This is a genomic window from Peribacillus phoenicis (assembly GCF_047238085.1).
Classification (GTDB): domain Bacteria; phylum Bacillota; class Bacilli; order Bacillales; family DSM-1321; genus Peribacillus.
The window spans coordinates 3989008-4046678 of the sequence record NZ_JBDFMF010000001.1; the positions used below are offsets into that span (position 1 = coordinate 3989008).

At 38.6% G+C, this 57671-nt stretch carries 59 protein-coding genes and 1 pseudogene (2 of these 60 only partly in view); 14 read left to right on the forward strand and 46 right to left on the reverse strand.

From position 1 onward, the window contains the following. Positions 1–499 carry the 5' portion of a sigma-54 interaction domain-containing protein gene (locus tag ABC374_RS19535; RefSeq protein ID WP_413019482.1) on the reverse strand. The gene continues 983 nt to the left of window position 1, outside the view, so only the first 499 of its 1482 coding nucleotides appear in the window; its start codon is at positions 497–499; its stop codon lies beyond the left edge, outside the window. Between the two features lie 162 nt (positions 500–661). Between ABC374_RS19535 and ABC374_RS19540 the strand changes: the two genes are divergently transcribed. Further along, positions 662–1168 (forward strand): GNAT family N-acetyltransferase, encoded by a 507-nt coding sequence (locus ABC374_RS19540; protein ID WP_413019483.1) that lies wholly within the window; start codon positions 662–664, stop codon positions 1166–1168. A 382-nt stretch (positions 1169–1550) separates the two neighbouring features. Here ABC374_RS19540 and ABC374_RS19545 read toward each other — a convergent pair whose 3' ends face one another. Next, positions 1551–2540 (reverse strand): LacI family DNA-binding transcriptional regulator, encoded by a 990-nt coding sequence (locus ABC374_RS19545; RefSeq protein WP_413019484.1) that lies wholly within the window; start codon positions 2538–2540, stop codon positions 1551–1553. Between the two features lie 131 nt (positions 2541–2671). Here ABC374_RS19545 and ABC374_RS19550 point away from each other — a divergent pair, with 131 nt between their 5' ends. Beyond that, positions 2672–3520, forward strand: coding sequence for an HAD-IIB family hydrolase (locus ABC374_RS19550; protein WP_413019485.1), 849 nt, complete (start codon positions 2672–2674; stop codon positions 3518–3520). 78 nt (positions 3521–3598) lie between these two features. On the opposite strand, the gene ABC374_RS19555 is transcribed toward ABC374_RS19550, so the two are convergent. The 7 genes from ABC374_RS19555 to ABC374_RS19585 form a co-directional block, all read right to left on the reverse strand. Further along, on the reverse strand, positions 3599–4516 hold the full coding sequence (locus tag ABC374_RS19555; RefSeq protein ID WP_413019486.1) for a peptidoglycan-binding protein: 918 nt from the start codon (positions 4514–4516) through the stop codon (positions 3599–3601). Positions 4517–4942: 426 nt separating this feature from the next. Beyond that, positions 4943–5590 carry a 3-oxoacid CoA-transferase subunit B gene (locus ABC374_RS19560; RefSeq protein WP_350299960.1) on the reverse strand — a complete coding sequence of 216 codons (648 nt, stop codon included), beginning with the start codon at positions 5588–5590 and terminating at the stop codon, positions 4943–4945. 16 nt (positions 5591–5606) lie between these two features. Beyond that, entirely contained in the window at positions 5607–6302 is a 696-nt protein-coding gene (locus ABC374_RS19565) for a CoA transferase subunit A (RefSeq protein WP_413019487.1), read from the reverse strand. 32 nt (positions 6303–6334) lie between these two features. Continuing rightward, positions 6335–7720 (reverse strand): GntP family permease, encoded by a 1386-nt coding sequence (locus tag ABC374_RS19570; protein WP_241589224.1) that lies wholly within the window; start codon positions 7718–7720, stop codon positions 6335–6337. A gap of 517 nt (positions 7721–8237) precedes the next feature. Continuing rightward, positions 8238–9908 carry a sigma-54 interaction domain-containing protein gene (locus ABC374_RS19575; RefSeq protein WP_413019488.1) on the reverse strand — a complete coding sequence of 557 codons (1671 nt, stop codon included), beginning with the start codon at positions 9906–9908 and terminating at the stop codon, positions 8238–8240. Positions 9909–9972: 64 nt separating this feature from the next. After that, entirely contained in the window at positions 9973–11148 is a 1176-nt protein-coding gene (locus tag ABC374_RS19580) for an acetyl-CoA C-acetyltransferase (protein WP_413019489.1), read from the reverse strand. Beyond that, positions 11145–12092, reverse strand: coding sequence for a 3-hydroxyacyl-CoA dehydrogenase family protein (locus ABC374_RS19585; RefSeq protein ID WP_350299964.1), 948 nt, complete (start codon positions 12090–12092; stop codon positions 11145–11147). Before ABC374_RS19585 ends, ABC374_RS19580 begins: the two co-directional genes overlap by 4 nt. 256 nt (positions 12093–12348) lie before the next feature. On the opposite strand from ABC374_RS19585, the gene ABC374_RS19590 reads away from it, so the two are divergent. After that, positions 12349–13125, forward strand: a complete 777-nt coding sequence (locus tag ABC374_RS19590) for a 3-hydroxybutyrate dehydrogenase (RefSeq protein ID WP_034309729.1) — start codon at positions 12349–12351, stop codon at positions 13123–13125. A gap of 296 nt (positions 13126–13421) precedes the next feature. Continuing rightward, positions 13422–14264 (forward strand): CBF family alpha/beta fold macrolide esterase, encoded by an 843-nt coding sequence (gene mleCBF, locus ABC374_RS19595; RefSeq protein WP_413019490.1) that lies wholly within the window; start codon positions 13422–13424, stop codon positions 14262–14264. Positions 14265–14323: 59 nt separating this feature from the next. On the opposite strand, the gene ABC374_RS19600 is transcribed toward mleCBF, so the two are convergent. Further along, the gene (locus ABC374_RS19600; RefSeq protein ID WP_350299966.1) at positions 14324–14506 is read right to left on the reverse strand and encodes a YjcZ family sporulation protein; all 183 of its coding nucleotides are present in this window, start codon (positions 14504–14506) and stop codon (positions 14324–14326) included. Positions 14507–14806: 300 nt separating this feature from the next. Here ABC374_RS19600 and ABC374_RS19605 point away from each other — a divergent pair, with 300 nt between their 5' ends. Next, complete coding sequence (locus ABC374_RS19605; RefSeq protein ID WP_413019491.1) at positions 14807–15346, forward strand: hypothetical protein; 540 nt, start codon at positions 14807–14809, stop codon at positions 15344–15346. Positions 15347–15397: 51 nt separating this feature from the next. Here the strand turns inward: ABC374_RS19605 and ABC374_RS19610 are convergent, their stop codons facing one another. The 6 genes from ABC374_RS19610 to ABC374_RS19635 all read right to left on the reverse strand — a co-directional run bounded on the left by ABC374_RS19610 (position 15398) and on the right by ABC374_RS19635 (position 19883). After that, a complete protein-coding gene (locus tag ABC374_RS19610; RefSeq protein ID WP_413019492.1) occupies positions 15398–15577 on the reverse strand; it encodes a DUF4083 domain-containing protein in 180 nt (59 codons plus the stop codon). 143 nt (positions 15578–15720) lie between these two features. Further along, on the reverse strand, positions 15721–16170 hold the full coding sequence (locus ABC374_RS19615) for a hypothetical protein (RefSeq protein WP_350299969.1): 450 nt from the start codon (positions 16168–16170) through the stop codon (positions 15721–15723). Between the two features lie 734 nt (positions 16171–16904). Further along, positions 16905–17291 (reverse strand): SRPBCC family protein, encoded by a 387-nt coding sequence (locus ABC374_RS19620; RefSeq protein ID WP_413019493.1) that lies wholly within the window; start codon positions 17289–17291, stop codon positions 16905–16907. A gap of 212 nt (positions 17292–17503) precedes the next feature. Continuing rightward, positions 17504–18376 carry an AraC family transcriptional regulator gene (locus ABC374_RS19625; protein WP_413019494.1) on the reverse strand — a complete coding sequence of 291 codons (873 nt, stop codon included), beginning with the start codon at positions 18374–18376 and terminating at the stop codon, positions 17504–17506. A 251-nt stretch (positions 18377–18627) separates the two neighbouring features. Next, on the reverse strand, positions 18628–19278 hold the full coding sequence (locus ABC374_RS19630) for a hypothetical protein (RefSeq protein WP_350299971.1): 651 nt from the start codon (positions 19276–19278) through the stop codon (positions 18628–18630). Positions 19279–19430: 152 nt separating this feature from the next. Then, complete coding sequence (locus ABC374_RS19635; RefSeq protein ID WP_350299972.1) at positions 19431–19883, reverse strand: GNAT family N-acetyltransferase; 453 nt, start codon at positions 19881–19883, stop codon at positions 19431–19433. Between the two features lie 220 nt (positions 19884–20103). Between ABC374_RS19635 and ABC374_RS19640 the strand changes: the two genes are divergently transcribed. Continuing rightward, positions 20104–20283 carry a small acid-soluble spore protein H gene (locus tag ABC374_RS19640; RefSeq protein WP_101223203.1) on the forward strand — a complete coding sequence of 60 codons (180 nt, stop codon included), beginning with the start codon at positions 20104–20106 and terminating at the stop codon, positions 20281–20283. Between the two features lie 206 nt (positions 20284–20489). On the opposite strand, the gene ABC374_RS19645 is transcribed toward ABC374_RS19640, so the two are convergent. The 3 genes from ABC374_RS19645 to ABC374_RS19655 form a co-directional block, all read right to left on the reverse strand. Next, the gene (locus ABC374_RS19645; RefSeq protein ID WP_350299973.1) at positions 20490–21002 is read right to left on the reverse strand and encodes a DUF3189 family protein; all 513 of its coding nucleotides are present in this window, start codon (positions 21000–21002) and stop codon (positions 20490–20492) included. Between the two features lie 337 nt (positions 21003–21339). Further along, complete coding sequence (locus tag ABC374_RS19650; protein ID WP_413019495.1) at positions 21340–22449, reverse strand: D-alanyl-D-alanine carboxypeptidase family protein; 1110 nt, start codon at positions 22447–22449, stop codon at positions 21340–21342. A gap of 548 nt (positions 22450–22997) precedes the next feature. Further along, complete coding sequence (locus ABC374_RS19655) at positions 22998–23969, reverse strand: acyltransferase family protein (RefSeq protein WP_413019496.1); 972 nt, start codon at positions 23967–23969, stop codon at positions 22998–23000. 377 nt (positions 23970–24346) lie between these two features. On the opposite strand from ABC374_RS19655, the gene ABC374_RS19660 reads away from it, so the two are divergent. Then, positions 24347–24739, forward strand: a complete 393-nt coding sequence (locus tag ABC374_RS19660) for a thiol-disulfide oxidoreductase DCC family protein (protein ID WP_350299976.1) — start codon at positions 24347–24349, stop codon at positions 24737–24739. Between the two features lie 444 nt (positions 24740–25183). Here ABC374_RS19660 and ABC374_RS19665 read toward each other — a convergent pair whose 3' ends face one another. From ABC374_RS19665 to ABC374_RS19710, 10 genes and pseudogenes are all read right to left on the reverse strand, one after another. Beyond that, complete coding sequence (locus ABC374_RS19665) at positions 25184–25642, reverse strand: hypothetical protein (protein WP_350299977.1); 459 nt, start codon at positions 25640–25642, stop codon at positions 25184–25186. A gap of 70 nt (positions 25643–25712) precedes the next feature. Beyond that, positions 25713–27179 (reverse strand): S8 family peptidase, encoded by a 1467-nt coding sequence (locus ABC374_RS19670; RefSeq protein ID WP_413020403.1) that lies wholly within the window; start codon positions 27177–27179, stop codon positions 25713–25715. Further along, the gene (locus tag ABC374_RS19675; RefSeq protein ID WP_413019497.1) at positions 27173–27571 is read right to left on the reverse strand and encodes a protease inhibitor I9 family protein; all 399 of its coding nucleotides are present in this window, start codon (positions 27569–27571) and stop codon (positions 27173–27175) included. The genes ABC374_RS19670 and ABC374_RS19675 overlap by 7 nt, the downstream gene beginning before the upstream one ends. A 481-nt stretch (positions 27572–28052) precedes the next feature. After that, entirely contained in the window at positions 28053–29399 is a 1347-nt protein-coding gene (locus ABC374_RS19680; RefSeq protein ID WP_413019498.1) for a DUF3238 domain-containing protein, read from the reverse strand. 152 nt (positions 29400–29551) lie between these two features. Next, entirely contained in the window at positions 29552–29956 is a 405-nt protein-coding gene (locus ABC374_RS19685; protein WP_413019499.1) for a KGG domain-containing protein, read from the reverse strand. Positions 29957–30132: 176 nt separating this feature from the next. Then, positions 30133–30330 (reverse strand): annotated as a pseudogene (locus ABC374_RS19690) (KGG domain-containing protein); the annotation flags it as partial. Positions 30331–30481: 151 nt separating this feature from the next. Then, positions 30482–30631 (reverse strand): YvrJ family protein, encoded by a 150-nt coding sequence (locus ABC374_RS19695; protein ID WP_101223211.1) that lies wholly within the window; start codon positions 30629–30631, stop codon positions 30482–30484. A gap of 52 nt (positions 30632–30683) precedes the next feature. Next, positions 30684–30902: a DUF2922 domain-containing protein gene (locus ABC374_RS19700; RefSeq protein ID WP_350299981.1), complete on the reverse strand. Its 219-nt coding sequence runs from the start codon at positions 30900–30902 to the stop codon at positions 30684–30686. A 43-nt stretch (positions 30903–30945) separates the two neighbouring features. Next, positions 30946–31164, reverse strand: coding sequence for a DUF1659 domain-containing protein (locus ABC374_RS19705; protein ID WP_350299982.1), 219 nt, complete (start codon positions 31162–31164; stop codon positions 30946–30948). 402 nt (positions 31165–31566) lie between these two features. Beyond that, positions 31567–31848: a DUF2798 domain-containing protein gene (locus ABC374_RS19710; protein ID WP_350299983.1), complete on the reverse strand. Its 282-nt coding sequence runs from the start codon at positions 31846–31848 to the stop codon at positions 31567–31569. 164 nt (positions 31849–32012) lie between these two features. On the opposite strand from ABC374_RS19710, the gene ABC374_RS19715 reads away from it, so the two are divergent. Beyond that, positions 32013–32876 (forward strand): LysR family transcriptional regulator, encoded by an 864-nt coding sequence (locus tag ABC374_RS19715; protein WP_413019500.1) that lies wholly within the window; start codon positions 32013–32015, stop codon positions 32874–32876. Positions 32877–33176: 300 nt separating this feature from the next. Beyond that, positions 33177–33836 carry a hypothetical protein gene (locus ABC374_RS19720; RefSeq protein WP_413019501.1) on the forward strand — a complete coding sequence of 220 codons (660 nt, stop codon included), beginning with the start codon at positions 33177–33179 and terminating at the stop codon, positions 33834–33836. A 43-nt stretch (positions 33837–33879) separates the two neighbouring features. On the opposite strand, the gene ABC374_RS19725 is transcribed toward ABC374_RS19720, so the two are convergent. From ABC374_RS19725 to ABC374_RS19750, 6 genes are all read right to left on the reverse strand, one after another. After that, on the reverse strand, positions 33880–34134 hold the full coding sequence (locus ABC374_RS19725) for a sigma-G-dependent sporulation-specific acid-soluble spore protein CsgA (protein ID WP_101223217.1): 255 nt from the start codon (positions 34132–34134) through the stop codon (positions 33880–33882). A gap of 108 nt (positions 34135–34242) precedes the next feature. Continuing rightward, positions 34243–34440 (reverse strand): helix-turn-helix transcriptional regulator, encoded by a 198-nt coding sequence (locus tag ABC374_RS19730; protein WP_034309784.1) that lies wholly within the window; start codon positions 34438–34440, stop codon positions 34243–34245. Positions 34441–34468: 28 nt separating this feature from the next. Continuing rightward, a complete protein-coding gene (locus ABC374_RS19735; protein ID WP_413019502.1) occupies positions 34469–34960 on the reverse strand; it encodes a DUF6773 family protein in 492 nt (163 codons plus the stop codon). Positions 34961–35308: 348 nt separating this feature from the next. Then, positions 35309–36736: a GntP family permease gene (locus ABC374_RS19740; protein WP_413019503.1), complete on the reverse strand. Its 1428-nt coding sequence runs from the start codon at positions 36734–36736 to the stop codon at positions 35309–35311. 134 nt (positions 36737–36870) lie between these two features. Then, a complete protein-coding gene (locus ABC374_RS19745) occupies positions 36871–37647 on the reverse strand; it encodes a 3-hydroxybutyrate dehydrogenase (RefSeq protein WP_101223220.1) in 777 nt (258 codons plus the stop codon). A 45-nt stretch (positions 37648–37692) separates the two neighbouring features. Next, entirely contained in the window at positions 37693–38976 is a 1284-nt protein-coding gene (locus ABC374_RS19750) for a GntP family permease (RefSeq protein ID WP_413019504.1), read from the reverse strand. Positions 38977–39412: 436 nt separating this feature from the next. Between ABC374_RS19750 and ABC374_RS19755 the strand changes: the two genes are divergently transcribed. The 3 genes from ABC374_RS19755 (at position 39413) to ABC374_RS19765 (ending at position 41914) form a co-directional block, all read left to right on the forward strand. Beyond that, on the forward strand, positions 39413–40324 hold the full coding sequence (locus ABC374_RS19755) for a LysR family transcriptional regulator (protein WP_413019505.1): 912 nt from the start codon (positions 39413–39415) through the stop codon (positions 40322–40324). Positions 40325–40482: 158 nt separating this feature from the next. Next, positions 40483–41403 carry an NAD(P)-dependent alcohol dehydrogenase gene (locus tag ABC374_RS19760; protein ID WP_413019506.1) on the forward strand — a complete coding sequence of 307 codons (921 nt, stop codon included), beginning with the start codon at positions 40483–40485 and terminating at the stop codon, positions 41401–41403. 157 nt (positions 41404–41560) lie between these two features. Beyond that, the gene (locus tag ABC374_RS19765) at positions 41561–41914 is read left to right on the forward strand and encodes a hypothetical protein (RefSeq protein ID WP_413019507.1); all 354 of its coding nucleotides are present in this window, start codon (positions 41561–41563) and stop codon (positions 41912–41914) included. A 103-nt stretch (positions 41915–42017) separates the two neighbouring features. On the opposite strand, the gene ABC374_RS19770 is transcribed toward ABC374_RS19765, so the two are convergent. From ABC374_RS19770 to ABC374_RS19785, 4 genes are all read right to left on the reverse strand, one after another. Further along, the gene (locus ABC374_RS19770) at positions 42018–42230 is read right to left on the reverse strand and encodes a hypothetical protein (protein WP_413019508.1); all 213 of its coding nucleotides are present in this window, start codon (positions 42228–42230) and stop codon (positions 42018–42020) included. A gap of 278 nt (positions 42231–42508) precedes the next feature. Then, positions 42509–42871 carry a hypothetical protein gene (locus ABC374_RS19775; RefSeq protein ID WP_413019509.1) on the reverse strand — a complete coding sequence of 121 codons (363 nt, stop codon included), beginning with the start codon at positions 42869–42871 and terminating at the stop codon, positions 42509–42511. A 165-nt stretch (positions 42872–43036) separates the two neighbouring features. Beyond that, positions 43037–43762 (reverse strand): ZIP family metal transporter, encoded by a 726-nt coding sequence (locus tag ABC374_RS19780; protein WP_350299994.1) that lies wholly within the window; start codon positions 43760–43762, stop codon positions 43037–43039. A 165-nt stretch (positions 43763–43927) separates the two neighbouring features. Then, the gene (locus ABC374_RS19785; protein ID WP_034309801.1) at positions 43928–44266 is read right to left on the reverse strand and encodes a hypothetical protein; all 339 of its coding nucleotides are present in this window, start codon (positions 44264–44266) and stop codon (positions 43928–43930) included. A gap of 204 nt (positions 44267–44470) precedes the next feature. Here ABC374_RS19785 and ABC374_RS19790 point away from each other — a divergent pair, with 204 nt between their 5' ends. Continuing rightward, the gene (locus ABC374_RS19790) at positions 44471–44965 is read left to right on the forward strand and encodes a L,D-transpeptidase family protein (RefSeq protein ID WP_413020404.1); all 495 of its coding nucleotides are present in this window, start codon (positions 44471–44473) and stop codon (positions 44963–44965) included. 73 nt (positions 44966–45038) lie between these two features. Here ABC374_RS19790 and ABC374_RS19795 read toward each other — a convergent pair whose 3' ends face one another. Further along, positions 45039–46493, reverse strand: a complete 1455-nt coding sequence (locus ABC374_RS19795; protein ID WP_413019510.1) for an Msr family ABC-F type ribosomal protection protein — start codon at positions 46491–46493, stop codon at positions 45039–45041. 504 nt (positions 46494–46997) lie between these two features. Continuing rightward, positions 46998–47198, reverse strand: a complete 201-nt coding sequence (locus ABC374_RS19800) for a hypothetical protein (RefSeq protein ID WP_413019511.1) — start codon at positions 47196–47198, stop codon at positions 46998–47000. Positions 47199–47541: 343 nt separating this feature from the next. Here ABC374_RS19800 and ABC374_RS19805 point away from each other — a divergent pair, with 343 nt between their 5' ends. Beyond that, positions 47542–50508 (forward strand): AAA domain-containing protein, encoded by a 2967-nt coding sequence (locus ABC374_RS19805; protein ID WP_413019512.1) that lies wholly within the window; start codon positions 47542–47544, stop codon positions 50506–50508. A gap of 373 nt (positions 50509–50881) precedes the next feature. Here ABC374_RS19805 and ABC374_RS19810 read toward each other — a convergent pair whose 3' ends face one another. From ABC374_RS19810 to ABC374_RS19830, 5 genes are all read right to left on the reverse strand, one after another. Next, positions 50882–53335 carry a DUF2357 domain-containing protein gene (locus ABC374_RS19810; protein WP_413019513.1) on the reverse strand — a complete coding sequence of 818 codons (2454 nt, stop codon included), beginning with the start codon at positions 53333–53335 and terminating at the stop codon, positions 50882–50884. Next, complete coding sequence (locus ABC374_RS19815; RefSeq protein WP_413019514.1) at positions 53307–55034, reverse strand: MrcB family domain-containing protein; 1728 nt, start codon at positions 55032–55034, stop codon at positions 53307–53309. Before ABC374_RS19815 ends, ABC374_RS19810 begins: the two co-directional genes overlap by 29 nt. A gap of 574 nt (positions 55035–55608) precedes the next feature. Further along, positions 55609–55740, reverse strand: coding sequence for a hypothetical protein (locus ABC374_RS19820; RefSeq protein ID WP_413019515.1), 132 nt, complete (start codon positions 55738–55740; stop codon positions 55609–55611). 185 nt (positions 55741–55925) lie between these two features. Continuing rightward, positions 55926–56909 carry a restriction endonuclease gene (locus ABC374_RS19825; RefSeq protein ID WP_413019516.1) on the reverse strand — a complete coding sequence of 328 codons (984 nt, stop codon included), beginning with the start codon at positions 56907–56909 and terminating at the stop codon, positions 55926–55928. Between the two features lie 374 nt (positions 56910–57283). Then, positions 57284–57671, reverse strand: the 3' portion of a protein-coding gene (locus ABC374_RS19830; RefSeq protein ID WP_413019517.1) for a TnsA endonuclease N-terminal domain-containing protein. The gene runs 2219 nt beyond the window's last position; the window shows 388 of its 2607 coding nt (coding positions 2220–2607); its start codon lies beyond the right edge, outside the window — the gene reads right to left on this strand; it ends in the stop codon at positions 57284–57286.

Sequence of the window (57671 nt, forward strand, 5' to 3'; positions counted from 1 at the left end):
CGATCAAATCACTAAAATGATAGGTCGCCGTCCCTTCAGAGAACTTATTTTTCCTATGGGTCTCGGCCAGCTGGGAACGCAAATCGACAATTTGGTCATACATATTCATGACCTTCGTAATATCCTTTGCGATTTCCACTGCCCCAATAATTTCACCATCCTCATACAAAGGATAAGTACTATTGATGGACGTTATCTTTTTCTCCTTTAAGTTGACATATGTTTGAATGGACTCAATCGTTTCATTGCCTTTTTCCAATGCTACATGCAGCGTACTGGATTCATCAGTCAAGGAAGGATAAAGCTGAAAAATATTCTCCCCCAGCACTTGTTCACGCTCAAGCCCGTCAATATGTGCCATCATTTCATTGTAAAAAACCGTATCCCCATCTTTATTCACAATATGGACACCCACATTGATCACATTCAATATCCATTCAAATTGAGTGGAAAACTGATTTACTGAAGATTTCATTTCTTCATCTCCGTTCTCTGTCATTTGATAGAATCACCTGTAAATTATAGCATTTAATGGGAAACATTCATCTCTTTATTCTTATTAAAATCAAACTTCAACACAAAGGCAATAGAATAATAAGGTCAAATAAAGGAATCTCGCATTAAGCCAAGAAGATTATAAGAGAAAATATAAAATTTAGGGGTGAGTGGGATTTCGGAAACTAGATTAGAAATTAAACCGTGGGAAGAAAAAGACCTTGAATTACTATTTCAACTAAATGCCCCAGAAATGATGGAACACCTTGGCGGACCAGAAAGTAATGAACAAATCCTGAAGCGTCATCAACGGTATCTACAGATAGGAGATAAGGGATGCATGTTTAGCATCAACCCGTTTCCAGAGGCAAAGGCAGCCGGTTCCGTTGGCTACTGGCAAAAAGTGTGGAACGATCAAAATGTGTACGAAATCGGTTGGAGTGTCCTCCCTTCCTTCCAAGGAAAAGGAATCGCATCTCATGCCGTGAAGGCACTGATAGAGAAAATCAAAGCTGAACGAAAATACAAATATATTCACGCTTTCCCTTCGATCAATAATCATGCATCAAACGCAATCTGCCGCAAGCTCGGATTCACTCTCAACTCCGAATGTGAATTCGAATACCCGCCAGGGAGCTTTATGCAATGCAATGATTGGTGCCTGGAACTTTGAATGAATTCTTTAAGTGAAAAGCGGATTTGTGTATAGGGAGGATTTTTCCGGTGGAAGTCGAATTATGCCGGGTTTAGGTGAATTATTTCCCGGGAAAGTCGAATTATTCCCGGGTAGGTCGGATTATCTTGAAGTATGTCGAATTATTTCCGCGTGGGTCGAATTATTCCCTGGGTAGGTCGGATTATTCCCTGGGTAGGTCGGATTATTCGGAGGTAGGTCGGATTTTCCCGGGAAAGTTGAATTATTCCCGGGGTAGGACGGATTACCTCCCATCCGCTAACATTCATATACTTCTGAACCCCCTTCTTTTAGAATTTCTTCAGTGTCTGCCTAAAAGGATAATGAACCTGAATTTTAAGTTTTTATATCTTTATGAATGTTAGGTTGATTCTCTGATTTTAAGTTTGGTAGGCAATTTAATAACGTCGCGCTTTAATTTCAAATCACTACTTAAATATTTAATCAATTCCATTACAGTGCGTTGTCCTAATTCCATAATTGGTATATCGATTGTGGTTATGGTGGGGGTTGTGACTTGGCAAATAGATTGATTATCATACCCAACTATAGCTAGGTATTCCGGTATTTTATAGCCCAACATAGTTGCCTTTTTAATTATTCCTGCTGCGACTTGATCATTTCCAGTAAATAAGGCAGTAGGTTTTTCTTTTAATTTTACTATTTCATCACAAATACGAAATCCATCTTCAATATTAAATCCATGTCCAAATATCCAGTCTTCATTATTTAGTAAATTATTATCTGCTAGAGCTTTGAAAAACCCCTCTTTTCTTTGATTCTGAGCCTGACTATAAGAAGTATCGTAGCAAAAACCTATCTTCCTATGGCCTTTTTTTATTAAATGATTAACAGCTTTGTATGTCGCTTCGAATTCGTCATAACCAATAATTGGTACAGAGGCGGAATCATGGTATTCATTACACAGTAAAATTGGGCCATATTTCAAATAAGGCTTTATTACATTCCATTCATTTTCTAACGCTCCTAAAATAACCCCATCTACTTCTCTATTCTTTAATTTTTCCAAAACATCTAATTCATTTTTCGAATCATAAAAGGTTTGAAAAATAAGAACTTTATAATCATTTTCCAATGCTGCTAGAGATACTCCTTTAACCAATTGGGCAAAGAATGGATGATCGAATCTTGGGACTGATATTGCAATGGCTTTGGTTTTATTTGTCCTAAAATTCCGGGCAAGAGAACTTGGTGCATAATCAAGCTCTTCAATGACCTTTAAGATTTGTTCCCTTTTTTCTTTTGATACATATGGATGATTGTTTAAGACTCTAGATACCGTTGTTTTAGAGACATTACATATCTTGGCTATCTCGCTAATTCTCGTCATTTAATCCCATCCTTGTAATAAGTGGTTGACATGTTATCGATTTCAGAAGTTATTATTAAACCGTTCCTAATATATTAACAAAATATTTCTGAGTTGTATTTTTAAAATTTTTAGCTTATGGAGGGATTGTTATGTTATTGAATAAAAAGGGCGGGTTTCAGTTATTGCCAAATGTTGAAGACCCAAAATACATTGTATTCTGTGATTTTGATGAAACCTATTATCCTCACTCCATGAGTCACGAGAGACAGAAAGATTTATATGAACTTGAAAATTACTTAGAAGCAAAAAGTAATGATGAAGAACTTGTCTTTGGCTGGGTCACTGGGAGTAGTATCGAATCAATATTACATAAAATGGAACATGGTGGATTCAGATTTTTCCCACATTTTATTGCAAGTGACTTAGGTACCGAAATTACCTATTTCTCAGAAAATAACTTTTTGGAAAAGGATCCAAATTGGCATTCACAGATTAATATCGAAGAATTTAATAAACGGAAAGTCGATGAAATTTATAATGTTCTACTCAACGGCAATATACCATTGATTCCTCAGACTCAAATGGGAAGTTCACGCTATAAAAGAAATTATTATTATCAAATACAACATGAATCTGTCGACAAGAAGAACTTATCCACTATCCAGAAGGTGGCCAAAGAGTACGGGATAGGGGTAAATATCAATCGTTGTAATCCCCTTGCCGGCGATCCTGAAGATAGTTATGATATAGACTTTATTCCATTAGGTACTGGTAAAAATGAGATTGTACGATTTATGCTAGACAAATTCGGGCTGAGTCGGGAGCATGCCTTTGCTTTCGGGGATAGCGGAAATGATTTGCTCATGTTAAAAAGTGTTAAACATGGTTACCTTGTAGGGAATGCAACTCAAGAAGCCAAGGAAGCTCATACTAAAATAGCAACAGGTACGTACTCTAAAGGGATATTAAGAACTTTACAATCCATAATTAACATTTGAAAGTATTAGTAATGAAAAAAGGTAGTTGGTGCACTCTTGCCACAGCTTTAACTTTCTGCTGACAGTATGGATTCTCTATCAAGCTAACAAATCATTCCATGTTTCTTTACCTGCAAGCTTATCAGCGGATATCCTGCTTGCTCTTTGGTATTTGAATAGTGCCGTCTCGGTATTTTTTCCGAATTCTCCATCAAGGGGCCCAGGGTTATATCCTTTCATATAGAGCGCTGCTTGCAGGATCCATGTGATATTGCAGCTAGCGCCTTTTTTTATGGTGACGATCGCATTCTTGGTTTTAGGTCCCCATTTCCCATCGACAACAAGCTTTTTATTGAATTGCTTATTCAATTCCGTTTGTAAACCTTTTATAAGGGCCGATCGAGTTTTGGGGCCATAAAACCCATCACCCTCAATAGCTTTTTTATATCGGCCATTTAACGTTTTTTGGATCGAAATTATAAGACGATCTCCTTTGTTGGTCTTCGGTATATCCGTTCTTTCTAATTTAAAGGCAAGGTGCGGTTTCTTTCCTGCTTGTAACTGAGTATAAGATAACCCGCTTGTCATCTCCAAATGGGGATAATCTTTGAATGAGCTCCAATCCCCGCCCCATTTGAATCCTAAATCCTTACCTATGGCAGCCACGCGCTGCCACTTTGAATTAACTGTCCATATTGCTCTCCTGCCATCATCACTCACAATGAAGAAATCAATAGCCAGTCCATAATTATGATAGGATTGCCCTGGCTTAGCATTCGTCACAATGGGTTTAGCTAGATTACTATAGTTTTTTCCATTGTAGCTGTAAACTCGTCCTTGACCATAAAGCGCGGCTTGTTCTTCCAAAGAGCGATAACCTTCACTTATCTGCACAGTGATCCCTTCATTATAAGCACGTTCCACCATTTCCAATGCTGATGCCTTCACAACAGGATTCATCCCTTTGCCCATCTTTTTCACTGATCGATCCAATAATGTCCGTAATGCTATTTTCACTGTAATCCCTCCTCTTATGTTCCCATCAAACTGTATATAAGCCTTTTTAACGGAAAAGTAGCAGAGTTGGAAAAGTTTGTTCTCATTTATTAGAGAATAGAAGTAATATGTTATTTATTTAACAAACGTTCCAGTTGAATTCTGAAATCCATTAAAGGTTACAGTAAAAAACATGGAGGATAACTTTGTCTTAAACATGGTTCGGGATGAGACTAGCCTACAGTTTTTTCTTATAAAAGTTCCAGCTGATTTCAGAAATCCGCTCCCTTTCCGCCGACTGCCTGCCAAGTATTGATGACTGAGGTGAAAAAGCCTGTCGTTCTTCAATATAGATAGGGAATTTCCCAAAAAAATTAGACTGCTTCCTTTCGCCCGTTTGCGAATGAAAGCAGTCTAATAATGTATTATTTTATTATTCTCTTTAACTTACGCTTTAATTTCAATAGAGGGGCTTATCGTAAAGTCAGCCTCTGTTTTACTTTTCACTTCATCAAGTGTTACGCCATTTTGCAATTCAATCAATTCCATGCCAGCGTCTGTAAATTGAAAAACAGCCAGTTCGGTAATCAGGCAATGTACGACTTTTTCTCCCGTCAATGGCAATGTACAGCTTTTTTTCACTTTGGACTCCCCATGCTTGTTCACATGGTCCATGATGACAACAATACGTTTTGCGCCTTGGACGAGGTCCATCGCTCCTCCCATTCCTTTTACCATCTTCCCTGGAATCATCCAGTTTGCCAAGTCCCCATTTTCGGAAACTTCCATCCCGCCTAAAATGGCTAGATCGATGTGGCCGCCGCGAATCATAGCGAACGATTCAGCGCTATCAAAAAATGATGCCCCCGCTTTTGCCGTTACTGTTTCTTTTCCTGCATTGATCAAATCCGGATCGACTTCATCCTTTTGAGGATAAGGCCCGATTCCCAGTAAGCCATTTTCCGATTGAAGCATGACATTAAAGTCATTCGGAATCATGTTGGCAATCAAGGTTGGCATTCCAATCCCTAAATTTACACACATACCATCGTGGATTTCTTTAACGGCCCGTTCTAAGATTAGTTGTCTAGTCATTCGATACTCCTCCTTTTTATGCGTTAGCAGTTGTAAGTCTTTCAATTCGTTTATCATAGTCATTTCCTACAAGCACTTTTTGTACATAAACCCCTGAAGTATGAATTTCATCCGGATCGAGCTCCCCTGTGCCCACGAGCTCCTCCACTTCGACAAGCGTGACTTTCCCTGCTGTGGCAACGACAGGGTTAAAATTCCTTGCCGTTTTCCGATATACAAGATTACCGAAATGATCTGCTTTCCAGGCTTTTACAAAGGCAAAATCTCCGACTATTCCTTTTTCCATAATGTATGTGCGGCCATCAAACTCTTTATGTTCTTTACCTTTTGCGACTTCCGTCCCTACTCCTGTAGCTGTATAAAAGGCAGGAATTCCCGCTCCGCCCGCTCTTAAACGCTCGGCCAGCGTTCCTTGGGGAACAAGCTCGACCTCAAGCTCGCCGCTTAAAAATTGCTGTTCAAATAACTTATTTTCCCCTACATAAGAAGCGATCATTTTTTTGATTTGTTTGTTTTCAAGCAAAAGACCTAGACCCCAATCGTCGACTCCACAATTATTGCTGACAATCGTCAAATCCTTTACACCTTTGTTACGCAAAGCAATGATTAGTTTTTCTGGAATTCCGCTTAATCCGAACCCGCCAACGATAATGGTTGCTCCATCCTCAATTTGTTGAATAGCGCTATCAAAAGATGTTAATATTTTACTCATTTTCCATCATCTCCATTCTATATACTATTCTATTAAATAAACAGTGAAGTTGCAAAAGCTATGATGAACACGGTCACTGTTTTCAAAATCGTAATCGCAAAGATATCTTTGTAAGATTGACGATGTGTCAGTCCAGTAATGGCAAGTAAGGTAATGACGGCACCATTATGCGGCAGCGTATCCATTCCGCCAGATGCCATGGATGCAATTCGATGAAGCATTTCCGGGGTGATTCCGACACTTTGGGCTACCTGCAAATAGTGACCTCCCATTACTTCTAACGCAATCGAAAGTCCACCAGATGCAGATCCGGTAATCCCTGCCAGCACATTGACGGCAATAGCTTCTGATACGAGCGGATTACCGCTTGCATTGAACACCCAGTTTTGAATGACCGAGAATCCAGGTAGCGTTTTCACAACATTCCCAAAACCAACTTCAGAAGCGGTATTGAATATAGCAAGCAATGAACCCATTGCCGCAGCTGTTAATCCACTTGCCAATTTGACCTTGATACGTCCAACATTCAGAAGCATCGCTGCAATAATACCGATTGTCAGTGCCACAATCAAAGACCAGGATGATGTGACTGTGCTTACATCGGCAATGTTGAAAGTTTCCTTCAACATTGACGCATCATACCAGTGCTTAACCGAAATGGCACTGCGGCTGAAAGCAAAATTAAATGCTACAACAAGGATGAGCGGTACGATGGACAGCCAAAAGTTAGGCAGGTTTTGCTGTTCTGCACTTTCTGGTTCATTAATATGTCCTTCCCCGTATCCTTCACCATTTGCCAACGCTTGTTTACGACGACGCTCTAACCAGATCATTCCTCCAGTAAATACCATGATCGCGCCAATAATCCCCATTATTGGAGCTGCATACGTATCTGTTCCGAAATAATTCGTTGGAATGATATTTTGAATCTGAGGTGTTCCAGGAAGGGCATCCATCGTATAAGTGAAAGCGCCTAATGCTATCGTTCCCGGCAATAATCTCTTTGGAATGTCTGCTTCTTTAAAAATTGCCGCTGCGAATGGATAAACGGCGAATGCCACTACAAACAATGAAACCCCGCCATATGTCAGTGCCGAACACGCCAGCACTACAGCAAGAATGGCCTGCTTTGAGCCTAGTGATTTTACGATGGTCTTGGCGATGGATGCAGCTGCACCGCTCATCTCCATGACTTTTCCAAATACGGCCCCTAATAAAAATATCGGAAAAAACGCTTTTATATAGTTAGCCGCAAACGTCATATATGTCTCTGTATAACTCGGCAGCAAATGTCCACCGGATAAGATGACCGCCAGTAAAGTAACAACCGGCGCTATGATAATGACCGGATAGCCCCGGTAGGCTAAAAAGATTAAAAGTCCCAGCGCCACAACAATGGCTAAAATTTGAATCACCAACTCAATTCCCCCTTTTCTCCCCTTGCCCCAAAATTATTTCGGCAGCATTTAAATAGAACTATTAAGCTCCTAAATTCCACATTTTTAATCTTTCCGCTTTTACCATACAAGCCTGCCTTCCCCAAGTCAGGCTGAATGATCTTCCAATTTTTGAGAACGCTTTCAACAATTTGCTGAATTACGAAATCCCTTTTCAATTTACGTGAAAAAACAATATAAAATGACAGATAGGCCATTCACTAAAGTAATTATGCAATTATTGTGCCAACTTTAATACAATGAAAAATCTCATCTTTTAAAGCCTTTTCCAACAGTTTATTTCCCTTTTAAAAGCTAAAGTCCCTTAAAACTGTTAAGTTTTCAGTACACCTAAGTATAAGCTTTGAAAAAGTGTAAGAATTTTCTTACAACATTTAATTTTCCTTTCGTTTTATGTACGGATTTCCTAACACACTCTCTTAAGAGGAGGTTAAAAAGTATAAAAAAGTGCCCTTGGGCTAAAGGGCACTTTCTGCAGTCATAAACCATATTTATTCATTTTTTCATACAGTGTTGTTCGACTCACTCCGAGTCTCTTTGCCGTTTCTGATTTATTACCTGAGGTCATTTCCAAACATGAAACGATTGCAGCCCGTTCCGTTTCATCCATTACTTCAGCTAAGGTGCGGATCGAGACTGATTCTTTATGACCCGTTATTTCTTTAGGGAGATGCTTGGAACGTATCATTTCCCCTTCTTCAACAATATTCATTGCGCGTTCAATGATATTCTCCAACTCACGAATATTCCCCGGCCATTTATAAAGACGAAGCAGCCGTAATGCTTGATCACTCATTCCCATTACGCGTTTTTTCATGAGGTTTTGATACTTTTCAACAAAATGATTTCCCAGTATTTCAATGTCCTCCGGTCGCTCCCTTAAGGAAGGAACCTGGATTTGCAAGACCTTCAACCGGTAATACATATCAAGCCGGAATTCCCCTTTCGAGACCATTTCCTCCAAATTACGGTTCGTTGCAGCGATTACCCGTACATCAATCGGAATACTTCCCGTCGAACCTACTCTCTCAATCTCCTTTTCTTGTAAAACACGGAGCAGCTTCACCTGCATATGCAGTGGCAGCTCACCGATTTCATCGAGAAAAATCGTTCCGCCTTCAGCCGCTTCGAACTTACCTGCTTTCCCGCCTTTTTTTGCCCCAGTGAAAGAACCCTCTTCATAACCAAAAAGCTCTGACTCCAGCAGCTCTGCCGGGATGGCGGCACAGTTCACTTTTACAAACACGCCCATGGCCCGTCTGCTATCATTATGAATGGCATGGGCAAACAGCTCCTTACCTGTTCCGCTTTCGCCCAAAATCAACACATTCGAGTCGCTTTTAGCTGCAATTTTGGCTTGACCTTTCACTTCCATGAAAGCAGGACTTCTTCCCATCAAATGATCAAACGTATATGAGGCCTTATTTCTCTCGCGAAAATCGCCTTTGTACTTTTTCAGCTCTACTTCAAGTGAATTTATACGCTTGGAAAGAGCGGTAAATTGCCCGACATTCTTAAAAAGGATCTTTCCGACCGCTCCTATTAATTTATCTTGTTTCCGTATCGGGGAGCGGGTCGCAATTATATAATTATCTTTAATTTTTTGTAATTCAGCGACCTCTTGCTTGCCAGTTTTAGCGACCACATGCATACGGGTGTTTTCAATGACCTCCGTTACATGTTTCCCTATGGAGCTTTCCTGATCGACCCCAAGAAAATCCGCATAAGCGTGGCTCAGCATTTGGACATACCCTTCCGTATCGACCATCACCAAGCCGTCATAGGCAAACTCGATAATATCCTTAAACAGAAGTTCTTCATGATTATCGACATTAAGAAAATCACTTTTATTATTTGTAAACAATAGGAGATAAATCTGATACTCCTCATCACCCATTTGAATGATGGCTTTTCTGACAATCCCATTATTATCATTCAAACGGATCGGAGTATTTACAGTTGGTACAAGGTTTTTTTCTAAAATCAAATTTATTTGCATCTCAAATTGATTCTCAGCAAAAGCCTCTGATAATACGCGATTGCTTAGAACGATTTCTTTTTCGTTTTTCGTCACCAAAACACCAAAAGGCAATTCTTCCAATATCGCTTTCACTAATTCCAATTGAATAGTTTTATTATCGCTCGCCATTCCTATTCTCCTTAACCCGTCTGAAGTTTCCTCCATTATATCATAGGAAAATGAGGCCAAGTCATTACCGTTCCACAATCAGCGCAGTTCCTTGTCCGCCGCCGATACATAAGGTGGCAAGGCCCGTTTTTGCATCCCGGCGCTTCATTTCATACAATAAAGTCACTAAGATGCGGGCACCGGAAGCGCCTACCGGATGACCAAGGGCAATTGCCCCGCCATTCACATTCACTTTCTCCGGCTTCAATTCAAGGTCCTTAAGCACGGCGAGTGACTGTGCCGCAAAGGCTTCATTCACTTCCATCAAATCAATATCATCTATTGTCAATCCCGCTTTTGCCAAAGCTTTCCTTGTCGCAGGAACTGGACCGTATCCCATGATTTTCGGATCAAGCGCGGCGTTTGCATATGACTTGATTGTCGCTAATGCTTCCAGGCCCAGCTCGTCCGCTTTTTCTTTAGACATCAGGACTAACATCGCACCCCCATCATTGATTCCGGATGCATTACCTGCCGTAACCGTTCCATTTTCCTTAAATGCAGGACGCAGCTTCGTTAGCTGGTCTATCGTCAGCCCATGACGCGGGTGTTCATCTTGGTCCACCAAGATCGTCTTTCCTCTGCGTTTATATTCAACAGGTGCAATTTCCTCTGCAAATCGTCCTTCAAGCTGCGCTTTTTCAGCCATTCTTTGGCTATCTAAAGCAAATTCATCCTGCTTTTCACGGCTGATTCCCCACTGTTCGGCGATATTCTCCGCAGTCACGCCCATATGATATTGATTAAAAACATCCGTTAAGGCGTCATAAGTCATTGAATCAACTGCTTCGGCATTGCCCATTTTCTGTCCAAAACGATAATTTGGAAGTAAATACGGGGCATTGCTCATGCTTTCAATCCCCCCGGCAAGAATCACATCAGCATCACCTAGGGCAATGAATTGCGCTCCCATTATGACCGTACGGAGGCCAGATCCGCAAAGTTTATTAATCGCCATGGCCGGCGTTGTTTCCGGAATCCCTGCATGAATCGCAACCTGACGTGCCACATTTTGCCCTAATCCAGCAGAGAGAATATTTCCAACCAATACCTCATCGATCATGTCAGCCGAGATATTTGCCCGCTTAATCGCTTCCTTAGCGGCCACGACTCCCAAGTCAACCGCCGAAACATTGGCAAGACTGCCTCCAAACGCACCAACTGGTGTTCTTGCTGCCCCTACAATCACTACTTCTCTCATAATATTTCCTCCTTCTCCATTTTTAATTTTCCCAGTTTAATAAAATTACGGTCCCTCTCATTGATTTTCTGAGAAACGGTAGATTCTTCATACGTAAAAATGCCTTCTCCCGACTTGGTCCCAAGCTTTCCCTCAGCCACCAAATCACGAATCAAATCAGGGGCTTCCTTACTCTGATCCAATACCGGTGAAACATTATCGAAAACACGCTGCCATGTATCAAGTCCGCCAAAATCAGCAATCTCGATCGGTCCGGTAAATGCCCAGCGAAAACCTGGTCCAGCCGTTATCGCCGTATCGATATCCTCAGCATCGGCGATGTCCTCTTTTAATAGATAAAAGGCTTCCCGCATCAAGGCAGTCTGGAGACGGTTGGCAATGAATCCTGCTATTTCTTTTTTCAAGAGAATCGGAGACTTGCCGATATTACGCATCAAATCCATTGTAGTCTTGACGATTTCCGGCTTCGTTTCGTCATGCTGAACAACTTCAACCAATGGAACCAAATGGCCAGGATTAAAGAAATGCGTGATGACCATTCGGTCCGCAAACGATGCCTTCTCCATCAATTGAGAAATCGGAAAGGTCGATGTATTTGAAGCAACAATGGCATCCGGCTTGATTATTTCCTCCATTTGCTTATATAGATTCAACTTCAGCTCGATGACTTCCGGAATGGCCTCTATGATAAAATCAGCATCCCTTACTGCCCCTTCCAAATCCACGCTATATGTAATACGGGCTAAAGCGACTTGCTTTTCCTGATCAGTCAAAACCCCTTCCTCAATGAGCAATGATAGATTCTCAGAAATCCGATTTTGGGCACGGTGTAGCAACTCTTCCTTTATATCGTTAATGGTGACGAAATACCCGCTAACTGCAAAAGACTGAGCGATTCCACTTCCCATTACACCTGAACCGATAATGGCTATTTTTTTAATCATCCAGCTTCCCCTTTCCGTTTTAATTACCTTTATTTACTCACCTTTTTATATATGCAATATCCATGCCAACGATAGGGGGAAATAAAATTCTTTTGTTATCAAGAAAATCATGATAGACTCTTACTCATTAACCTAAATCTTATTTTTAATAACCTTCCCTTTATATTTCCAATGGAGTTTACTCTGTGGAATATTCCCTGTTTACGAATAAAATGACAGAACTGGACCATTACATTTTTTATTGGAGGAATGTAATATGGTTAAAGATAAAGTGGCGATAATTACCGGATCTGCTAGAGGAATCGGCTTTGAGATCGGAAAGATATTTGCTGAAAATGGCGCAAAGGTCGTTTTGTCCGACCTTGATCAAAACACAGTTGAAAAAGCTGCTCTAGACCTAAGGAACAACGGCTTGGAGGTTATCGGCTTAAAAGCTGACGTAACAAGTGAAGAGGATATCATCCAACTAATCAAACAAGCTAAAGACAAATATGGACGAATAGATATTTTCATCAATAACGCCGGCCTTCAGCATGTGGCACCAATTGAAGAGTTTCCAACTGAAAAATTCGAACTGATGATCAAAATCATGCTGACCGCGCCATTCATTTCAATTAAGAACGTTTTGCCAATCATGAAAGAACAAGGCTTCGGCAGAATCATCAACATCTCTTCCATTAACGGTCTGATTGGATTCGCCAACAAAGCAGCGTACAATAGTGCCAAACACGGTGTAATCGGATTGACGAAAGTCGCCGCCTTGGAAAGCGCCTCTTTTGGCATAACCGTCAATGCCCTTTGCCCAGGATACGTAGACACGCCTCTTGTCCGCGGTCAATTGGAGGACCTGGCGAAAACAAGACAAGTACCACTGGAAAGCGTTTTGGAAGAGGTCATCTATCCACTTGTCCCACAAAACCGCTTACTCGATGTAAGTGAAATTGCCGACTACGCTATTTTCCTCGCAAGCGACAAAGCACGGGGCATCACAGGCCAGGCAGTCGTGTTAGATGGCGGATATACAGCTCAATAAAATGCATCTTAAAAACCCCGAATAAAGGACACCAAAAAAGGTGCTCTGTATTCGGGGCTTTCTGTCTTTCATGGAAATGTGGGAAAATTTGGTGGCGCAAAAAAATCCCCCATGTTACAGTAATATTGGGATACCTCCCATTTTACAAATATTAAAAGGAGGCCTCGTCATGATTATTAAGTGGGTTAGACTGCGATAATTAAAAGCGCAGGCCAATCATCATGCTCCGGAAAGTATATATTGATCTGCGCCATCGTAACGGCTATTGGATAATATTTAATACGGAGGTAAAAAACATGAGTGAACAGATACTGAAAATAAATAAAGTGGATATATGTACAGAAAGTTTTGGAAACCATAAGGACCCTGCCGTGCTTTTGATCATGGGAGCGATGTCTTCATTAGACTGGTGGGATGATGACTTCTGTATCCGCCTCGCTGATTCGGGGAGGTTTGTCATTCGGTACGATCATCGGGATCTGGGACGGTCTACCGTTTATGAACCCGGTACCTCCAACTATACAATAACGGATTTGGCTGACGATGCCGCGGGTGTCCTGGACGCTTATTCCATTGAGCGTGCTTCTATCGTTGGAATGTCCCTAGGCGGTATGATCGGACAGATTCTTGCCTTAAGATATCCGGAACGCGTAAATACGCTTACGCTAATTGCATCAAGCGTGTTCGGGACTGTAATGGAAAAACTTCCTCCAATGGATCAGAGCATATTGGATCATCATGCAAAGAGCGCTTCCATAGATTGGTCAAATCGGGAAACGGTCATCGCTTTTCTTGCGGATGGATGGAAAACTTTAGCCGGCTCCAAACCTTATGAGCAGGAAAGAATGTATAAACTGGCAAAAAGAGAAGCGGACCGTGCCAAACAGCTACCGAGCAGATTCAATCATGACATGCTTGCTGGGGGAAACGAATATTACGATCGAATGGGTGAGATTTCCGTACCTGTCCTCATCATTCACGGTACAGAAGATCCAGCCTTGCCATACGAGCACGGGCTTGCTCTTGCGAAAGCCATCCCTCAAGCTGAATTAGTGACTCTTGATGGATCAGGGCATGAGATTCATAGTAAAGACTGGGATATGATTATCGAATCAGTCATAAAGCTTACTTCGCGATAATTAATAAGTTTGCATAAAGGAAGCCGACCAATAAAGGTCGGCTTTTCTTTATACATTTGTTAGCAGAAACCGCCATATCCTTGAACGGGATAACAGCCATCGTTACCTCTATCGCCGCCGAAGCAAGCAGCTCCAACGATGATTAAAAGGATAAACAAAACGACTATAAAAGCGAAACCGCCACCAAATCCACCAACATCGTTACCACAACCGCAATTTGATTCATGACCACAATTTGACAATAGAAACATCTCCTTATTTGTTTTAGGAGGAAAAAATTAAATGGGTTAATTCAACTTATGTTCTAATTAGGATAATGACACAAAAATCATCGAAAACTTTTTCAACCATCCTTAAGTGATCCGAAATAAAACAGTTTAACAGCGTATTTTACTGTTTGGAGATTTCATGCAGCTTCGCCTGACACAGCGCAGAACTGCCGGACACCTTATTTACTCATTGAAATTTTTATTGTTTGTGACATCTAATTCCTACTAACTTCAGCTTCTTGTACAATGAAGTTAAAAAGGTCCGTGGTATTTATGATAAAAGAAAATTCTTATATTCTTGTTTTCTCCATGCTTGTTCTGTTGACAATAGTACTTGTTTCAACTACACCAATCATAATTAAAACTTTACTGCCTTTAATAACGATTGCGTTTTTATTTCCTGTGATTAGAAAGCTTCTGTTTAAAGAACATTTCAGAAAAATTAAAGTGGCATTCTACTCATCATTGACCTTTACAATCGGTTTATTTCTAGTCTCGGTTTTTGAAGAACCACCCTTTAAATTAGATGGAGATTTCTTTCAGATTATTCTTATTGTGCTTTTTTATAGTTTAATGGGAAATTTCTTTTATGGCTTACCAGTCTCACTAATTGCTGAATTTATTTCAATGAAATTTTTCAATATTCGTTTCTGGTTATCTGGAGCAATACATATTGGTTTTGGATTGGCTACATACTTTATTGACCCAGGAGGTTTCTTTATCTTTGCGGTTATTTGCTCCATAATCTTTTTTGCACTAGATGAAATCACTAAAGTATATTCGACTTCTTATTGGACTAACCTGCGCCGCTAGAGTGGCCATAAACTGTGTAGGAACAAAAAAAAAGAAAAGGATAAAAAGAAATTAATCTCTTTTATCCTTTTCAAGCAGTTCAATTACTCTATCAATTTTTTGTTCTATTTTATTGGTTTGTTTTGACCTTGTAAGAAGAGAACGAACAAAAAAGTAAACAGCAAAAATCATCCCAATCAACAAAGCAAACATAATAAGTTGATATACCATATCACCGATATTGTAACTCAAACACTTCACCCCTTTCTTTTGTATACTTGCATAACTTATAGACTAAACATCTTGAACTATCCTCCGCCGCTAGTTGCAGTAGAAAAAGGCCGCCAACCAAACTCTATTATTAAAGTAAAGCACAGTTCATTAAGGATTAAATTCTAAAAGGTAATTTCCCAAAACTCACGATCTTCAATAACTAGGTCATAAGGATCTTTGATGTCCATCCAGCGAATGTTTCGTCTCTTAGAAAGTGCAGAGTCCTCTTTACCACTCAAACAAGTAAAATACTCTACTACCCCACTAGCATTCAGGGCTTCATCTAAATATGAATATAATATTGTTAAACATTTTACTTCTTCCGCTGTTCCTTTAAATTCAGGCCCTAAAGGGATGTGACTGGAATAAGCTGCTACTTGGTGATTGAACGAAAAGTGTGGACTATATGAAAATTTTTGTTTCAATTTGCTATCGTAATTATGTTCAAAATATAAATCTGTGAACTCCAATTCATTTTTAAAGACATTAGGTTGATCTGGAGACAAGGGGTTTGAGCCGAACGAACCTTTTGGCAATCTCATTGGTGAAGCTAGATAAATGTACTGAGTCATAAGTTTCTCCTTTCTGTACCTTCATATGATCTGACACAAATTATTCGTATAGTTTTTTAGATATCACTTTTAGTTCTTTATATATTTGCGTAAGTGATATTAGAATATGTATAGGCAATCCAACTGCAAGTCCCACCAATGGAGAATAAGGTCCAGCGAAAGTAAAGAGCGATACAAGTGTAATAGTTACATATATAGAGATAATTATTGCGGTAAAATAAAATTCTCCTTTTTTGGATAATTAAAGCATAGGTCTCTTGCAAAGTTCGAAAACACTACGGCTAGCTAGCTAACCTGCCCCTTTAGTCTTCAAGAAAATCAACAATACTTTTTATTAAAACTGATTTTTCAAAAAAAGTAATAAATTTACACTTTTACACTGGAACATTTGTTCTACATGTGTTATTCTTATAAAAACAAATAAAAAGATCAAATCGCAGCCAAACGATTTGATCCGTAATTATAAATAAAGGCCGGTTGTATCCGCGGGCCTAACACGGTTGTACCGCTGAGCCGAGCCATTTGCTAACGTTCAGGGTGCCGGTGATAAAAACAGCTACGAACTTCAGCTAAAGCACCCATTAGTTCTATAACTACTTTTTTATAACCAATAGTGTTTTCTCATGTAGTTCAATGTCACAGATGTCATAATTATTAAGTGTGATAATTTGGTCAAATCCAACATTTCTTGCTTCTACCAGCTTTCTTGATGAACTGACCTGCCACTATTGAACCTAGTGCATATTCTCGGCAATCTTTTTCAGTGCCTTTGCACGAGAAACGATAAATTCTCTCATATACTTCTCTAAAAACACCTTATCAGCTAAAACTCCAATCGGACCGAACGGTGACTTATTTTGAAATTTATCTATAATTATAGTCCCGCCCTGCTCTTCTATAAACTGATGTGTATGTACGAAGGAATGGAAGGCTCCCTTCACCATGATATCCACAAACTTATTTGGTTTTTCCATTAATTTCACTTTGGCTTTCAGCCTTTGTATAATACCAAAGTGAATGGCTTTCCAAGTAACAGTATCTCCCTCCTCTAATAGCCCTTCTGTCACACCATCAGCAGCAATTTCCTTTGTTTTCGCTGTCGTTTTGGTATGGATATCCACGCTCCACTTAATGTCAAAACATAATTCAACCGGTGCTTTAATAAATGGTGATACTCAATAACAGGCATTTTTCAATCTTCTTATTTAAGCACTTTCTAACCATCATTATAGCCCGTTATAGCAAGTATTACCTAGCTCTTTTCCAGTAACCTGCCTGTTTTTCCCATAAGAAAAAAGCTGCCTTAAGACAGCTCTTCGGCTTTTGCCTATATTTACTTTTTCATAACGGGGATCCATATTTCACTTCTAAATGTTGTTGAGGTTATGTCTTTATTTTCGTTCCAAAGGATTTCCGGCCCTTCTCTTTGTTCATAGTTAGAGGATGGAAACCATTCGGAATAAATACGTCCCCAAACATTTTGCAGTGTTTCAGGGAAGGGTCCGACTGCTTCGAATACAGCCCATGTAGATGCATCCACTTTCAGCTGTGTTAAGTTATCTGGACATTCCCTCGTTGTTGCTGCGCCGATATAATGATCAAGCTCCCCTTTTTCCTCAAACCTGCCTTCGGAAAAGTTCGCAGATGCACTAAGCAGCCCTAATGGCTCGACATTCGAAAGGTTTTTAAGTTCATTTATCGTTTTCTCGTCTAAACTTTTCCACATGGATGCAATCTCAGGATTAACCCCGTTAAAAATGATTGGAACTCTTTTTTTAATTCCAATTATGAGAAACTCCTCTTTTTCTTCAATTCGATAGTTCATTTCACTGCCTCCTTTAATGGATAATTGGAAGGACATCGGTGGATAAGCTTTAAGTGAATGGCCATTACTTCTCGCTTCAGATGGTGTGATGCCATGCAAATGTTGAAACGCTCTTGCAAAAGAGTCCGGTGAGCTGTATCCGTACTTTATCGCTATATCAATGACCTTTATGTTGTTATCTTTAAGCTCAAACGCTGCAAGTGTAAGTCGTCTTCGGCGGATATACTCGGATAGTGAAATACCTGCAAGGAAGGAAAACATTCTTTTAAAATGATACTCCGAGCAATAAGCTAGCCTTGCAACCTCTTTAAAGTCAATTTCGTTCGTAAGATTGTCTTCAATGAATTTAATGGCACCATTCATATTTTTGAGCAAATCCATTCAATGACCTCCCTTATATCAACAGAATAGCAGGAGTTGAAACTAATCATCCGACATTCTGTGCACGATTATGTAGGGTATAAACTGTTTCATTAGTTTAAGTACAAACCTTCACGATCTCTTATAGACTTTCAATAAAAAAGCAATTACTTCCTTTTACAAAAGTAATGAAAACTATCACACTGTAAGTCATTTTATTATTTCTATTTTTTATAAAGGACTACCTTTAAAACCAATCCGCAAAATATTTTTTAACGAACCTCTGTCATATATCGGTTATATAAATCATCACATTTTTCAAGGCATTCTAAATATAATTGTCTGATTTCTGATATAGGACATAGTTTTATGTAACTTTCATCTTTTATTATCCTAATTAGTGGGTTCATTTCGTAATAATAACTATATTCTTGGTTACCTTTATTTAAAATGCTTTTATATCTTTTTAAAATAGTTATATAAGCATCATCAATTAACCTATATTCACATTTGGCTCTTTCTTGTTTATAAAATGTTTCGATTTCTCTTGCGAAAAATTTACTTTCCGTAAAGAACGAAGAATTTACTGGAGAATAATAAAGATACTGATCTTGATAAGGTCTCTTACTAATCTGCATTCTATGCCAATTTTTCACTTCTTTATACCGATCTCCTAAAGCTTTATAATCATTTGATATCGTTTTGGTTTGGAGATTCGATACATATTGAAAAATAGCAGAATTATTTTCGTAGTCAGAAATAGTAGTTATAGAACACCAGCATATATAGTTATTATCTAATTTCCCAATAATGCAGACCTCTTGTTTGGGACTAATGTATATTTCAAAAGAGACTTCCTTATCATCTACTTTATAATTTGGAACTACACTATGTTTTTGCTTGATCAAATTAAATTTTTCCATTTTAATTCCTCTCATATCTTTTCGTAAATTTACTGTATTCCTGCATATTAGTCAGAATTTCCACTTCAGCTATTGCCCCTTTTGCTCTATAAGAAAAGAGCAATTCGTCACTGCCCCTTAGAGAACTTTCGCACCTGTTAAAAAAAATACTCTTATTGTTGTGATGGGGATTTACGGACTTTTTGCATAAATAGCTCTGGATTATCAATCTGATTAAAACCGTATTTTTTATATAATGAATGGGCATCATTAGTAGCTAACATAAACCTGCGAACCTCTTTTAGTTCGGAATGGTTGGTGATAACATCCATTAACCATTTTGATAATCCTAATTTACGATAGTCAGGTAATATAAACACATCGCAAAGGTACGCATGGGTTGCTAAATCGGTTATTACCCTTGCAAATCCAACTTGCTCAATATCTTCATTTCCTATTTCACCTTTATAAACCCCAAAACATAAGGTCGTATTTTCAATTGACTTTATTACTGTTTCCTTCGGTATACCCTTTGACCAGTAAGCTTCTTGATTCAAAAAATCATGTATTAAATCCACATCTAAATACTTTTTATTAGCGGAAATCGAAAAACCCTTAATACTCATTTTACATCCCCCTAACCTTTTTTAATTTTCTGTAATTATACCAAATCACTGATGCCGAAATGGTTAAAAGCTGCCTTAAATATAACTCTATCTTCAGCTAACGTACCAGTTAGTTAAGTAAGGTTTAAGGGTTTCTTGGAAGAATTTTAATACAACAAGTATAACTAAGTAATCCGAAACAAATATTATACATGTTGCAAAATCAAAGGAGGTGGCTAAAATGAAAGCACAACGAGCAGAAGAAATTGCTTCTTCACCAAATATGGTTAATGTAACCTATAATGAGGAAAGTATCTACATCGAGCACGTCGATGAACAAAATGGAACCGCTACAATCCATCCCCTTGATGATCCAAATAAAAAACAAAGTGTTTCTGTAACCAGCTTAAAGGAACAGTAATTTCCTCGATTCAATTAATAAACCTCCACTTTCGGGTGGTGGTTTATTGTTCGATTAAGTTCATTGAACAAGCACCACATCTTGTACAGCTTATATTCTTCCATAAAAGTAAAAAAAGCCAACATCAATTGTTGACTTGAATTCTAATAAAGTTAACAACCTGTTCAAAAAACGAATTGGCTAAGCAATCTTTACATTAATTAGCATTACTTATATATTTCATTTTCTAATATAATCACTTTATCCCCATTCGCTGCTTTCCCTATTTGTTTCGTATTTTCAACCAACCGAAAAATATTATCACAGCATTGTTTTGCACCTATAACTAATAATGGTACACCTATAAAATCAATTTTTAATGCTCTTGATAAATATCCCCCTATAGACATGGCAATAGGTACAGTTGGTGATGTATTGGAGAATACTATTTTTTCGTTAAAGTGAAATTTCTCTTCTAGTAGTAAAGTCAATTCTTTTAATGCCGGAACAACAAGTTTCTCTCTTTTATGTCCAATTGTATAAACTGAGTTGCCCTCTTCATCGGTCCCGCGAAAAATTAGCTTTCCAAATTCTTTTTTCGTCAATTTATTAAAATATTTTACATTTAATATTTCTTCCTTAGTTAGTTTTCTTTCCGATTGGGGTAATTGTTTTAAATGATATGCGGCAGCCATAGACGTGGTATGTGTACCCCCATAATCATTATAAATATACATCATGAAATCATCCCTAATAGTTTTTTAATACTATTATGGTCATATACTCCATTTCCAATTCAGTTGATTATTTTAGGGAAATATTCCGAATTCAGGAATATGACCTTGTTTCAAATAATCAAGTTGCCCTATCTAAAAACACGACCTTTTTGCAGTACTCGATTAGAATATTCCCGTCCTCGGATCATCAAGACCTAAAGGGTAAATAAATTAAAAGAGTACACCTATCAGTCATGAATGATAAGGGCACTCTTTTATTGTTTATTTTATTTATAAGCTGGGTATGTATAGACAGCAACGCCTCTGTTAGCCAGTCAGTGGGTTTCTTTAGTAACGAGTTCTAAAATCCTTCCAATCCTAGAGACGGGACAGAAAATTTTATTAGATTATCATTGATTTTTTCTTTTTTAATCGGGGCAGGCAATACTGTGCTCCTCACATCAGCGACCGTTTTAAGGTCAAAGGATTCTATTGCTTCCCCCTCTTGGTTCATGATTGAGAGAATTCCATCATTACTCGTTTTTAGGTTAGGTTGATCACTGATTAAATGAGTATAGTATAAGTCTTCGTTCAGCGTGTAGGAATGAGAGTAGTCCGCTGAATAAAGTTTGCTTTTTTTATCAATTTTGCCTGATTTAAAGTTTTCAAAGCCATAGTTGAATAAAAGCTTTGTATCAGAGTAGGCAACCTTGTCTGAAGGAGCTTTTAGAGTGACAGCAATCAATTCCTGTTCTCCTCTGGTGGCAGTAGAAATCAGGGTGTAGCCGGATTGACTGACGAAACCGGTTTTCCCTCCGGTTATTCCCTTATAGGGGAGTTCGCCTTTTAACATTTTATGATGGGTAATTAGAGTTGTGTCCCATGTTTCCACTTCCCATGGTAAATCCATCCTCCCAAAATACTCACGGAAAGTTTCATTTTTCATTGCATATTGGGTAATTTTAGCAAGGTCACTAGCTGTAGTTACATGGTCTTTGTCAAACAATCCATGGGGGTTCGTAAAATGAGTATCGGTGACGTTTACTTCTGTTCTTAAAAACTCATTCAAATCTTCCATGAAAAGTTTTTCACTGCCGGACATATGCTCGGCAATTGCGATGGCTGCATCATTTCCGGAGTTGATTAGCATTCCTGCAATTAATTTGGAAAGCTCTATTTCCTCCCCAGGTTCAATAAATACCGAAGAACCGTCTGCCTTAGCTGCTTTCTTGCTAACAGTCACTAGTTCGTTCTTATCGCCGTGTTCTATAGCATATATAGCCGTGGCAACTTTCGTTAGACTGGCTGGATACATACTTTTATTCATGTTTTTTTCGTATAATACTTTTCCACTTTTCGCATCAATAATGATCCCGGCGTCACTATTGAGAGGTAAGTCAGATTCTGCACTTACAGTCGTAGAGGCGAAAGGGATTAAAGCCAAAATGAAGATGATGAAAAACTTTTTCATATGCCGCTCCTTTGATGATAGTTAAATCCTATATAGTCATAATAAAATAAATCTGAATGTTTAGAGTTGATTTATTGAAAGTGAAATACAAAAGTAATTACCCCTTAATAATTTTGGAAACATTTCGGGTAATGTTCTTCATTTTCTTTCCTGAAATAACTTTATAAGGGTTGTGACCCTTTTAGTGGAGACTTCATTTCCCCCCCTTTCAAATGTTTTTTTTTGTAAATCACTAAATCTTTTCATGAAAAAACCCTCCAAACTGAAGGGCTCAGACTGAAGACAAACTCGATGAAGAACAAGTTTGTCTCAATTTTTATTTAGGTTATAAAACCTGGAACGTCGATTTCCACTCCAGGCACTCGCTTTCCGCGGGCGGTCCGGGAGCCTCCTCGGCGCTTTTGCGCCTGCGGGGTCTCCCCTTGACGCGCTTTTCCCGCAGGAGTCTCGTACACCCGCTCCAATCAACTTTGTTTTGAAATTTAGATAAAACCTAACTCACACCTTCAATCTGAAGGGCTAGTTACTTTATAGGTGTTAAAATTCTGTTATGTTTTCATTTTCATTCCTATTAACACACATTCCACTTTTACAATCGGTTTTCTTGATAATATAAATATAATGGTTACAGGTATGACTAATAAAACATAATATTGGTCACTTTCTTTGATCCAATCATAAATAAATGAGTTATAAACATATTCCAGAAAAAACATATGAAAAAGATAAATAGCTAATGTAATGGACCCTATTTCAGTAAAAAATGTATGCTTTTTAGGAACAATACAGAAAAAACAATAAGTTGCTGCTCCCATAACTAAATAAACGATCAACTTATATATAAAACCGAGGGCAATGGAGCCTCCCATTAATTCCTCATAACCTAAACGGCCATAAAACCACTCCCTCCAAGTGGTTTCCCCATAGAAATAGATACCGGTAAAGATTAAACCCAGTACAGCCCAGCCTATTAGGGCATTACTTTTCTTTTTAACCCATTCAAAATGATTTTTTTCTAAAAAATGTCCAACTAAAAAGAAAGGAAAGAAAAAGAACGTTCTCGACAAACTTAACCATTCATTCACTTCACCAAAGTAACCAATTATTAGAGATACAATTATTGAAAAAACGATTCCATATTTCCTAGACGAAAATATAAACAATAATATATTCCAGCAGAATAAGCTTATTAGGAACCATAAGGCCCATCTTGGAGTCATAATTGTGAATTCAATTGGTTCATCAAATAACTTTTGATAATAGAAGGTATAAATCACCTGGAATATTACATAGGGAATTAATATTTTCTTAATTAGCCCCCAGAGGTCCTTTTTACTTTTTATCTTTCTTGAAAAATAACCGGATACTAAAATAAAAGCTGGCATATGGAATGAAAAAATAAACAAATACATAGTTAAAATCCATTCGTTTTCTTCCACCATTCTAGCTAATGTGTGTCCCAAAACAACTAGTACGATTAAAACAGCTTTTGCATTATCAAAATATGGATCACGCTTCATGAATTCTTACCCCCTATAAAGAAACTACTAGTTATATCTTCTAATCCTGAATTATGGTTTGATTGAAAAAGCCGGCTTTCCTCTAATATAGGATTGCCGGCTTTTTACTTAAGGAACTTCTTTGGAGTATCTACCATATCATAGCTTGTTTACAGTATAGTTAATGGAAAATAACAGTTTGATAACAGAGACTTAAACAAAAAACTCCACCCACCAATTGGCTTATGGCGCTAACGCACCCGTTAATGACTTGCCGCAGCGAACAATCACTTCCAAATTCAAATCCCAAGCAGTTCCATACGTTTTCGCCTTACCAAAACGGGTAGTGTATTATATAAGCATGAGTATGATAACGTCTCTCTATAGGAGGAATGTTCATGAATCCGGTCATTTTATTTGATGGTGAATGCAATTTTTGCGATTCGAGTGTCCAGTTCATTATAAAGCGGGATCCGCAGGGGCTTTTTCATTACGCTTCGCTTCAAAGTGAGGCGGGACAAGAGTTGCTGAAGAAGTATAATGTTCCTGCAGATATAGATAGCATGGTCCTGATCGAAAGGGATAAGGCCTACTATAAATCGTCTGCAGCCTTGAGGATTTGCCGCCGCTTAAAAGGGGCATGGAAGTTGCTTTACGGCTTCATCATCGTTCCAAGCTTCATCCGGAACATCGTTTATGATTTCATTGCCAGGAACCGTTACAGATGGTTCGGAAAGAAAGAAGAAAGCTGTATGCTGCCGTCGCCAAGTGTTCGAAAGCGCTTTTTATAAATAGACTTGTAAACATTAATGTTAATTTAATTAATGACCGTGGAGAAATAGTTCGCACTTAGGGGAAGAAAATCAGGAAAAGGCTAATCAAACATCTTCAGAAGTTTGGGTAAAGGAGCAGATAATATTAATAGCAGTTGCCAATGAAAACCCGGAAATTAATTTTAGATACACTTTATACCTCTTTATCGGGAAGTAAACAATTTAAATCGAAGCCCCAAACTGCCATATTAAGCTCGGAATGAAAACACAGATGGAAAAGGTATTTAATTTTCTGCTTTCGTTATGGCTTAGATTATCTCTTTATTGGCATTCTATAACGTAAAAAAGGTAATTCAGCTGAATTACCTTTTTTTACGTTATAGAGTTTCCGGTAAGGCTCTTTAACGAATGTGGTTGGTACACATTAAAGAACAATATTTATGAAGTGTGTTTATATAATTGTTAAGGGTGAGTTATTATTTGCTCAACTTTATTAAGAGTACTAGCATTACTTGGAATAAATTGAGCAGTTAATTGATAGTCTCCTTTTGAAAGCAACTTCGAATTAATTCTTATAGTATACTCCCATGTGTCTCCTTTATTAAAATCTTTTTTATGTTTTTTAGTCGGTTGAGATTCAACAGTAATGATATTCCCCTCTTTAATTGTACTATTCGTTATTGTTTTGAATTCTACGTCTATTTCATTACCTGTAGCAAATTGCAAATTAAAGTTCTTATTTGTATTATTGGTAATTTTATAAGTAAAACTCTCATAGTCTTTTGTTGTCAATTGATGTTCCAGGGATTGTTCGACGTTAAGATCGAGTTTATTGTTCTTTTTATCAATTTGAGCAATGTAGTAGTAATAGGCAAATATTATTAATGAAACAATCACAATACCAATAATGAACTTTCGCACAAGATACCCCCTTCCAAATGTTGAACATTACTTGTTTTATTCTCTCTTTTTTGTTACTCTAACTATTTATTTAGTAACTTTTCACACTGCTTATAGGAGGATTGTCCGCGTAGTCTTTACCCGTTCCTGTAGAAATTCCGTATGAAAAACCTCCTGAGCCACCACCAATAGATGGAGTTATCGTTGTGAAAGCATGAGAATATTCTACTGTTGCTTGTAAAGGTCCATTGTTTTTACTTGAAGCAGATTTAGGTAGATAAATATATTGAGTGAATTTCCCTATATCATCATGTGATCCAGCACGTAGATCTACTTTCCAAGACATACCCGCTTTTAAAGAAGGTTTAAAAACAGTAACAGTTTCAGTAATAGGAATTGCACCATAATAAGTATGAGATAATTTACTTGTAGATTTATACCAAGCGTTATCAGTCCAGGCTAGAGCAAAAAGATCCACGTACCGATTTTTTGGCATGCTATTCCAATTATAACTACCATTTATTTTAAACTGTTTTTCATTACTATTCTTAATTCCAAGATAAGACGCACTTACTTTTAGAGTAATACTTCCACCATTCTTTAAATTTTGAGCTTGTACATCCCCACTAATTTCATCTTCCGGCACAAATGTATAAGTAGTTTCAGAATAGTCAGGATTCATTGCTCCTTCAGATATAAACTCTTTCAATTCTTCATTAGTTGTTCCATCAATAGCTTCTTCTGACCAACCAGCTTCAGTTAGAAATGCCAATTCTTCTTCGGTTAATTCATCTTGTTTCGAATCTGTTTGGATGTTATCTGGATTGTACGGTTCTACATATTGAGAGATAGAAGGATCAACATTTACCAAATTATATTTTTTTTGATTTTCTAGTGTTGTAGCGTAGTCTTTTAATTTTGTGCGCATTTCTTTATTATCAAGGTTTGCATTTTGTGACCAAAGAAGGGCTGCAGCTCCTGAAACATATGAGGCAGCTATAGAAGTACCACTTGCTGTTATATGATCGCCATTTAAATCTAAAGTTTGGATATTTACTCCCGGGGCAACCAATTCTAATTGATCGCTATAATTAGACAGTGAACTCATTTGATTATAGAAGTCTGAGGCTCCAACACCAATTACATTATCATAGGCAGCCGGATAAGTAACTTTTTCAGTCCCCTCATTTCCAACTGAAGAAATCATTAAGACTCCTTGATCATAAGCTTTATCAATTACATTTTTCAATATTTCAGATTCTTTAATACCACCGAAGCTCATGTTTATAATATTGATATCTTCTTCAATTGCCCACTCAATTCCTTCAATTATATCACTATATTGTCCTGTACCATTTTGATCAAGTACTTTCCCAACATACAATTTAACATCTGGAGCTACTCCGTGGAATCCAGAATTTTCATATGAAGTTGCAATTATACTAGATACTGCTGTTCCATGACCGTTTAAATCTATAACATCTTCTTCACTATCTATAAATGAAGCTTGCTTTTCTATTACTATCCCAGATTGATTAGAAATCCCGGTGTCTAAAATTGCAAGTTAATGCCTTTTCCAGTTATACCATTTTCATGAGCTTTATCAGCATTAATTCGTTTTGTTCCCCAACTATATCCATTTTCAAGATATGTTTCTCCATTTAAAGGAGTAGATTGTACCGTTACATCTTCTTCAATCAGTTTTACATTTGGATTTTTCTTTATTTTATATAATTCATCAGCTGTTAATGATGCTTTTGCAGTCTTAAAATGCTTGTATTTCCCTTTGATTTTCCCTCCCTCTTTTTCAATTAATTTAGTATCCAATTTTTTATTAAACTCTACTAAATAGTTCTTTTCGCTTTGATTCTTTGCTTTACTTACACGCGGCTGTGAAAAAAATGAAAATATTAAGATAAAAACCGCAATAAATGAAATGATTTTTTTCAACTAACACATCTCCAGTTCAAATTTTTTATTTAAATATTGTATATCAAAAGCAACACCGGATATATTTTACCACAATTTAAATAATTTGGTATATTTTACTCATTTTATTTTAATTATCGTTTGAAATGATGGTCAATAATTAGTTAAATTAAATTTTCCTAAATAACTAATTAGCCAAAAAACAGTAGGAAAAATTGTATGATATAACAAAAGCAATCAATACTGAAATTTCATTGATAATAGCAAATAACTTAATTGCTGCTACACATTGGTCTAGCAGGTTTCAAGCAAAAAAGTGTGCGGATAGTCATACCCAATCTAAAGGATTGCCTCATTTATAATGACTTAATCTTGTTTCACATCTTCTCACAGATTTGGAACAGGTATTTTAACGGGTCTATAATGAAAATCAATACTTTCCTATAACAGAGGCGCTAATAAACAAAAAAGGACGATCGGCAATCATTGCTTTTCGTCCTTTTCATTGTGTAAATGTGGAGTATCTCCATAAATGATTGGCCGTAGGATGCGCCATCATTTCGAGCCCTTTGTTTTCCGCCAGGTGCAGGGGTTCCCAGTCTAGGTCATCTGCCTCCTTGAGGTAGACTTCGTGATGCGGTGCCTGATCATGATAGCCGGCTATATTGATTTCGCCATTTCGGTAAAAGGTCCCGATCATTTTATAATCCACGGCAGGAGAAATGATGATTGGGTTGCCTACAGAGTGTGTCAGCTGGATGGTCGTTTTTTCATGATTGGATAATACGCGCTTCACCTCAATGTCTTCATCCGAGGCCACTCCTTCCTCGAGGAAATCGCCATCATGATTGTAGGCTTCACTTTTCCCGACCGCTTTGGAAAATTCAATCTCGGCTTTGCTTTCCTTTTCGTGAATATACACATCGACTCTAGTCCGGAAACGGGGTGATTCAGGATCAAATCCGCGATTGTCACCTTTAAAAAAGGGAACCTTCGATGCAAGATTGGGGTTTTTCAGCCACTCTTCCGGTAAAAAGGTGGTATAGCGCAGCTGCCAATTTCTTTTCTTTTTACCGTCCACATCGTTTTCAACTGGCTGTAAAAGCTTTTTTACAGGCCCAATCTTTTTCGTATTCGTTATTTCCTCGATCGCAGCCTGTGCTTGGGATGAACCTTTTTTTACGGCTCCGACAATACTCGCTACAAGGGATTTCACGGCATAGGACTCCTGCTCTGACCGCGGAAGGGGCCGCTTTGCTTTAATGGTATATGTGTATTCCTGATCTTCACTAATACTCCGATCACTGAAGGAACATCCACCCACTTTCCCGATATCCACGCCGTTTCGGTAAATCGTATACTCTTTTATTCCTTTGATGGGCTCCCATTCCAGGCTGGCTTGGCCTCTTGCGACAATCGTGGTGAATACCAAATCCAAAAGGATATTATCTTCTTTTTTATTCTCGGCGGTCGTTGATGTTTGTATTTTCATCCTGTTCACTGCCTGTTCTTTTTCATTCAAGCTATCTATCGTGTACGTATAGATGGTTCCTGGAGTCAGGCCCCTATCTGCAATCTTCGGCTCCGAGCCGCTGTAAATCAGCTCTCGCCCCCTGAATACCCGATAGTAACCGCCTTCATCAGGCCAAATAAGCTTTATGGAATCTTCTTTCCGTTCGATCTTACACATCAATGAAGCCGTTTTGAATACCGCTTGATGCTTCCTCTTATTGGAAATGAGATAAGCAATTCCCGCAAGACCAAGAGCAAGCAATGAATGCCTTGCAGTGAATGTAACTCCGCCTACTTTTAAACGGGGAAATGGATAATGGGCAATCAACTTCTTCATCACCTCTTTCTTTTCTAGGTGTTATTTCTTTACCCACTTTAATCTCCAAGCACACTTTGCAATGTGCTATGGAGGACAACTTACTTGCTGGCATAAAAAAACCGAGGGAATGGTACTCCCTCGGTCATTTATAAGTTTCACTGGATTATATTTTAACGGCGGCTTTTTTCCCCGCCCTTGCGTCCTGCTTCTTCACGGCTCATTTTTCCATCATTGGAACCGTCAGAGCTGCCGTTGCCATCTCGTTGATTGGCCCGTGCCTCTCCGCCTTTTTCGCCGATTTCCTGATAGAATTCCTTGCCATGACTGTCGGATGTCGCTTCTCCGCCTTTTTGGCCAATCTCTTGATAGAATTCCTTATCATGATTTTCGGATGTTGCTTCTCCGCCTTTTTGGCCAATCTCTTGATAGAATTCCTTATCATGATTTTCGGATGTTGCTTCTCCGCCTTTTTGGCCAATCTCTTGATAGAATTCCTTATCATGATTTTTTGCTGTTGTTTCTCCACCTTTACGTCCTGCTTCTTCACGACTCATTTTCTCATTGTTGTTAGCCATTAAAAATTCCTCCTTATTATTTGGATTTTTCATGTACTAGCTACATATGACATGTACCCGCTTGAACAGCTATAAAACTAGATTCAGCTAAAAACTTCAGGTTGTTTTTTAGCGGCGACTTTTTTCCTCGCCATTAAGTCCTGCTTTTCCCTGCTCATTTTTCAATCATCGGACCCATCACGTTGATTGGCTCTAGCCTCTCCGCCTTTTTTGCCAATTTCCTGATAGAAATCCTTATCATGATTTTCGGAAGTGGCCTCTCCGCCTTTTTGACCAATCTCTTGGAAAAATTCCTTATCATGATTTTTTGCCGTCGCTTCCCCGCCTTTGCGGCCAGCTTCTTCCCTGCTCATTTTTTCATTGTTGTTAGTCATTAAAACTCCTCCTTATTATTTGGATTTTTTATGAACTAGCTACAGTTTTATGTATACCCGATAGTTTAGATATAAAACTAGAATCTATTAAAACTTTTCCATTTCAAAAGGAAAAGCATCATGAATGATATCACTCATGATGCTTCCTAACCTACTTGGGAATCCCTTCTCGCAGGCGATTTGGCAGCTCTACAAGGGTTTCATTCAAAGTATCCAATTTCGTTTCAATTCTATGAAGCAAATAAAGGGTAACAATGATTGGGAACCCAATATCACTGACAAATGGCAGAATTTGATCCACTTTTTATTCACCTCACTTCAAGTGTGTCCAACAAAGATGACCTTCCCGTTCGTTAAATAAGTTCCACTTCCTCCACATTCCGCTCGACAAGGCGCGCTACCTTCAAATCGACCAAATTCCCGGAGGATGTAACGAACACATTCCCCGTAATGATTTTTTCCATTGCCTGTTTAACCGTGTTTACTCCGACCGGCTCCTTCGGATTATCAACGGAAATCGTCGCTGACTTTCCTTCCGCTGTAACGAAAATCAATTCCAATACTTTAGCCATTTCTAATCACCTCCCCCTCTTCCGACATCTTTCAAAAAACCAATTAGCCAATCAAAGAATACGTATCCACCCTGGTCACTTCACCCATTGGATAATTCTGTACACTTGCGATTGCAACTGCTGTCGAAAACAACTGGTCCGCCGTCGCCTCGACCCTGATGTTTGAAAATGTCCTCCGCTTGAAAACGAGAGCCCCTTTTTCATTTAACCCCGTCTGAAAATCGATCCGCAATGTACTTGATACTGGAATTTGATTTGCCATATCACTCACCCCCTTTCACACTCTATATAAACTTTTACAGGGATGAAAGTAGCATGGCTTGAAACTTTTTCAGGGAAACGCATAAAAAGCTCCCCATCATTTGGGCAGCTCTATATCAGTATTTTTAACTTTAGGCTCTTTTCGTAAAGATTGTTGTTTTTAAAACGAAACTATTTAAGGTTGATTGGAGCGGAAGTGCGAGACTCCTGCGGGAGCAGCGGGACAGGTGAGACCCCACAGGCGTTTACGCCGAGGAGGCTCACCGCCCGCCCCGCGGAAAGCGAGCTTCTGGAGGGGAAATCAACCACACCGCACTACTTAGTAAATAGCAACAAAGTATGCGAAAACAGCTTAACTTTAAAACCATATCCACATTTTATTACCGGAATTTTAATTATCTACTCAGCAATTGTCTTCTTCTCTCACCAAAAAATCTTTCTCAATTATTAACGGTTTTTCTACAAAATTAATTCTTCTCATTATTTGTTGTATTACTCTCGGGAAAAAGTAAGCTCCAAAGAAAGCACAGACAAAAGCCTGTGACCAAGTTTTTAACCATGTAGATAGGAATATATGATCATAACCCCTATTTATTGAGACTAATATAAATGAAATAAAAAAGGACATACTAAATGCCATTAAAAATGCAAAAATAATTTTTCTGTATTTAACGTTAATATTCATTATTTTTCTACTTCAACTCCTATTTTAATAATTTTAGGTTCCTTGATATTTTTAATTTTCTGTTGTTCTGTTCCCAACTATATTTTATTTCTTCCATTTACATTAGTAAAACCAATTTTTATAATAGATCTATTAGAATTGCTAATACAAAGGGGTTTGTGAGATTGAATTCGTATTATGCTTTTATCAAAACCATAGAAACAGGCAGTTTTACAAAAGCGGCTGAAGAACTAGGCTATACGCAGTCTGCCATTAGCCAAATGGTGCATTCATTAGAGGAAGAGCTTTCCACCACTCTTATTTTACGTTCTCGAAAGGGTATTACACTGACACCGGATGGCGAGGAATTTTTGCCATATATCAGGAAGATTTGTAATTCACATAGGGAACTGACTGAAAAGCATAAAGAGATGGAGGGACTGCAAAGCGGCCTTATTCGAATTGGCACCTTTTCCAGTGTTACATGTCATTGGATACCAGGATTGATCAAGGATTTTAAGGAACTTTATCCAACTGTACATTTCGAATTACATCAAGGAAATTATACGGAAATCTCAAACTGGATTAAAGAAGGCAGCGTAGACTTTGGCTTTGTGAATTCAAATGTTTCGGATTTAACTACGATTCCCTTGCAAAAAGATAAAATGGTGGCTGTAATGCCAGTAAATCACCCTTTAGCATCATCCACTGTAGTCTCCTTGGAGGAATTACTAAAAGATCCTTATATTCTGTTGGATGAGGGAGTTATAAATGAACCATTAATAATTTTTAAACAGTACAATTTTGAACCTGATACACAATACCGAGTATATGATCCTTATGCGATTATGTCGATGATTGAACAAGAGCTTGGCATTTCGATTTTACCGAAACTGCTCTTACATAAATGTCCCTATAATATTGTAACGAAAAGCATCTCTCCTTCTATTATCCGAACCATTACTTTGGCGTATAAGGATAAAAGGGTATTGCCAATAGCAAGCAGGTATTTTATTGACTTTATTATTGAAAGGTATAGGGAAGTTTAATAAAAATTAATGAAGAGAGTTCCTAACCTCTCCGAATGTTTATCCTTGAACTTTTTGCTTTACTAAATAAAACCTCTTAACTCTGTTGCTGAAGAAATCCTGAGCCTTATCCCGCCCTGGTTGCTTGTTTCATAAATCCTGGAATTTCACTATCGCTTTTGCTTTTCATCTTATTTTCTCTTTAAAGTATTTTTTTATAACTGACATTTTTGGTGCGAAGATCAATTGCAGTTGGCTTTAAATGGCACGTCAAATTCGCCTTTTCTGGGAAATAATAATCACGAAAGGAAGTGGATGTTGATGTCATTAGAATGGTTTGACAGAGTAAGCGGGGAATTGCAGGATCATCTTAAATCAATTTGTGAGAAATACGACCGCAATGGCAGTATGATCGTGGAGCGCGGGTCTAAGCATCCACGCATCGAGTTTTATACAGAGCTGGAAGACGATGAGAGGGATTATTTTTCCTCGCTGTTTTTTGATCCGTATAATGAAGAATTTTATATGGAATCATTCGATCCGGATTTAGGGCAGATCAGCAAGGTCATCCTCTCGGATATTGAAGATATCGTCGATGCTGTCCATGAGAGCTTCCATAACTATTTGGAAGCGGATGATGATGATGATGATTACGATTATGCATACGAAATGGATATGGATGATGATAATGATGATTTGCATGATCCAGAAAGCGACGATTCCGAAATATACGAAATCGATGTAGATTGGGAAACGCCTGAAGTGACCGCCTATATCCAGGATAATGAAGTCGAGGTCTCCTATCAATTCGGTATCGTCCAGGAAACAGGTGATGGTGTGCTGAAACGGATCAATCGGATTCGGACAGCGGATGATGACCTGATAAAGGATGAAACGAATTTCATTTTCAGCAAGGAAGAAGCAAGCACGATCATCGCCATGATAGCCAGTCATATGGATTCACTTAGTGAAATGGAATAAAACCAACAAAACCTTGTCCATGATCATCATGGACAAGGTTTTATCATATAATAATCAGTTCATATACCTCTGATAATTGCGTGACCCGTTCCGTATCACTAGCTTCCTTCGCATGTTTAATTTCCTGAGGAAGAATATGGTTAAGGAGACTGGCTTCTTTACCGGATAGTTTATTGACGAGTTCTTCTTCAGAATGAAAATGTCCGCTTTTGATTTTATTATAAATTTCCTGCGCTTCAGGATATTGGTCCGTATAGTTAGACAATATCTCACGTAAGTAACCAATCGTACGATCCATCAAACCATCCCTCTCGAATGTTAAATTTTTGCTTACATGCTATACCTTCCCCCATTTTTTGATGATAAATTCCTAAAAAAAAGATATCCAAGTCATGGATATCCCTAATCAGTCTTCCTCCCAAAATAAATCATCCAATGTGCGTGATAATGCTTTACAAATTCCGACACATAAACTTAATGAGGGATTATACTTTCCGGATTCAATCAATCCTATCGTTTGCCTTGATACGCCGACAATCTTGGCCAATTCTTCTTGTGACAAGTCCTTTTCTACTCTGGCAAGCTTCAGTTTTATATTTTTCAAGGGAAAGCACCTACTATTTCTTATAATCTTAGCTATTCTTCATTCCGATTTTCTTCGCCAGCAAGTATATACCGCCAAAAAACAGAAGTAAAATCGGCAAATAGATCATAACGGATACAAACGATACCAATACAAAATACCATACACCCTGGGAACTGCTATCCGCATAGGATACAGCACTATTCACGCCCATGAATATAGCGATGATAGGTGCTAAAGCAACCGTCCAAAGAACCGTCTTCCTGCTCATCGGTGTTTTGCTGTTGCGGTCATGCATCTCCACCTCATCCCAGAATACACCTAAGAAAATGGAACGAGCTAAGTAATACAGCCCTCCCGCAACAAGGATCGCGAATTCCAGATATAACTCCCCGCTGCCTGCACCATATTTATATAGTTTGAAAAGTGCACTCACCAGGCAAATGGCCAAAATGACGTAATACATTTCTTTATAAATCTTATTTCTTACATTCTCAACCCGCTCATCCGTGATCTTTTTCGTTCGTTTGAATAGATTCATCTTTGATCGACCTCCAATAATTCCATCGCTTACCCTTATTATATGATTTATTTAACTTTTTGCAACATATATATTACATTTTATAATTTATAAATTACAATATGTATAAAAAAGGTACCCATACATCAGTATGGATACCTCACTAGCCTTATTTAGGGTTTTACTCGTAGTTTTTGGGGATTTACTCGTGAATTCTAGGCTTTTACTCGTGAGTTTTGGAGATTTACTCGTGAATTTCAAGCTTTTACTCGTGAGTTTTGGAGATTTACTCGTGAATTTCAAGCTTTTACTCGTGAATTTTGGAGATTTACTCGTGAGTTTCAAGCTTTTACTCGTGAATTCACCATTTTATATAATGCCAAACCAGGTATAGAGGGCAATGATGACAAAGACAGCCAATGATTTTATGATGGTGATCATGAATATGCTTCCATACGATTGTCTATGCGTTAATCCTGTGACGGCAAGCAGGGTGATGACGGCTCCGTTATGCGGAAGTGTATCCATGCCGCCTGATGCCATAGCGACTACACGGTGCATCACTTCAGGCGAGATATTGGCCGCGGCGATTGCTTGATTATATTTATCAGCCATTGCGCTTAATGCAATACCCATTCCCCCGGAGGCCGATCCTGTTATGCCTGCAAGTGCACTAGTGGTGACAGCACCGTTGACAAGCGGATTCGAGAATACACCTGATATTCCATCACTGATTTTCGCAAATCCTGGAAGGGCAGCTATGACTCCGCCGAAGCCATATTCCGAACCGGTGTTCATGACGGCAAGCAATGAGCCGCCAATACTGTTGTTCAGTCCTTCTTTCATGTTTTTCGTCACTCGTTTCCAATCATAGGCAAGGGCTGTGATGATCCCGACGATCAGTGCAATCTCCACCGACCAGATTGCAGCATTGGCCGCTACATCAACAGAATAATCTTCTAACCCCATTGCGGAAAAATCAAATCCATCAGGATACCATTTCGGTATGGCTTTAGACAGATAATTATTCATGATCGCAACCAACCCAAGCGGAACGAATGCTAAAATCTGCCGTAATACAGTTTGGTTTGAATGTAAATCAGGAGCGGTCTCCCCTTTTTCCTGTTCAGGACCAGCGGCATTTTCCGCAGCAAACCCATAATACCCTTCCCCTACTTTTTTGGCTCTTCTCTTTCTGCTTTCCAAGTAGGCCAATCCAACCGATAAGACAAAGATGGCGCCTATGATTCCAAGGATTGGAGCCGCATAAATGTTTGTACCAAAGAAGGACGTAGGAATGACATTTTGAATTTGGGGAGTTCCCGGCAAAGCATCCATCGTGAACGTGAAAGCCCCAAGTGCGATGGTAGCCGGCATAAGTCTTTTAGGAATGTCGGCTTGCTTGAACAATTGAACGGCAAATGGATAAATGGCGAAAACCGCAACAAATAAACTCACGCCGCTATAGGTTAAAATCGCACCCAAAAGGACTATCGTCAGCATCGCTTGTTTGGCACCAATCAAGCGGACGATCGTCTTCGCAATCGATTCGGCGATTCCCGACATTTCGATGATCTTCCCGAATATGGCCCCTAATAAAAAGACGGGAAAATAGTTTTTTATGAAAATGACCATCTTTTCCATGAATACGCCGGAATAGAACGGCAAAACATTACCCAGGTCAATGAAGAAGACCGGTAAAAGTGCAAAGATAGGTGCAAATAAAATGACAGAATAGCCGCGGTACGCTGCAAACATCAATAGCCCCAGCGCCAGCAATATAATCATTAAGTCCATGAAGATCCCCCTAAACATTTATTCCAAGTTTGAATAATTTCCCCAAACTAGTCAAAAATACGCCAAAAGTGAACCTCTCTGCCAAATTTAAATTTGTCAGAAAGGTTCACCTTTATTTTTCTTATAATTATTGATTATTGAGCTGTATAGCCACCGTCAATGACAACTGCTTGACCTGTTACGCTTTTCGCTTTATCGCTTGCCAGGAACAATGCATAATCAGCAATTTCACTAACATCCAATAAACGTTTTTGAGGCACCAATGGAAGAAGGACTTCTGCCAATACATCTTCAATCGGAACATTACGTGTTTTCGCCAGATCTGCCATTTGTCCTCGTACAAGCGGAGTATCCACATATCCAGGGCATAAAGCATTAACCGTAATACCGTGTTCTGCACCTTCCAAAGCAGCAACTTTCGTTAAACCGATCACTCCGTGTTTCGCGCTGTTGTAAGCCGCTTTACCTGCGAATCCGATAACACCGTTAATGGAAGAGACGTTAATGATGCGGCCGAAACCTTGTTCTTTCATGATCGGGAACACGGCTTTAGTTAGAATGAACGGCGCTGTCAGCATGATTTTTATCATCAATTCGTATTTAGCCGTCGGGAAATCTTCGATTGGTGATACATGCTGCAGCCCGGCATTGTTAATCACGATGTCAACCGAACCGTATGTTTCTTTAGCTTCCTTCACCATATTTACGATATCTTCTTCTTTTGTTACATCGGCTTTGATTCCAATTGAATCGAAACCAAGTTTTTTCAATGATTCCGCAGCATCTTTCACCGATTCTTCATTAATGTCGGAAAGAACCACTTTGGCTCCACTTTCAGCGAAATGCTTACCAATTTCAAATCCAATACCGCGAGCAGAACCTGTAATAATAACGACTTTATTTTCAACCATGATGAATTCCTCCTAGAGTAGATTAATTTATTGTATCGATATTTATTAAACGATACCGATGGCACCCATTATGATGCCGACGATCATGGCAATGGTCGGGATGATGAACGCAACCACGAAAACATCTTTATAAGTTTCTTTATGAGTCAATCCTGTAACCGCCAATAGTGTCAATAGAGCACCATTATTAGGGAAAATGGATGCACCTGAAGCGACTGCCGCCATTCTGTGGAATACATCCGGGCTGATTCCCGTCGATTGTGACAAGCTGTAAAAAGTATCGCCAAGTGCATTAAGCGCAATACCCATACCGCCTGAAGCGGAACCAGTGATGATTGCCATGATTTGTACGGCAAGAGATTCGGCAACGAGCGGATTGCTCGAGATATTAAGCAGCCAAGAAGTGATGTTATCAAATGCGGGTATAACCGCAATGACAGCTCCGAATCCAACAGCGGCACTTGTATTCAGGATGGCCATCACTGACCCTTTCGCTCCCTCATTAACAGAGAAAATGAACTTTTTGTAATCCTTGATATTGATGACCATAATGCTCAGAACCCCTAATAATAAAGCATAAATGGGTTCTAATTTCACAACGTTAAGCAATAGGACAACAATAAGAAGGGGAACCAAGGACAATAACCAATTCGGTACTTTTTCATCTTGCTCAGAACCGGTAACCGCATCATCTTTTTCGATGAATCCTTCTCCTTTAGCAGAAAGAGATCTTTCTCTGTAGGATAACCAGAAATACCCGCCAACTGCCATGATCAATGAAGTGACGATCCCGATGATCATGCCTGAAGTAGGTGTCGTATGGAAATACTCCATCGGTATCAGGTTTTGGATTTGCGGTGTACCCGGTATGGCCGTCATCGTGAAAGTAAATGCCCCAAGCGCAAATGTGGGAACAAGCAGCCTTCTCGTAACGTTTGCTTCTTTAAACAACGCAAGTGCGATCGGATAAACGGCAAACACGACCACAAATAAACTGACTCCGCCATATGTCAATAAAGCGGAAGCGATCAGTACCCCAAGAATCGCCCTCTTTTTACCAATGATCTGCGTTACCTTCTTGGCAACGGATTTCGCAGCACCCGTTTCTTCCATCAGCTTTCCGAAAATCGCTCCCAGCAGGAAGATTGGGAACCACTTCTGAACGAACCCTACCAATCCGGTCATATACGTTCCGGTATACGTTTCAAATACATCCAATCCGCTCATCAATGCTACTACTCCAGCCACAAGCGGCGCCACCCAAATGATGGACCATCCCAAATAGGCCAAAGCCATCAGCAATACTAAGCCTACAATTATACTTAACACTCGAAATCACCTCTTTCCAAGGTGATGTAAATAGTTTTGCTTTCCATCATGCTTCCCCCTTGATGTGTAACTCCGTTATGCTGCAGACTTCAAAATCCTTGTCTCACAGCATCAACCCTAAAAAAGTGGATACGAGAACACCCTCTTTTTTTGTAATCTTAAAATAACTTCATAAACCTACCTTGTCCGCATTTCCGAGAAAGGTGAATAAGCTGATTGATAGGATGGAAATATATTCATTAATATAAGACATCATAAATACAGCTCATACTAAAGCCCTTTCTCCTTATACTTTTACAGTAAAGAATATTTTATTAAAATAGGTTTATATATACTTGCTTTTTAATCCTCATATAGTTTACATCCACTTTATTTATAAGTAAAATGAATAAAGAGAATACAATCTATTCGTTCTACGAATAAATAGGAGACAGATATGGAATTACGAGATTTAAAATCATTCATGGAAGTGGCCCTACATAAAAGTTTTACGAATGCCGCCGCGAATTCTTATTTAACACAGCCTTCCTTAAGTAAAGCCGTCAAAAAACTCGAAGAAGAGCTGAATGTGGAACTCTTTGACCGCTCAACGAGACACCTTCGACTGACCGATGCCGGACAAATCGTGTATCAGCAAGGCCAAAAAGCCTTCGCCGCATTATCCGAATTGAATGTACTCTTGGATGACCTCAGGGACATAACAACAGGCGTTGTGAAAATCGGCATCCCTCCGCTGATCGGCACTCTGTTTTTCCCGGAAATTGCCCGCATCTTTCAAGAACGTTATCCGAAAGTTTCCCTCGAGTTGGTCGAACTGGGCGCAAAGCTGATTGAAAAGCTTGTCGAAGAAGGCGAAATCGATCTCGGCATCGTCGTATTGCCTGCCAGCGAAGCTGATTACAATATTTACCGCTTCATTGAAGACGAATTCGTTTTATTTCTTCATGAAGAGCACAGACTTGCACGCCATTCAGCCGTCACCTTAACTGAATTGAAAGACGAGAAATTCATCCTTTTCTCAGAAGACTTCACTTTACATGATTACATTATCCAGGCATGCGAAAAAGACGGATTCACCCCTGACGTCTCATACCAAAGCTCACAATGGGACCTGATCATTGAACTCGTCTCATCCAAACTGGGCATCACCCTCCTGCCCAGATCGATTTATCATAAGCAAACCAACGAAAATGTTAAAATCATTCCGTTAAAAAACTCGAACCTCCACTGGAAACTCGGGATCATCACCAAAAAAGACGCCTACCATTCCTTCGCTCTGAAAGAACTATTGAAGATGCTGAATGAAGGTGTTGGTCTAGTGCAGAATGACATTACAAACACCAATTAAATATAAAAAAATGTAAAAGCAGTGGATTTCGGAGGTGAAATCTCACTGCTTTTCAGTGTTTCTTCAGAAGTTTCTTCAGTTTCGTTTACATGTAGTTTTATAGTTCAGCTTAAATCATAGTATTAAAAGACTGAATCAAAAAACTAAGGAGACTTGCGATGAAAGCAATGGTATGCACGAAATACGGTTCACCCGATGTACTGGAACTCAAAGAGGTAGCAAAACCGATGCCCAAGGACAACGAAATACTGGTAAAGGTTCACGCGGCAACAGTCGCTTCAGGGGACGTAAGAGTCCGGGGTTTTAAGAGTCCTTTCTTATTATGGCTGCCGATGCGAATCTTCCTGGGTCTTAGAAAACCGCGAAAACCGATACTCGGAGTGGAGCTGGCCGGGGAAATAGAGGAAACGGGAAGGAATGTAAAAAATTTCAAAAAAGGCGACCAGGTTTTTGCCATGACTGGAATGAATTTTGGGGCACATGCCGAATACACATGCTTACCTGAAGATGGGCCAATCGCAATGAAGCCTGCCAATATGACCTACGAGGAAGCCGCCGCCGTTTCTTTTGGGGGAACGACAGCTCTGCACTTTTTCAGAAAAGCCAATATCCAGGACGGACAAAAAGTCCTCATCTACGGTGCATCCGGTTCGGTAGGTACTTCCGCGGTACAGCTAGCCAAATACTTTGGAACAGAAGTTACCGGAGTATGCAGTTCCGCTAATTTTGAATTGGTGAAATCATTGGGAGCAGATAAAGTAATTGATTATACGGAAGAGGATTTCACGGAAAGACAAGAGCGTTATGACATCATCTTTGATGCAGTCGGGAAAAGCTCGAAAGCCAATTGCAAAAAAGCACTAACCCCGAACGGGCGATATGTGTCCGTTGAAGGGCAAGGAATAGCAAAGGTACTTACGGAAGATTTACTACTCATTAAGGAGCTAATCGAGACTGGAAAAATAAAATCGGTCATTGATAAACGCTACCCGCTGGAACAAATTCCCGAGGCTCATAGATATGTAGAGCTAGGACATAAAAAGGGAAATGTCGTCATAACTGTACATGATAAACCCTGACAAAACCTTGCACATGTTTTAACTACCTCTTGGACATGTAAATACCCCTTAGACAATCGGATCTGAAGGGGTAGGATGTCATTATGCAGGAAGATGTTGAAACTTTTTCCAGGAACAAACGTATATGGAAGGTATACAGCAATTTCTGGAGGACTCAATGAATATAGATGCAATTGTACAATTAGTTTTAATGTTAGGGATTCCGGCCTTCTTGATGTGGCGGGGTTATAAAAAGATGTCAGAAGAAGAACGAAATGATGTGAAGACTGATTTTACGAGTAAGCGTTTTATCTTTACGGGTGGTCTGGTGGCACTCAGTTGGGTACTCTTGTTGGTCGAACCAATTTTTGAAGCGACATGGATGAAAGTGATTAGCGGCGTGCTTTTTTCTATTGGAATGATAGTGAGCAGCGTCTTTATCTGGTTGAACGCTTCATCAAAGTGGAAAGCAGTGCTTGGTATCATCTCTTCAATCATCGCTTTAGCCATCTTTTTTTGGGCGATCACCTAAATATTTGCAGCCCTTTGCAAGGAAACTAGTTAGAGTAAGCCCGATTACTGATTCGTAATCCGGATCGGTTTAAAGAGAAAAGAGCGATTTCAATTTAGCATTATCAAATCTCATTGACTCTCTTTATAAAGGACTCTAACTCACCTATTGATTTAAATTTAAAAGAATACCCATAATGTATTGGAGTTTGGCCTTTATTCACTCTCTTAGGAAATTTTTTTAATGCAGTACTATGATACTTCTTTTCACTTTTAAAATCTTTATGGTTTTCTACTGTCTTTGGATCCAAAACAACACCTAGCTCTTGAGTAGGCAATAAGTATATTACCTCTCCAGTTTGGATGTTTTTAAATTCTGTAGCCTTACTGGTCTCCTTTTCTTTATCATAACCATTTCTTTCGAAAGTCCTGTATAAGCTCGCCCATTCCTTCACTTACTATCATTGCTTCATCTCCCTTATTCGAGGCATTACTTGTGGATTATCTCAAAAAGATGCCAGGGCATTCTTTTATGACATTACTATTTTCATTTTCCGGGCTAAATCCTATTAGATTTTAACATATATAAACTATTATCCCGCACTCATTGGGAAGATTATTGAGGTTCCTCCTTGCAAAAGGTTAAGCTGAGGCTATTCAACGTGTAAAGTTTAGCGGTGAAAATGAATAAATCGCTGTAGTTATTCTCAACGAACTCTTCAATGATCTCCATCCCTTTTCTGAATCTATCAACTAATAAATGCGTGTAGTTTTCATCCCAGGTAAACCGATTGATTCGTTTAAGTTCATCTGCCCATACCTGAAACTTGAACTCGTCAACAAGAAGCTTCAATTGATACAATTTATCTCTATTTAAACAAAAACAATTGTTTTCATTTTCATGATTTTCCCGGACGAATGTAATGAAACCATTTATATTATCAGCCAACATATTCGCTATTTGCATCTCGAAGTTCATTTCTAACATCTCCTCAATGTCTAAAATCTATATGAAGAGTGTATGTTTTGAAATGGTATTTTAACACCAACAATTCTTTTTTCGAGATAGATTTCCTTGCGCATTTCCTTCTATGATAGAATTTACACAAAAAAATTGCCCCCCTTTCCTTCCAAGGGGACAATCTCACATCGAATCCAGAACCAAAGAGATAAGCAGGCCGGCTGCGGTGAATATGCCCGTGATCGGCCCTCCGTCTTCATATGCTTCAGGCATCATCGTTGAGGCAATCATGGCGATGATCCCGCCGCCTGCAAAGGCTGCCATCGCTGCCAGGACATAGTCCGGGGCATGATCGAGAAATAGATAGCCCGACATCGAGGATAGTGCCGAAATGATCAGGACAGAAAACCACAGCAGCATGATTTTCTTTTTGGAATAGTCACTTTTGAGCAGACCTGTTGTACTTGAGAGCCCCTCCGGAATATTACTGATGAAGATGGCAATGACCAATAACCAGCTTACCGAGCCGCCGCTTATTAAGCTTGCGCCAATCATGATCGACTCCGGTATGGCATCCATAACCGTCCCGATAAAAATGGCTAGGCCCGCTTCCTTCGAGGAGCTATTATTGGACCGTTTCCTTTTATCCGCACCTTTTTTGGAAATAAGTAAATCCAAGGCAGTAAATACGGCTGCCCCTGCGATGAATCCGATTGCCGTCGCCCAAATTCCTCCATCACTCACCGAATCAGCAAGCAGCTCATATGCCGCGGCACCAATCAATACACCCGTACCAAAAGCCATGATATAGCCAATGATGTTTTTCTTGATCGGAATGAAGATGGCGGCAAGTGCGCCAAGCAGGACAGCAGAACCCGAAACCCCTCCCCAAAAGACCGCATTCCACATAGAATTCCCCCATTTCCTTTTTATAGGATAGTGTACCCGGGTTGATGTTGGGGTAAACAATGGGCCGCTTTTTGCAATTCCAGCAAAAAAAAGCAGTTATATTCGCTGCCTAGTTTTTGGGTATAGAATAGTAGAGTACTTATGAGTATCCTGTTCTTCACTGCCTTATATGACTGATATTTGCGGTTTTCCTTCTTCTCTTTCACTAACCTTTTCAATTTTATCGACAAACATTTGAAAAACCTTTCTCTTTTCTTCCAGCTCTTTTATTGATTCTTTCAATTCGTTCAATTTTTGTTCAAAAGGTTTATGATAGAGCTCGCGGATGTTTCGAATAATTTCATCATTTATAGTGGATTGTACAACTTGCTTGGTGATATTGAATTTATAGGAATAAACCTGAAGATCACGCTTAACTTCTTCATACTCTTTTTCTATCCCATTTAATACATCACTAATTTCTTCATTCCATTCGATTAAAGCCTTTTTCACATGTTCCTCCACCTTTATTCCCCCTCTTTAACTAACAAAAAATCCATCTCCATAAAAACTTATTTTATCAAAAGTTCATTTCGGTTTCTTTTCGGCTTAGTTACTTAACATATAAGTTTCATTAAAAACAGATAACAGTTAATAACGAGTTACGAAACACTTTTGAAAAATCACATAGAATGAAACATGCAACTATAACCTATGGAGGTGTTCAGACTGATTCATACAGTTAAACCAGGTGAAACACTGACACAGATATCCAGGGACTATCGGAAACCGCTATCGGCCATCATCGCTGCTAACCCGACCATAAATCCAAATGTCATTAATCCTGGTCAACCCATAATGATCCCTGGTTTTCCTCCTGCTGATACCATTCCATTTCAGATCGATGTGTCCGTTAACAACCGTAAGCTAAGACTGCTAAAAAATGGAGTATTGCAGAAACAATATCCAATCGCCGTTGGAAGAATGCTGTTCGGTACACCAGTAGGACAGTTCATCATTATCAATAAAGCCCCCAACCCCGGAGGCCCATTCGGTACAATGTGGATGAGTCTATCCAAGGAGCACTACGGCATTCATGGAACGAATGACCCCAGCTCGATTGGTAAAGCCGTCTCAAAAGGCTGTATTCGCATGCATAATCGGGACGTGGAGGAATTATCAAGGATTGTTCCAATCGGGACACCGGTTACGATTCATCCTTAATGTGCTTAGTTACTCTTATATAAATAAGCCGATGGAATTTTCTCATCGGCTTATTTTTCCGTAAACGTAAAAATCACACTTGAACCAATTTTTTCGCCTGAAGCTTATACTGAATATCGGCAACCTGCTTTATGAACGCTTGATCATGGGATACAAATATGATCGTGCCTTCATATCCAGCTATGAATCGTTCCAATGCTCCAATGGCAGTAATATCCATAAAGTTGGTCGGTTCATCCAATAACAGAATGTTGTATTCCCCTAAGAACAACTGACAAAGCTGGAGGCGAAACGCTTCTCCGCCACTTAAGGACTGAACGCTTTTCAGTATATCCGTCCCAGTAAACTGCATCGAATGCAGGACGCTTCTTAAAAAACCTTTATCATATTCTGAGCGATTCTCCAGGAATTGCAGAACCGTTTCATCTTTTGCAAATCTATAGCTCATTTGACGGAAGTAACCCATTTTTGCTTTTGGAGAAACCGTTAAACCTGTACCATTATTCGCAATATGGTGAAGCAAAGTACTTTTACCGCTGCCGTTGCTGCCTGTGATGGCTATTTTTTTACCGATCGGCAGCTGGAAACTCACCTCATCCAATAATACGTTCTCCTTCACTTGAAGAGTCAATCGGTCCGCCATTATCGGGAACTTATTATGCAATTCCAATTGCTTTGACTGGCGAAATACGATTTGCCTTTCCTCTTGAACAGCTTCCACTTCCTGAAGTTTTTCCACTCGATGCTCAATTGCCTTCGCTGCGCGTTGTGCGGATTTTTGGCTTGTGCCTTTCGATTTCGTCATAAACGACTTATTCGGCTTTGCATTCGCCTCTTTTTTTGACAATCTTCCAGCCTGAGCGATTTTTTCAGCCTTTTTCATTTTTTCCTGCGCCGCTTTTTCAAGCCGGCTCTTTTCTTTAATGAATTGTTCATGAGCATGCGTCTGTTGTTCACGCTTTAACTGCTTCTGTGCCATGTACTCGCTGTAATTCCCTGAATATACATGTACCTCGCCTTCATGCACTTCCCAAATCGTTGTGACGAGTTCATCCAGTACAGCCCTGTCATGACTAATCAAGACAAGCGCACCATAGTAATAGCGCAATTCATCAAGTAAAAATGAAAGGCCGTCTTGATCCAAGTGGGTTGTCGGCTCATCGATAAGCAACGCTTCATTATAGTGGGTAAACAATTGGGCAAGCTTCAGCCTCGTTTGCTCACCGCCGCTTAGTGACGCAGAATTTCGCGGAACTGCCAATTTTCCCAGTAACGCTGGATCAGCTTCTGCAACAACAGGCGCTTCAACTTGCTCAAAATAGCCACGATCAACGTAACCCTTTACCTTTCCGGTTGTCGGTTGAATTTCTCCAGCAAGCAACTTCAATAACGTACTTTTCCCTGTACCATTTTTCCCGACGATGCCGATGCGGTCAAATTGATGTACAGCCAATCGATCAATCTTCAATATCTCTTTATCTAAATAAGTCACTTCGACATTTTCTAATTCAAAGCATATTTGTTCCATATTCGCTACCTCCGAAATTTGTGATTTCGTATCGATAGCTTGGATCGATACGAGCTTCTATTTCAAGCCCGCATCAAAAGAATAATAAGAATTGCAATTTACATTCCCCCTATTTTGTAGTCACCGCTGAATACCCTGTAATCGATATGAGCTTAACTCCCAAACTCGCATCAATAGAAAAGTAACATCATCAAGTTAAATCCCTTCAAAACAAAAAGCACACAGAAAGGCTCTGTGTACTGAAAAAATCGGCATAGATATCCCGTAGAACGACAAAACCTCTACAACATATCCATCCTATACACACAGCAAATAACCCCTTAGTTAAAGTGGTTTTTTCCATAATATGTGTGTATATCAGTATAGTTGTAAAAATGCCACGTTTATCGCTCCTTTCAATTCTTGCCCCTATTTTAGCCAGGAAATTTCCAATAGTCAATGTTTTTCGTTTTATATAAAAAAGGCAGGGATCTCCCCTGCCAGTACACTAGATCGTTCTATCTATCAATTCATATTGATCGGCCAATAATAAAACACTAGCGTAACCATGATAATCATGACGCCGCTGATCATTAAATAGGCCGGGTATCTGCGGGTGATGTTCATTTCTTTTTGCTCGTCTAGTTCAATCGGTGTTTGAAGGATATTTGCTTGAAACTCCCTTTCTTCGATGGTGATCAATGTATGAATACCATTTATACCCAAATTATAGGCCTATTCATATGGAAGGGCTCTAAATTCATTGTTACATCTCTAGTAACAGCACTAAACTTTATTACCGGATTCAACATTTGCTTTTAAACTTGATGAAGATTCATACTTACTTTTTTCTTCTTTAAACTATTAAAAATTATTCTAGGTGGCAACTTATCATAAATCTTGGTGAGTTTAAGGCGTTTTCTTAGCAACGGAATGTTAAAAGTAAGACAGATAAAGTGCTATAAAATCACATTTACAATTGCTTCAAAGTATTAATTTAATATATTTGGCAAAAAACGCTAATTATTTATATAATAAAACTAATAAAAACATACAAAGGGTTGTAGTTATGAGTGAACCAGAAAAGGTAATTGAAGCGTGGTGGCATTTGGAAACGTTGGCACCGGGAAAAATTCAGACAAAGCGCTTAAAGGAACGTATTGCAAAAAAATATTTAAAAAAAGAAAACTATCTACAAAAATTCACAGTGCTAAATGCAGCAACGATGGAAATACCACTCTTTTGGCAGCAAATTGAGCTAAAGTCATTGCAAATTCAGAAACGTTTTGGCTTTTATGGCAATGTATATTACGAGCATGAATTAACGCAGTTCCAACGCGATTTACATAACGTGCATGGGGAAATTATAAATCCGTCTTATACAATCTGTTTTAGTTATTATGTGGAGTTCGATGAAGATGGTAAGTATATTGATGAGTCACTATTTATTCCTTATTTACAGCTCTATATTAAATTAATGAAAGAGCAGGATGAATTGCAAGATATCGATTTTATGCAAGTGTATAACGAAAATAAACTCGTTTTAAATACACAAGCAAATGCGATTAATGGAGGTCAATTTAGTGACCAATGGATGCAAGAATTTCACAAGCAGTTTCTGCAATTCTTTGGAACTGTGCCACGTGCAGAAATTCGTGTATTGGAATGTATCTTAAAGCAAGATGACCAAGAAGAAAATATGAAATTTAATAGCTTTTTTACGGAGGATTTACTGCGCGCGAAAAATGATTTAAATAAGACATTGACGACATTCTTAACACAAGCCGCAGATCGACAAGACATTAATGAAAATCTTGCATATATCGAACATATTTTACATCCAGAGCAACTTCCATTAGGAAGATGGCCTTCGCCAGTTCAGTACCGATTGTCATTAATGCAACAAGTAGCCGTAAATGAATTTTTTGCATCAGATACCCCTGTTTGCTCGGTAAATGGCCCACCTGGTACGGGGAAAACAACACTGCTACAAGATATATTTGCAGAAATTATTGTAAAAAAAGCAGATGCAATGACCCGATTTAGAGATGATGTAAATGGCATGATTAAGCAAACAAGCTTCAAAGAAAAAATCCCTCATCCTTTTAAAGAAAATGAAGAGATAGATCGTTTTATTTATGAAATTGCGCCATCAATAGCCCAACATGCGATGGTCGTGACATCAAGCAATAATGGTGCAGTTGAAAATATTTCAAAAGAATTACCTCAACAAAGGAAAGTTGATGAGCGCTTTTCAGATGAATTAATGACTTATCAATATGCTCCAAAAACAGCGAAAAAGATAATTGGTCAGGATAGCTGGGGGCTATTTTCAGTAGCGCTTGGTAACAGTTCTAATATCAAAAAAGCAGCACAACAATTACTAGATCGAAAGTTCAGTGTGATGGCTGAATGGAGTAAAGCAAAAGCTGCACGTGATGAAGCAAAAGAAAATTGGGCAACAATTTGCGATGAGTTTATTCAATTAAAAAATGAAGTAGAAGCTGAAAAATATGCGGTAGCACAAATGATTGCTGGACGTAAAAAAGCAGATGCAACGATGCAGCAGTCAACAGATGCTTTTTGGACAACTTCAAATTACGAAAATCGTCAGCAAAGTGTATTATTTCAAACTGATAATTTAAACATTAAACGTTCAAAATTATTTATAAAGGCGATTCATGTATTAAATCACTTTATTTTAATTCATGGGGAAAAATTACGTGCAGCATTATCGTTATTAGAAAAGAAAAATACATTAGATTTAAATCAAGAGGAAACGATTGAAAAGCTTCATGCGATGTGGCATACCGTCCACTGTTTCTTCCCGGTTGTGAGCACGACTTTTGCAAGCTTTGCATCGATGTATCGGGGTATTGATAAAGACTTTATTCCGTACTTAATGATTGATGAAGCAGGACAAGCTTTACCATTGCAAGCAATAGGAGCTTTATGGCGCTCGCGTAAGGTTATGGTTGTAGGTGATCCACTGCAAATTGAACCTGTTGTCACAGCAGATAATACAATATTAGAAGATTTACGGAAAGTTTATAGCCTTGAGGAAGACTTACTAGGTGTAAGATGTTCCGTTCAATCGGTAGCAGACCGTAGCAATAGTAAAGGCACCTTTGTTCAAGAGAATCGATGGATTGGGATTCCGCTTTGGGTGCATCGTCGCTGTTTAGAACCTATGTTTTCAATGGCCAATGAATTAGCTTACGGTGGCAAAATGGTACTTGGAAAAGATGGGGTAGGGAAAAGTGATTGGTATGATGTTAAAGGAAAGGTGAGCACTCAACAATTTGTTAAAGAACAAGTAGTAGCGCTTGAACAAAAATTAGAAATGTATTGGCAGCAAAAAATTCAGCAAATGTTGTTAATGAAAATGTGGGCACTTGCGGGAGACGAGCCGAAAATGGTCTTAAAAGAAGTGTTTTATGAACACTTTATGACACAGCAAGAACCTTCGACAGAATTAGCTGTATTATCGCGCCAAGCACTATTCAAACAATATATTTCTTACAGCCCACAGCTTCGCTTAGAGGAATTTGAAAAGCAATTAAAATTAATTGAAAGCGGCGAGTTAAAAACACCCTCCGTCTTCATTATAACGCCTTTTACCGCGGTTAAAAATGGAATAATAGACTATTTAAAAGCGAAGGAAAATCGTTGGGCAATATTGATAAAAGCGTTTAAACATGAATTACCGCATGATGGTATTGATGAAACCGCAGAAGCATACCGAAAAATTTTGATAAACGTTGCAAAAGAGGCGAATGATTGGTATAACGAGTGGATAAAGGAAAATATAGGAACCGTTCATACATTCCAGGGGAGAGAAGTAGAAATTGTGTTCTTTATTACAGGTACGGATGCTACGAAAAAAACAGCAGCGGAATGGGCCTGTAAGGAGCCAAACATTTTAAATGTAGCGGTCACACGTGCGAAGGAAGAATTTTATATTATTGGAGACCGTCAGCTATTAAGCGTATACCCAAACTATCAAATCATATTAAATAAGCTAATAAATACGTAAAAAAACATCCATTCAGTGCCTACGCTGGTGAGATGTTTTTTATGGATAACGATATTATAATTTTTTAATCTGGGGCTATGTTAATTTATTAACAGCTTAAACTAACCATCTTTATCCAGAGATGGTTAGTTTTTATTTTTGTTCACCTGCTACACTGGTCACAAAATAAAAGTTCCTCCAGTAACCGAATGATATCCCCACTAAATATAAAAGCTCAGTTTTAGAAGATTGAGCTTTTATCATTCCAAAATCTTCTTCTCTCTCAACTAGTGTCTAACATCAGACCGTCTAAAGGTTGTCTAGTTTAATGTAATTATCCTAGATATTTTTTCGGCAGTTTTAGATAAAATTCACCATTCAATTGTAAAGTGGTTCAAAGCAAACCAAGCACTTCTCTAAATACTTTGGAAGGCTGATGAATTAATAAATCTGTACCCAATATTCGTTCCTGACTATCATTTTTAATAAATAAAGTTTTTTCCTCTTGATTCAAATGGATTTCGATTCCTTTAAACGAGAAAGTCCCTACTCCTAAAGCTTCGTCCAAAACCTTGTTATCGAGGTTTATCTTTATCTGATCTGAAATCCTTCTCAGCATCCTCCAAAGAGTGGTTTCCTGCTTGTTTTTCATGTATAGCTCTGGCAGCTCTTTCGCCTCGTTTAGTAAAGAAAGAGTTGTCATCATATACGTTGCTATGCCGTATTTTACAGGACGGATAACCTGCTTTGTATTTTTCCAAACTTCCACAAAGAAACGGACAGTATCCTCTTCAGTAGCAATTCGCTTGATTTCTCCATAATCTCTAACACCGTTCTCCCCAAGTTCTGAAGTCGAATAAAGTGCAACATACTTTGCTTCTTGCCAGCCCTTTTTTAAGCTATTAACAGGGATTTGATAGTAGCCCTGCTGAATAAAGTCTCGATAAACTGCTTCGTTCGAAACCGTCCCGACAAGTACTTTTTCTTCTAATGTTGATTCCCATTCCTCTTTCGTTCCCCTAGGTAATATCCCTTCACGCTGAATTTCCTCAGGACTTTTTTCAATGAGGCACTCTAAGAATCGCTCGACCATATTAGTAGCGTTTGGCAAAAATGGCAACCCGCCAATATTGACTTTATTAATACTCTTATAAAAATGATGTTCTTCATAACTTTGCTCATCTGACCAAGGAAATAACACATACGCTCCAAAGGCTGTCCGCTCATAAGGACCATTACACATCGAAACTAGTGAATCCCTATAGCGGTGCATCGTATTAATATCGTCTTCCACCGGTCCCGGCGTTTTATAACGGGATTGATAATAGCTTTCAGGTTGTGCATAATCAATTCGGTATTTGGCATCAATTACATAATTATAACGGTGATTTTTTCCTTTTTTCTCAATCGTCAACATCGAGTCAGGCTTTTGCGGAATGGTAGGTAAATCTTTCTCATATTTTTGATAGATAAGTTCAATCTTTTCCTTTGTTACTGGGTGCTCAAAGACTCGTTTTGCTGTTCTGTTTGCCTCTAAATTCACAAACAGCCCATCTCGGTTTACACTGACAATATCATGACTCAACAGGGTATATTTACTGCTCAAAATTTGTCCTAGCTTTAAAAAAGTCCAGTATTCATATAATGTAGCAACATCCTTAACAGACATTTGATAAAGCTTTCCTTGCAGCATAAGGCCTTTTGAGACCGTTAAATAAATTTGAAAGGCATCTCGATAACCTGGTGCCATTTGCAGGACTAAACTCATTACCGATCGATCAAGTCTGCCAATCGATCGCCAAAAGACATTATTCTTCCTTGACTCAAGCTGCTGTTTCATTTGATTCAGCCGTAACAGAAGTTCCGTATCAGGTACTTCCTTCCAACGCTTATTCCTATTCATTAAAGCGCCTAACAAATCATCAAACTTATGAATCAGTCTTTCCATCATCCATTTTACATAACGATTTTCCATCGTATCGTAACGCAACTCTTTTTTAGGCTTAACCCCTTCACGCGGCATCATCGTTTTCCCATGAATTCTAATTCCATTCTCCACTTCCATAAAAGATTGACTCCGTTTTTGCAAATACTTCCGTGTATAAGAATCAGTCTTGCTTAGCTGATCGCCGCGCGCTTTCACATATGATGTTTCTAATATATGATGTGGCTGCCTCTCGATTCGGTTAACAGCCTGGATTAACTGCTTAAAATGCTTCGTCATCAAACGATAGAATTCAGCCCTGCTTGGCTTACCTTCAAGCTTGATGTTTGCCCCTAAATACGTTTTCCGGATAAAGTGAAAAGCCAAGTTATAAATCTCATCATTCACTTCCTCAAGCAACTGTCGATAATCTTTCTGATAATCCAATTTAACCGGAAAAATTTCAAGTGTGACTTCCAATAAAGTTTTTGCACCTGAACGAACTTCAAAAGTCGTATACCCTACCTCATTTTGAAATTGAAGATTCCCTGTTAAAAGCGACATTCCACTCAATTCCATACGAGATATTGCCTGGCGTAATATAGGATGTTCATGGTAAAAGTTTAGTTCTTGATTTTGTTTTGAAATGACAAGCACTTGATATGTCCCATTTTCAAAGAAAATTGGCCGCACCTGCTGGGAATCAGTTAACTTTCCTGATTCAATATCATAGACTTCAACACTTTGTACGTCTTCTCCTGAAACAGAAAATTGCATCATATCATGATAATCCATCTTTCGATATTGCTTTAACCCCTCGTACCGGTTATGATACGGCTTTCCCTTAATCACTAATGAAAATGCCGCTGCCTCTATTTTGACCAAGTCGACATCATCAGGAGATCCAGAAGGATGTGAAGCCATCTTGTAACCTCCTAAGCATCTCTACTACCTTAGCGGCACTTTTCGGATATCTCGCCGTACGTATGCTGATTTCATTACTTTCCTCATCATCGATATATTCTTTTGAAGTAAACAAACGATATAAACCCTCTAATAACCTTTCTACCCGGGTATCACTACCTGAAATACGCGGCAGGATCTTTTGTAATATACAATGATCAAAAGCATTCTCAAAACTCATCAATTCACTGTCTTCGTTATAAGCAAGGTAAAAACATATCTCATCCCGAACCCGATAACCGATATGGGCATTGGTTAGCTGCAATGATTTATTGATATCTTCCAATTCAGCGGTAACCTTTTTAACAAGCTCCTGATTCCCCAAATAAAGATCCTTCAAGTGTAAATATTTCGACCTGAACATATGGTCCTGAACCAATTTTGGTTCCACTTCTGCTTGCTCTTCCAGAAAAGCAAAATTCGATAATTCCACCCGGTTAAACTCAATCGTATTTGCCCGGTCGAGCACCTTTTTACTAAAAGGATGTGTCGTTTCATCCATATTGACCGTCCCTATAACATAAAGATTCACAGGCAACCTGATATCCCGCTTTGCCATTTCCTCAGAAAGAAGAGCCGACGTAACCATCTTTCCGTCAACCCACTTACGGCTCTCCATCACGCTCAACACATCGCTAAAATAATGCTCCACCCGCGCTAGATTCATTTCATCGAGTAACACAAAATAGGGATTATCCGGATTCTGTTTCGCTTTTTCAATCACAGTCGTAAACGGACCTGGCTTAAAATCTCCCTTAATATCCACATACCCTAGCAAATCCGAACCATCATTCCAATCCGGACGAATCGGAATCAACGTGAACTGCCCATTCTCCTCAGTAGCCCCCACACTCTCCGCAAACCACTGAACAATCTTCGTCTTCCCTGTACCAGAAATACCAGAAAGGATAACAAATGGCTTTGTTTTAAGAGATAAGAACAAATTTGTGACTTCTTCTTTGGTGTAGTAGAACCCTTTGGCTGTAATGTAAGAATGGATGTGGGTGATTAGTTCTTTGTTATTCGCTAACCATTTTTCTTTTTCATATGTAATCTCATTACCCGGAGATGAATTATATAAAGGATCTATAAGAGGATTACTTTTAAATGCTATATACTCTTCATAATAACCAACCATCATTTTAAGATCTTGAACAAGCTTCGTTTCAGCAGGTAGATCATAAAGATTATACTCAATATAAGCAGCAGTTGACTCTGCATATTGTTTTGCTTTATTGCTATCTCCTATAAACATGCTATCATCTTTTTTCACTGAAGAATCCATTGTGATATGTCCCCGAATATCCTTTTTTATCCTCAACATATCTTGTTTAGACGTTTCCGTTACACCCTGACTAAAAGACAAATAAAGTCTCTTCATATCTTCACTAAAAAGGTAAACTAAGTAATACCCTCTTTGGGTAGAATTCGTTACCTCATTATTTAAAATAGAAATCCAGGGAACCGTTGCCCAATTCCCTTTACCAGCAGAAGCTGCAACGGAATAGTTTTTATCATCAAGAAACGATAACTTACTCATCTCCTTTGGTACATCGTGTCTTATAAAGCTAGCAAAAGCATTTCCACCAAAACCCTCACTTTTTGCTGTTAGATATTCACTCGATATTTTCAGAAAATACTCTCGTAATTTACTGTCCACTTTTTGCAACTCCTTATTGTATGTGCTCATAATATGTATATTTTGATTAGAACTTTATCATAGTTACTTCTTTTTCCATTCAATTAAATCATCACCATTATTGTTCTAATCTCATAGTACGATACATTTACAAAATTTATAAATTATCTTAAGAAAAATATCGATAATTCACAATTACTCTGAAACACAAAAAAATCCTGCCAAGTTATACCTAAGGAGGATTTCGATGAAGTACTATTTCCTTTTATTAAACTAGTTCGCCTTCGGCTCAAAGTGATACTGAAGTCTATATTCACATATATCCTTGGTCATTTCAAACAACACCCTCTGATCCATCTAGTTTGATATCAAAGTTCATGTTTAAAATATCATCTTCATAAGTAAACCATCCTTTAGAGCTTCCACTCCACTTAGACATAGGCATATTTTCAATTAACTTACTAACTCCATCTTTATCGTGATGCCATGGCTTTTTAGAGGATTTGTCAGCAAAGTCGATTTATTTTCGATACTCTGTTTCTGTTACGTAGCTATGAAAGAATGGTGCTGCTTCCTTAGAAGTGATCGACTTGATCTAACTATCATCTCCACGCTCTAACATAGCTAGCAGAACGACCATTTTATAAATCTTGGCCAACAATATCGTTTTTATGGTTTGCAATAAAAGTTGGTTCGGATTTCCTTTCCGTTCATATTCGATATACATTGGGTTACCTCAAAAGCCATAGTTTCGTTTATATTGTCAAAATGCGCCATAATCACTCCGACATATTGTTATGGTGTTGGCTTCAGTGGTGTGCCGTTTTCGTTCCAAGTTGTTTCAAATAAATGACCTGATTCATTATGAGGGTTAGTGGTATCGTCAGAATTTCTCTTTCGTTACTACATTTTTTACTCAGGTACATACATCATCCTCAATGGCAACAAAGCTCTTTTATCTTTTGGCATCTGCTCGTACCATTGCACAACAAGTCGAACGAGCTCTTCCAAATCTACTAACTTAACAGAATTATGCTTTGCTACAGCTTCTGCATGTGAAGTATACCCCCCGGTAGAAACAAACAGACTGTTGGCATCAATCGGATTAGCGCCTAATAACTGCTGTATTTCTGGTGCTGACGCTGCATTTTTTCGGTGTTTGACCTGCACTTTTATAATCGGCTTTTCAAATCTAAATGCATCTTTATATGCTAATACATCAACGCCACCATCAGGGCCTTTTGGACTTATTTGAACATTGTATTCCATTGCCTGAAGTAGGCCACCTACTAATTCCTGCATCTCCCATGAATCTAATTTATCCACTTTGTCCTCTATCATAACGAAAGCTTTAGCCACCAAGTCTTCTACAATTTCATCTTCTACATCTTCTTCATTTGATCCTGTTGGTACTGATAAAGGATTGTTTAACAAGCGTTCGATTTCATCTCCCCATTGATCTACTCGAAATATAGTTAAAACTGACCCTAGACTGTTCTTTGCTGCTTGTGATAATGAATCTCTTTCTACCGAATTATCTTCCCAATTAACTCTTATAGTGTTAGGATAATCAGGATTTCCAACAGATATATCATAAAAGTGGGATTCTGTCACCGTACCAATTATGTACTCTCTTTTTTCTTTAGAATAGGATATGACTCGATCTCCTTTCTGAATCTCTCGGCTAAACCTCCATACTTGATTGACCCAGCTATTTCTCGATTGGGGCTTTTCATCACTGTAGACACTATCTGCTTTACTTTTCATCTCTGTTTTAAAATGATATTGCTTTGGATTTCCAAATTGTGGCCAACCTATTGATGCTATGCCTTGATCTTTCCAAATAGGCATTAGTTCATTATAATCTCCTGCACGAATCATCCACCATTTTTTCATGTAATACATCTCCTATTTGTTATAAAAATAGCCCTAGCATCCGTTTGATAAATTGGTTATCATGCTAGGGCAAAGTTGTTAGTGTATTAATTATATTTAGTTTTCTTGCTTCCACCCAGTAAATCAAATGTTTCCTTTTCTCCGAATCCCCCTGCACTTTTACACAGTTTTTCCAATAATCCTACCACATCTCCGTGATAGAGATATAAATTTATTAATTATCGCTATCCCAATGTATTTGATATATTTTTACTGTAACATATTGTTTTTTTAATATGTTATGTTACCTATCTAAATTTTTATTCACCTCCTTTTATAGTGAAATTTTTATTTTAGCTCCCATAGTTGATGCTATGAGTTTTAGTCTGTTTAATCTAAACTTTTAGTACTGATTCCGAATGACCCTTCATAACTTGACTACCTGGAATTAGTCGATAAATCATATCACTTGCAGTTGCAATTTCTCTTGCTGCTTTTTCTTTAGCTTTCACGATTGGATCATCAATCTTATTATCACCTTTTACTTCGATAATAAGTATTCTCCCATCATTCTTCTCTATTAAAAAGTCGGGGTAATAACTTCTCACAGTGTTTGAATCAGGGTCTATATACTGAATATAAAAATCTGATTGCCCATGCGTAAGCATACCTGTAAAGTAAACCTTTTTTATATCTTCATGACGTACGATTTCTTCAAAGAACTGCTTTTCTGGATTGGAATCAAAGCAGTAGGTATCCAAATGAAAACTTTTATTAATAAAA

What these genes read in the sequence shown, in the direction of transcription:
- ABC374_RS19545 (WP_413019484.1), bottom strand. Translation starts at nt 2,540, where the DNA reads ATGACGAGAATTAGCGAGATAGCCAAGATATGTAATGTCTCTAAAACA.
- ABC374_RS19550 (WP_413019485.1), top strand. Translation starts at nt 2,672, where the DNA reads ATGTTATTGAATAAAAAGGGCGGGTTTCAGTTATTGCCAAATGTTGAA.
- ABC374_RS19560 (WP_350299960.1), bottom strand. Translation starts at nt 5,590, where the DNA reads ATGACTAGACAACTAATCTTAGAACGGGCCGTTAAAGAAATCCACGAT.
- ABC374_RS19565 (WP_413019487.1), bottom strand. Translation starts at nt 6,302, where the DNA reads ATGAGTAAAATATTAACATCTTTTGATAGCGCTATTCAACAAATTGAG.
- ABC374_RS19575 (WP_413019488.1), bottom strand. Translation starts at nt 9,908, where the DNA reads ATGGCGAGCGATAATAAAACTATTCAATTGGAATTAGTGAAAGCGATA.
- ABC374_RS19580 (WP_413019489.1), bottom strand. Translation starts at nt 11,148, where the DNA reads ATGAGAGAAGTAGTGATTGTAGGGGCAGCAAGAACACCAGTTGGTGCG.
- ABC374_RS19585 (WP_350299964.1), bottom strand. Translation starts at nt 12,092, where the DNA reads ATGATTAAAAAAATAGCCATTATCGGTTCAGGTGTAATGGGAAGTGGA.
- ABC374_RS19590 (WP_034309729.1), top strand. Translation starts at nt 12,349, where the DNA reads ATGGTTAAAGATAAAGTGGCGATAATTACCGGATCTGCTAGAGGAATC.
- mleCBF (WP_413019490.1), top strand. Translation starts at nt 13,422, where the DNA reads ATGAGTGAACAGATACTGAAAATAAATAAAGTGGATATATGTACAGAA.
- ABC374_RS19605 (WP_413019491.1), top strand. Translation starts at nt 14,807, where the DNA reads ATGATAAAAGAAAATTCTTATATTCTTGTTTTCTCCATGCTTGTTCTG.
- ABC374_RS19615 (WP_350299969.1), bottom strand. Translation starts at nt 16,170, where the DNA reads ATGACTCAGTACATTTATCTAGCTTCACCAATGAGATTGCCAAAAGGT.
- ABC374_RS19625 (WP_413019494.1), bottom strand. Translation starts at nt 18,376, where the DNA reads ATGGATTTGCTCAAAAATATGAATGGTGCCATTAAATTCATTGAAGAC.
- ABC374_RS19630 (WP_350299971.1), bottom strand. Translation starts at nt 19,278, where the DNA reads ATGGAAAAATTTAATTTGATCAAGCAAAAACATAGTGTAGTTCCAAAT.
- ABC374_RS19635 (WP_350299972.1), bottom strand. Translation starts at nt 19,883, where the DNA reads ATGAGTATTAAGGGTTTTTCGATTTCCGCTAATAAAAAGTATTTAGAT.
- ABC374_RS19640 (WP_101223203.1), top strand. Translation starts at nt 20,104, where the DNA reads ATGAAAGCACAACGAGCAGAAGAAATTGCTTCTTCACCAAATATGGTT.
- ABC374_RS19645 (WP_350299973.1), bottom strand. Translation starts at nt 21,002, where the DNA reads ATGATGTATATTTATAATGATTATGGGGGTACACATACCACGTCTATG.
- ABC374_RS19650 (WP_413019495.1), bottom strand. Translation starts at nt 22,449, where the DNA reads ATGAAAAAGTTTTTCATCATCTTCATTTTGGCTTTAATCCCTTTCGCC.
- ABC374_RS19655 (WP_413019496.1), bottom strand. Translation starts at nt 23,969, where the DNA reads ATGAAGCGTGATCCATATTTTGATAATGCAAAAGCTGTTTTAATCGTA.
- ABC374_RS19660 (WP_350299976.1), top strand. Translation starts at nt 24,347, where the DNA reads ATGAATCCGGTCATTTTATTTGATGGTGAATGCAATTTTTGCGATTCG.
- ABC374_RS19680 (WP_413019498.1), bottom strand. Translation starts at nt 29,399, where the DNA reads ATGAAGAAGTTGATTGCCCATTATCCATTTCCCCGTTTAAAAGTAGGC.
- ABC374_RS19685 (WP_413019499.1), bottom strand. Translation starts at nt 29,956, where the DNA reads ATGGCTAACAACAATGAGAAAATGAGTCGTGAAGAAGCAGGACGTAAA.
- ABC374_RS19700 (WP_350299981.1), bottom strand. Translation starts at nt 30,902, where the DNA reads ATGGCTAAAGTATTGGAATTGATTTTCGTTACAGCGGAAGGAAAGTCA.
- ABC374_RS19705 (WP_350299982.1), bottom strand. Translation starts at nt 31,164, where the DNA reads ATGGCAAATCAAATTCCAGTATCAAGTACATTGCGGATCGATTTTCAG.
- ABC374_RS19710 (WP_350299983.1), bottom strand. Translation starts at nt 31,848, where the DNA reads ATGAATATTAACGTTAAATACAGAAAAATTATTTTTGCATTTTTAATG.
- ABC374_RS19720 (WP_413019501.1), top strand. Translation starts at nt 33,177, where the DNA reads ATGTCATTAGAATGGTTTGACAGAGTAAGCGGGGAATTGCAGGATCAT.
- ABC374_RS19725 (WP_101223217.1), bottom strand. Translation starts at nt 34,134, where the DNA reads ATGGATCGTACGATTGGTTACTTACGTGAGATATTGTCTAACTATACG.
- ABC374_RS19735 (WP_413019502.1), bottom strand. Translation starts at nt 34,960, where the DNA reads ATGAATCTATTCAAACGAACGAAAAAGATCACGGATGAGCGGGTTGAG.
- ABC374_RS19740 (WP_413019503.1), bottom strand. Translation starts at nt 36,736, where the DNA reads ATGGACTTAATGATTATATTGCTGGCGCTGGGGCTATTGATGTTTGCA.
- ABC374_RS19745 (WP_101223220.1), bottom strand. Translation starts at nt 37,647, where the DNA reads ATGGTTGAAAATAAAGTCGTTATTATTACAGGTTCTGCTCGCGGTATT.
- ABC374_RS19755 (WP_413019505.1), top strand. Translation starts at nt 39,413, where the DNA reads ATGGAATTACGAGATTTAAAATCATTCATGGAAGTGGCCCTACATAAA.
- ABC374_RS19760 (WP_413019506.1), top strand. Translation starts at nt 40,483, where the DNA reads ATGAAAGCAATGGTATGCACGAAATACGGTTCACCCGATGTACTGGAA.
- ABC374_RS19765 (WP_413019507.1), top strand. Translation starts at nt 41,561, where the DNA reads ATGAATATAGATGCAATTGTACAATTAGTTTTAATGTTAGGGATTCCG.
- ABC374_RS19775 (WP_413019509.1), bottom strand. Translation starts at nt 42,871, where the DNA reads ATGAACTTCGAGATGCAAATAGCGAATATGTTGGCTGATAATATAAAT.
- ABC374_RS19780 (WP_350299994.1), bottom strand. Translation starts at nt 43,762, where the DNA reads ATGTGGAATGCGGTCTTTTGGGGAGGGGTTTCGGGTTCTGCTGTCCTG.
- ABC374_RS19795 (WP_413019510.1), bottom strand. Translation starts at nt 46,493, where the DNA reads ATGGAACAAATATGCTTTGAATTAGAAAATGTCGAAGTGACTTATTTA.
- ABC374_RS19805 (WP_413019512.1), top strand. Translation starts at nt 47,542, where the DNA reads ATGAGTGAACCAGAAAAGGTAATTGAAGCGTGGTGGCATTTGGAAACG.
- ABC374_RS19810 (WP_413019513.1), bottom strand. Translation starts at nt 53,335, where the DNA reads ATGGCTTCACATCCTTCTGGATCTCCTGATGATGTCGACTTGGTCAAA.
- ABC374_RS19820 (WP_413019515.1), bottom strand. Translation starts at nt 55,740, where the DNA reads ATGTATATCGAATATGAACGGAAAGGAAATCCGAACCAACTTTTATTG.
- ABC374_RS19825 (WP_413019516.1), bottom strand. Translation starts at nt 56,909, where the DNA reads ATGAAAAAATGGTGGATGATTCGTGCAGGAGATTATAATGAACTAATG.